Origin of the sequence: Actinosynnema sp. NPDC023794 (assembly GCF_040639675.1) — a bacterium.
Classification (GTDB): domain Bacteria; phylum Actinomycetota; class Actinomycetes; order Mycobacteriales; family Pseudonocardiaceae; genus Actinosynnema; species Actinosynnema luteola.
This window is the reverse complement of sequence record NZ_JBFAFR010000003.1, coordinates 336472-393673: the sequence shown is the minus strand read 5'-3', so window position 1 is coordinate 393673 and position 57202 is coordinate 336472. Positions and strand designations below refer to the sequence as shown.

53 protein-coding genes and 1 tRNA gene (2 of these 54 running past the window's edge) are annotated in these 57202 nt (G+C 71.1%); 15 read left to right on the top strand and 39 right to left on the bottom strand.

Features of this window, described 5'->3' with window-relative positions:
* Positions 1-31, bottom strand: partial view of a (2Fe-2S)-binding protein gene (locus AB0H12_RS10425; protein WP_499622339.1) — the start only. Its footprint begins 770 nt before the window's first position; only the first 31 of its 801 coding nucleotides appear in the window; its start codon is at positions 29-31; the stop codon falls past the left edge of the window.
* 351 nt (positions 32-382) lie between these two features.
* Here AB0H12_RS10425 and AB0H12_RS10420 point away from each other — a divergent pair, with 351 nt between their 5' ends.
* Positions 383-2941, top strand: coding sequence for an ATP-dependent Clp protease ATP-binding subunit (locus AB0H12_RS10420; RefSeq protein ID WP_499622338.1), 2559 nt, complete (start codon positions 383-385; stop codon positions 2939-2941).
* A 105-nt stretch (positions 2942-3046) separates the two neighbouring features.
* Here the strand turns inward: AB0H12_RS10420 and pcp are convergent, their stop codons facing one another.
* Positions 3047-3679 (bottom strand): pyroglutamyl-peptidase I, encoded by a 633-nt coding sequence (pcp, locus tag AB0H12_RS10415; protein WP_499622337.1) that lies wholly within the window; start codon positions 3677-3679, stop codon positions 3047-3049.
* A gap of 18 nt (positions 3680-3697) precedes the next feature.
* On the opposite strand from pcp, the gene AB0H12_RS10410 reads away from it, so the two are divergent.
* Positions 3698-4669 (top strand): endonuclease/exonuclease/phosphatase family protein, encoded by a 972-nt coding sequence (locus AB0H12_RS10410; protein WP_499622336.1) that lies wholly within the window; start codon positions 3698-3700, stop codon positions 4667-4669.
* Here AB0H12_RS10410 and AB0H12_RS10405 read toward each other — a convergent pair.
* Genes AB0H12_RS10405 through AB0H12_RS10390 form a run of 4 tightly spaced genes read right to left on the bottom strand, consistent with a single transcriptional unit; the run spans position 4641 to position 7890 of the window.
* Positions 4641-5438 carry an SIR2 family NAD-dependent protein deacylase gene (locus AB0H12_RS10405; protein WP_499622334.1) on the bottom strand — a complete coding sequence of 266 codons (798 nt, stop codon included), beginning with the start codon at positions 5436-5438 and terminating at the stop codon, positions 4641-4643. The genes AB0H12_RS10410 and AB0H12_RS10405 overlap by 29 nt on opposite strands.
* A gap of 10 nt (positions 5439-5448) precedes the next feature.
* Positions 5449-5757 (bottom strand): antibiotic biosynthesis monooxygenase family protein, encoded by a 309-nt coding sequence (locus AB0H12_RS10400; RefSeq protein ID WP_230569951.1) that lies wholly within the window; start codon positions 5755-5757, stop codon positions 5449-5451.
* A 9-nt stretch (positions 5758-5766) separates the two neighbouring features.
* Positions 5767-6378 carry a CGNR zinc finger domain-containing protein gene (locus AB0H12_RS10395; protein ID WP_499622332.1) on the bottom strand — a complete coding sequence of 204 codons (612 nt, stop codon included), beginning with the start codon at positions 6376-6378 and terminating at the stop codon, positions 5767-5769.
* A gap of 39 nt (positions 6379-6417) precedes the next feature.
* Positions 6418-7890 carry a M1 family metallopeptidase gene (locus tag AB0H12_RS10390; protein ID WP_499622331.1) on the bottom strand — a complete coding sequence of 491 codons (1473 nt, stop codon included), beginning with the start codon at positions 7888-7890 and terminating at the stop codon, positions 6418-6420.
* Positions 7891-7907: 17 nt separating this feature from the next.
* Here AB0H12_RS10390 and AB0H12_RS10385 point away from each other — a divergent pair, with 17 nt between their 5' ends.
* On the top strand, positions 7908-8654 hold the full coding sequence (locus tag AB0H12_RS10385) for an alpha/beta fold hydrolase (protein ID WP_499622329.1): 747 nt from the start codon (positions 7908-7910) through the stop codon (positions 8652-8654).
* Here AB0H12_RS10385 and AB0H12_RS10380 read toward each other — a convergent pair.
* From AB0H12_RS10380 to AB0H12_RS10370, 3 genes are read right to left on the bottom strand one after another with little or no spacing between them, the layout of a single operon-like run.
* Positions 8603-9100 (bottom strand): 2'-5' RNA ligase family protein, encoded by a 498-nt coding sequence (locus AB0H12_RS10380; protein WP_499622327.1) that lies wholly within the window; start codon positions 9098-9100, stop codon positions 8603-8605. The two genes, AB0H12_RS10385 and AB0H12_RS10380, sit on opposite strands and share 52 nt — an antisense overlap.
* Before the next feature lie 3 nt (positions 9101-9103).
* Complete coding sequence (locus tag AB0H12_RS10375; RefSeq protein WP_499622325.1) at positions 9104-9979, bottom strand: HhH-GPD family protein; 876 nt, start codon at positions 9977-9979, stop codon at positions 9104-9106.
* 38 nt (positions 9980-10017) lie between these two features.
* Positions 10018-10509 (bottom strand): beta-class carbonic anhydrase, encoded by a 492-nt coding sequence (locus AB0H12_RS10370; protein WP_499622324.1) that lies wholly within the window; start codon positions 10507-10509, stop codon positions 10018-10020.
* Positions 10510-10647: 138 nt separating this feature from the next.
* Between AB0H12_RS10370 and AB0H12_RS10365 the strand changes: the two genes are divergently transcribed.
* Positions 10648-11292 carry a hypothetical protein gene (locus AB0H12_RS10365; RefSeq protein WP_499622322.1) on the top strand — a complete coding sequence of 215 codons (645 nt, stop codon included), beginning with the start codon at positions 10648-10650 and terminating at the stop codon, positions 11290-11292.
* On the opposite strand, the gene AB0H12_RS10360 is transcribed toward AB0H12_RS10365, so the two are convergent.
* From AB0H12_RS10360 to AB0H12_RS10350, 3 genes are all read right to left on the bottom strand, one after another.
* Positions 11237-11557, bottom strand: a complete 321-nt coding sequence (locus tag AB0H12_RS10360) for a hypothetical protein (RefSeq protein WP_499622320.1) — start codon at positions 11555-11557, stop codon at positions 11237-11239. The two genes, AB0H12_RS10365 and AB0H12_RS10360, sit on opposite strands and share 56 nt — an antisense overlap.
* Before the next feature lie 89 nt (positions 11558-11646).
* Positions 11647-12750: a LacI family DNA-binding transcriptional regulator gene (locus tag AB0H12_RS10355; protein ID WP_499622319.1), complete on the bottom strand. Its 1104-nt coding sequence runs from the start codon at positions 12748-12750 to the stop codon at positions 11647-11649.
* Positions 12751-12857: 107 nt separating this feature from the next.
* Positions 12858-13907 (bottom strand): LacI family DNA-binding transcriptional regulator, encoded by a 1050-nt coding sequence (locus tag AB0H12_RS10350; protein WP_499622318.1) that lies wholly within the window; start codon positions 13905-13907, stop codon positions 12858-12860.
* A gap of 226 nt (positions 13908-14133) precedes the next feature.
* Here AB0H12_RS10350 and AB0H12_RS10345 point away from each other — a divergent pair, with 226 nt between their 5' ends.
* From AB0H12_RS10345 to AB0H12_RS10335, 3 genes are all read left to right on the top strand, one after another.
* Positions 14134-15390: an extracellular solute-binding protein gene (locus tag AB0H12_RS10345; protein ID WP_499622317.1), complete on the top strand. Its 1257-nt coding sequence runs from the start codon at positions 14134-14136 to the stop codon at positions 15388-15390.
* A gap of 65 nt (positions 15391-15455) precedes the next feature.
* The gene (locus AB0H12_RS10340) at positions 15456-16376 is read left to right on the top strand and encodes a carbohydrate ABC transporter permease (RefSeq protein ID WP_499622316.1); all 921 of its coding nucleotides are present in this window, start codon (positions 15456-15458) and stop codon (positions 16374-16376) included.
* Entirely contained in the window at positions 16376-17269 is an 894-nt protein-coding gene (locus tag AB0H12_RS10335; RefSeq protein ID WP_499622314.1) for a sugar ABC transporter permease, read from the top strand. The genes AB0H12_RS10340 and AB0H12_RS10335 overlap by 1 nt, the downstream gene beginning before the upstream one ends.
* A 40-nt stretch (positions 17270-17309) precedes the next feature.
* On the opposite strand, the gene AB0H12_RS10330 is transcribed toward AB0H12_RS10335, so the two are convergent.
* Genes AB0H12_RS10330 through AB0H12_RS10320 form a run of 3 tightly spaced genes read right to left on the bottom strand, consistent with a single transcriptional unit; the run spans position 17310 to position 18605 of the window.
* Positions 17310-17729, bottom strand: a complete 420-nt coding sequence (locus AB0H12_RS10330; protein ID WP_499622313.1) for a PIN domain-containing protein — start codon at positions 17727-17729, stop codon at positions 17310-17312.
* Entirely contained in the window at positions 17708-17986 is a 279-nt protein-coding gene (locus AB0H12_RS10325; RefSeq protein WP_230569936.1) for a type II toxin-antitoxin system Phd/YefM family antitoxin, read from the bottom strand. Before AB0H12_RS10325 ends, AB0H12_RS10330 begins: the two co-directional genes overlap by 22 nt.
* Positions 17987-18038: 52 nt before the next feature.
* Positions 18039-18605 carry a histidine phosphatase family protein gene (locus AB0H12_RS10320; RefSeq protein ID WP_230569935.1) on the bottom strand — a complete coding sequence of 189 codons (567 nt, stop codon included), beginning with the start codon at positions 18603-18605 and terminating at the stop codon, positions 18039-18041.
* A gap of 115 nt (positions 18606-18720) precedes the next feature.
* Here AB0H12_RS10320 and AB0H12_RS10315 point away from each other — a divergent pair, with 115 nt between their 5' ends.
* The 4 genes from AB0H12_RS10315 (at position 18721) to AB0H12_RS10300 (ending at position 22588) form a co-directional block, all read left to right on the top strand.
* A complete protein-coding gene (locus AB0H12_RS10315) occupies positions 18721-19821 on the top strand; it encodes an ABC transporter ATP-binding protein (RefSeq protein WP_230569934.1) in 1101 nt (366 codons plus the stop codon).
* 160 nt (positions 19822-19981) lie between these two features.
* On the top strand, positions 19982-20926 hold the full coding sequence (locus AB0H12_RS10310) for a metal ABC transporter solute-binding protein, Zn/Mn family (protein WP_499622311.1): 945 nt from the start codon (positions 19982-19984) through the stop codon (positions 20924-20926).
* On the top strand, positions 20923-21750 hold the full coding sequence (locus AB0H12_RS10305) for a metal ABC transporter ATP-binding protein (protein WP_499622310.1): 828 nt from the start codon (positions 20923-20925) through the stop codon (positions 21748-21750). The genes AB0H12_RS10310 and AB0H12_RS10305 overlap by 4 nt, the downstream gene beginning before the upstream one ends.
* 7 nt (positions 21751-21757) lie before the next feature.
* Positions 21758-22588: a metal ABC transporter permease gene (locus AB0H12_RS10300; protein ID WP_499622309.1), complete on the top strand. Its 831-nt coding sequence runs from the start codon at positions 21758-21760 to the stop codon at positions 22586-22588.
* 229 nt (positions 22589-22817) lie between these two features.
* Here AB0H12_RS10300 and AB0H12_RS10295 read toward each other — a convergent pair whose 3' ends face one another.
* The 10 genes from AB0H12_RS10295 to AB0H12_RS10250 form a co-directional block, all read right to left on the bottom strand.
* Positions 22818-24290 carry a GGDEF domain-containing protein gene (locus AB0H12_RS10295; RefSeq protein ID WP_499622308.1) on the bottom strand — a complete coding sequence of 491 codons (1473 nt, stop codon included), beginning with the start codon at positions 24288-24290 and terminating at the stop codon, positions 22818-22820.
* A gap of 236 nt (positions 24291-24526) precedes the next feature.
* Positions 24527-25756 carry an MFS transporter gene (locus AB0H12_RS10290; protein ID WP_499622307.1) on the bottom strand — a complete coding sequence of 410 codons (1230 nt, stop codon included), beginning with the start codon at positions 25754-25756 and terminating at the stop codon, positions 24527-24529.
* 383 nt (positions 25757-26139) lie between these two features.
* Entirely contained in the window at positions 26140-27561 is a 1422-nt protein-coding gene (locus AB0H12_RS10285; RefSeq protein ID WP_499622306.1) for an MBOAT family O-acyltransferase, read from the bottom strand.
* Between the two features lie 124 nt (positions 27562-27685).
* Positions 27686-28654 (bottom strand): 23S rRNA (guanosine(2251)-2'-O)-methyltransferase RlmB, encoded by a 969-nt coding sequence (gene rlmB, locus AB0H12_RS10280; RefSeq protein WP_499622305.1) that lies wholly within the window; start codon positions 28652-28654, stop codon positions 27686-27688.
* 4 nt (positions 28655-28658) lie between these two features.
* Entirely contained in the window at positions 28659-30050 is a 1392-nt protein-coding gene (gene cysS, locus AB0H12_RS10275) for a cysteine--tRNA ligase (protein ID WP_499622303.1), read from the bottom strand.
* A gap of 45 nt (positions 30051-30095) precedes the next feature.
* The gene (locus AB0H12_RS10270) at positions 30096-30707 is read right to left on the bottom strand and encodes an HAD family hydrolase (protein ID WP_499622302.1); all 612 of its coding nucleotides are present in this window, start codon (positions 30705-30707) and stop codon (positions 30096-30098) included.
* 120 nt (positions 30708-30827) lie between these two features.
* Entirely contained in the window at positions 30828-31223 is a 396-nt protein-coding gene (locus AB0H12_RS10265; RefSeq protein ID WP_499622300.1) for a PPOX class F420-dependent oxidoreductase, read from the bottom strand.
* Between the two features lie 5 nt (positions 31224-31228).
* The gene (gene ispF / locus AB0H12_RS10260) at positions 31229-31702 is read right to left on the bottom strand and encodes a 2-C-methyl-D-erythritol 2,4-cyclodiphosphate synthase (RefSeq protein WP_230573193.1); all 474 of its coding nucleotides are present in this window, start codon (positions 31700-31702) and stop codon (positions 31229-31231) included.
* On the bottom strand, positions 31699-32409 hold the full coding sequence (gene ispD / locus AB0H12_RS10255; RefSeq protein WP_499622299.1) for a 2-C-methyl-D-erythritol 4-phosphate cytidylyltransferase: 711 nt from the start codon (positions 32407-32409) through the stop codon (positions 31699-31701). Before ispD ends, ispF begins: the two co-directional genes overlap by 4 nt.
* Before the next feature lie 32 nt (positions 32410-32441).
* Positions 32442-32930: a CarD family transcriptional regulator gene (locus AB0H12_RS10250; protein ID WP_012782996.1), complete on the bottom strand. Its 489-nt coding sequence runs from the start codon at positions 32928-32930 to the stop codon at positions 32442-32444.
* A gap of 303 nt (positions 32931-33233) precedes the next feature.
* Here AB0H12_RS10250 and AB0H12_RS10245 point away from each other — a divergent pair, with 303 nt between their 5' ends.
* Both AB0H12_RS10245 and radA read left to right on the top strand, forming a co-directional pair.
* Complete coding sequence (locus tag AB0H12_RS10245) at positions 33234-34004, top strand: copper chaperone PCu(A)C domain-containing protein (protein WP_499622298.1); 771 nt, start codon at positions 33234-33236, stop codon at positions 34002-34004.
* A 302-nt stretch (positions 34005-34306) separates the two neighbouring features.
* Complete coding sequence (gene radA / locus AB0H12_RS10240; RefSeq protein WP_499622297.1) at positions 34307-35671, top strand: DNA repair protein RadA; 1365 nt, start codon at positions 34307-34309, stop codon at positions 35669-35671.
* A 49-nt stretch (positions 35672-35720) separates the two neighbouring features.
* On the opposite strand, the gene otsB is transcribed toward radA, so the two are convergent.
* The 3 genes from otsB to AB0H12_RS10225 form a co-directional block, all read right to left on the bottom strand.
* Entirely contained in the window at positions 35721-38255 is a 2535-nt protein-coding gene (gene otsB / locus AB0H12_RS10235) for a trehalose-phosphatase (protein WP_499622296.1), read from the bottom strand.
* Between the two features lie 61 nt (positions 38256-38316).
* Positions 38317-39753 (bottom strand): alpha,alpha-trehalose-phosphate synthase (UDP-forming), encoded by a 1437-nt coding sequence (locus AB0H12_RS10230; protein WP_230573188.1) that lies wholly within the window; start codon positions 39751-39753, stop codon positions 38317-38319.
* 155 nt (positions 39754-39908) lie between these two features.
* Complete coding sequence (locus AB0H12_RS10225) at positions 39909-41246, bottom strand: threonine/serine exporter family protein (RefSeq protein ID WP_499622294.1); 1338 nt, start codon at positions 41244-41246, stop codon at positions 39909-39911.
* A gap of 282 nt (positions 41247-41528) precedes the next feature.
* On the opposite strand from AB0H12_RS10225, the gene AB0H12_RS10220 reads away from it, so the two are divergent.
* A tRNA-Thr gene (locus tag AB0H12_RS10220) sits at positions 41529-41604 on the top strand.
* Between the two features lie 149 nt (positions 41605-41753).
* On the opposite strand, the gene AB0H12_RS10215 is transcribed toward AB0H12_RS10220, so the two are convergent.
* From AB0H12_RS10215 to AB0H12_RS10200, 4 genes are all read right to left on the bottom strand, one after another.
* On the bottom strand, positions 41754-43349 hold the full coding sequence (locus AB0H12_RS10215) for a vWA domain-containing protein (RefSeq protein ID WP_499622293.1): 1596 nt from the start codon (positions 43347-43349) through the stop codon (positions 41754-41756).
* A 284-nt stretch (positions 43350-43633) separates the two neighbouring features.
* Positions 43634-45031, bottom strand: coding sequence for a sensor histidine kinase (locus tag AB0H12_RS10210; RefSeq protein ID WP_499622291.1), 1398 nt, complete (start codon positions 45029-45031; stop codon positions 43634-43636).
* Positions 45028-45726 carry a response regulator transcription factor gene (locus AB0H12_RS10205; protein ID WP_230573183.1) on the bottom strand — a complete coding sequence of 233 codons (699 nt, stop codon included), beginning with the start codon at positions 45724-45726 and terminating at the stop codon, positions 45028-45030. The genes AB0H12_RS10210 and AB0H12_RS10205 overlap by 4 nt, the downstream gene beginning before the upstream one ends.
* Before the next feature lie 296 nt (positions 45727-46022).
* A complete protein-coding gene (locus AB0H12_RS10200; RefSeq protein ID WP_499622290.1) occupies positions 46023-47075 on the bottom strand; it encodes an ADP-ribosylglycohydrolase family protein in 1053 nt (350 codons plus the stop codon).
* A gap of 187 nt (positions 47076-47262) precedes the next feature.
* Between AB0H12_RS10200 and AB0H12_RS10195 the strand changes: the two genes are divergently transcribed.
* Positions 47263-50055, top strand: coding sequence for an AfsR/SARP family transcriptional regulator (locus tag AB0H12_RS10195; RefSeq protein WP_499622289.1), 2793 nt, complete (start codon positions 47263-47265; stop codon positions 50053-50055).
* Positions 50056-50565: 510 nt separating this feature from the next.
* Here the strand turns inward: AB0H12_RS10195 and AB0H12_RS10190 are convergent.
* The 7 genes from AB0H12_RS10190 to AB0H12_RS10160 all read right to left on the bottom strand — a co-directional run.
* Positions 50566-51330, bottom strand: a complete 765-nt coding sequence (locus AB0H12_RS10190) for an SGNH/GDSL hydrolase family protein (protein WP_499622288.1) — start codon at positions 51328-51330, stop codon at positions 50566-50568.
* Positions 51331-51585: 255 nt separating this feature from the next.
* Positions 51586-52593, bottom strand: a complete 1008-nt coding sequence (locus tag AB0H12_RS10185) for an N-acetylglucosamine kinase (protein WP_499622287.1) — start codon at positions 52591-52593, stop codon at positions 51586-51588.
* The gene (locus tag AB0H12_RS10180; RefSeq protein WP_499622285.1) at positions 52572-53840 is read right to left on the bottom strand and encodes a 6-phospho-beta-glucosidase; all 1269 of its coding nucleotides are present in this window, start codon (positions 53838-53840) and stop codon (positions 52572-52574) included. Before AB0H12_RS10180 ends, AB0H12_RS10185 begins: the two co-directional genes overlap by 22 nt.
* A complete protein-coding gene (locus tag AB0H12_RS10175) occupies positions 53837-54694 on the bottom strand; it encodes a carbohydrate ABC transporter permease (RefSeq protein ID WP_499622284.1) in 858 nt (285 codons plus the stop codon). Before AB0H12_RS10175 ends, AB0H12_RS10180 begins: the two co-directional genes overlap by 4 nt.
* A complete protein-coding gene (locus AB0H12_RS10170; RefSeq protein ID WP_499622283.1) occupies positions 54691-55671 on the bottom strand; it encodes a carbohydrate ABC transporter permease in 981 nt (326 codons plus the stop codon). Before AB0H12_RS10170 ends, AB0H12_RS10175 begins: the two co-directional genes overlap by 4 nt.
* Before the next feature lie 2 nt (positions 55672-55673).
* On the bottom strand, positions 55674-57002 hold the full coding sequence (locus tag AB0H12_RS10165; RefSeq protein ID WP_499622281.1) for an ABC transporter substrate-binding protein: 1329 nt from the start codon (positions 57000-57002) through the stop codon (positions 55674-55676).
* Between the two features lie 10 nt (positions 57003-57012).
* Positions 57013-57202, bottom strand: partial view of an ROK family transcriptional regulator gene (locus AB0H12_RS10160; protein WP_499622279.1) — the end only. Its footprint extends 1034 nt past the window's final position; the window shows 190 of its 1224 coding nt (coding positions 1035-1224); its start codon lies beyond the right edge, outside the window; the stop codon is at positions 57013-57015.

The following is a 57202-nucleotide window of genomic DNA, read 5'->3' as shown; positions in this document are numbered from 1 at the left end:
CGCACACCGTCGTCCGCGCCGGTACGGTCATGTCCAGAAGGTCCTCGTCGGTTCGAGATGTCGCGTGGGGTTGAGGCTTGCCTAACCTTACCGAGGTTCCCCTAACTTGCACCGCCTCGGTGACCCCGGTCACCCCCGGTGTCGCCGAACGGCTGAATGTTCGCGCTCAGCGGACAACGTCCGTTCCGTGGAATCCCGCTGGCAGATCACGCGTTGATACCGATGTCAGAGATCCCCGAAGACGGCTGCCTGCGATCGGGAACTGAGAGTGTCGGGGCTGACGACTACAGTGGTCCCACGGTGCCGCGCTCTCCAACGGTCAGCCAGACGGTCGGCCAGGGGTGAGCCCGAGGACCGCCGGCGCAGCAGTCAGGGAGTGCGAATGTTCGAAAGGTTCACCGACCGCGCGAGGCGGGTGGTTGTCCTGGCCCAAGAAGAGGCCCGGATGCTCAACCACAACTACATCGGCACCGAGCACATCCTCCTGGGGTTGATCCACGAGGGTGAAGGTGTCGCCGCCAAGGCGCTGGAGTCGTTGGGGATCGCGCTGGAGGGCGTCCGCCAGCAGGTCGAAGAGATCATCGGCCAGGGTCAGCAGGCCCCATCCGGCCACATCCCCTTCACCCCGCGCGCCAAGAAGGTGCTCGAGCTGTCACTGCGCGAAGCGCTGCAGCTCGGACACAACTACATCGGCACGGAGCACATCCTGCTCGGCCTGATCCGCGAGGGCGAGGGCGTCGCCGCGCAGGTGCTGGTCAAGCTCGGCGCGGACCTCAACCGGGTGCGCCAGCAGGTCCTCCAGCTCCTGTCCGGCTACTCCGGCGGCAAGGAGCCGGCCGAGTCCGGCGGCCGCGGTGAGGGCACCCCGTCCTCGTCCCTGGTCCTCGACCAGTTCGGGCGCAACCTGACCGCCAGCGCGCGGGAGGGCAAGCTCGACCCGGTGATCGGGCGCACCAAGGAGATCGAGCGGGTCATGCAGGTGCTGTCCCGCCGCACCAAGAACAACCCGGTCCTGATCGGCGAGCCCGGCGTGGGCAAGACCGCCGTCGTCGAGGGCTTGGCCCAGATGGTGGTCAAGGGCGAGGTGCCCGAGACGCTGAAGGACAAGCAGCTCTACACGCTGGACCTGGGTTCGCTGGTCGCGGGCTCGCGCTACCGCGGTGACTTCGAAGAGCGCCTGAAGAAGGTGCTCAAGGAGATCCGCACGCGCGGCGACATCATCCTGTTCATCGACGAGATCCACACCCTGGTGGGCGCCGGCGCCGCCGAGGGCGCGATCGACGCCGCGTCGATCCTCAAGCCCATGCTGGCCCGGGGCGAGCTCCAGACCATCGGCGCGACCACCCTCGACGAGTACCGCAAGTACGTCGAGAAGGACCCCGCCCTGGAGCGCCGGTTCCAGCCGATCCAGGTCGGCGAGCCGTCGCTGGAGCACACGATCGAGATCCTCAAGGGTCTGCGGGACCGGTACGAGGCGCACCACCGCGTCTCGATCACCGACTCCGCGCTGGTCGCGGCCGCCACGCTGGCCGACCGGTACATCAACGACCGGTTCCTGCCGGACAAGGCGATCGACCTCATCGACGAGGCGGGCGCGCGGATGCGCATCCGCCGGATGACCGCGCCGCCGGACCTGCGCGAGTTCGACGAGAAGATCGCCGACGTGCGCCGGGACAAGGAGTCCGCGATCGACGCGCAGGACTTCGAGCGCGCCGCGAAGCTCCGCGACCAGGAGAAGACGCTGCTGGGCCAGAAGGCCGAGCGGGAGAAGCAGTGGAAGGACGGCGACCTCGACGTCGTCGCCGAGGTGGACGACGAGCAGATCGCCGAGGTGCTGGCGAACTGGACCGGCATCCCCGTGTTCAAGCTCACCGAGGAGGAGACCACGCGTCTGCTCCGCATGGAGGACGAGCTGCACAAGCGGATCATCGGCCAGGTCGACGCCGTCAAGGCGGTCAGCCAGGCGATCCGCCGCACGCGGGCTGGTCTGAAGGACCCGAAGCGCCCGTCGGGCTCGTTCATCTTCGCCGGCCCGTCCGGCGTGGGTAAGACCGAGCTGTCGAAGGCGCTGGCGAACTTCCTGTTCGGCGAGGACGACGCCCTGATCCAGATCGACATGGGCGAGTTCCACGACCGCTACACGGCGTCGCGCCTGTTCGGTGCCCCTCCCGGGTACGTCGGCTACGAAGAGGGCGGCCAGCTCACCGAGAAGGTGCGCCGCAAGCCGTTCTCCGTGGTGCTGTTCGACGAGATCGAGAAGGCGCACCAGGAGGTCTACAACACGCTGCTCCAGGTGTTGGAGGACGGCCGCCTGACCGACGGTCAGGGCCGGACGGTGGACTTCAAGAACACCGTCATCATCTTCACGTCCAACCTGGGCACGTCGGACATCAGCAAGGCCGTGGGCTTGGGCTTCACCTCGGGTCAGGACACCGCGTCCAACTACGAGCGCATGAAGAACAAGGTCAACGACGAGCTGAAGAAGCACTTCCGGCCCGAGTTCCTCAACCGCATCGACGACATCATCGTCTTCCACCAGCTCACGCAGGACGAGATCATCAAGATGGTGGACCTGATGATCGCCCGCGTCGAGACGCAGTTGAAGAACAAGGACATGGCGATCGAGCTCACCGATCGCGCGAAGAAGCTGCTGGCCAAGCGCGGGTTCGACCCCGTGCTGGGCGCCCGGCCGCTGCGTCGCACGATCCAGCGCGAGATCGAGGACCAGCTGTCGGAGAAGATCCTGTTCGGGGAGATCCAGCCCGGCCAGATCATCATCACCGACGTCGAGGGCTGGGACGGCGAGTCCGAGGCCGACGACAAGGCGCACTTCACCTTCCGCGGCGAGACCAAGCCGCTGCAGGTGCCGGACGCCCCGCCGGTCGACCTGGCCGCCTCCGGTGGCGACTCGGGCGGCGACTCGGACTCCGAGTCCGCCTGATGTGACGATCGACCGACACGCCCCCCGGGTTCGCCCGGGGGGCGTGTCGCGTTCCGGGAGGTCGGTCAGCTGGGTCGGACCGGGTCAGCGGAGGTCGGCGCCGGGTCAGTGCAGGGTGCCGGCGGTGACGCGCAGGTCGGTGGACGTGGTCAGCGACGTGTGGACGATCAGCTCCAGCGCCCGCGCCGTGGTGGCGACGGGCAGGCTGGGGTGGCCGCCTGCCTCGGCCTGCTCCGGCGAGAACGGCACGTGCGCGAACCCGCCGCGCACGTCCGGGTGCCCGGTCGCGATCAGGTGCATGAGGCCGTAGAACACGTGGTTGCACACGAACGTGCCCGCCGAGTGCGACACCGACGCCGGGATGCCCTCGGCCTCCAACGCCGCCACGCACGCCTTCACCGGCAGCCCGGTGAAGTACGCCGCGGGCCCGCCGGGCACGACCGGCTCGTCGAGGGGCCGCGCGCCCGCGTTGTCCGGGATCCGGGCGTCGTCCAGGTTCACCGCCACGCGCTCCGGCGTGATCCCGACCCGTCCACCCGCCTGCCCGACGCACACGACGAGGTCGTAGCGGCGGGCGGCGAGGGCGTCGCGCAGCACGGCGATCGACTCGCCGAACACGCACGGCAGGCGCACCGTCGTCAGGCGGTAACCGTCCGGTCGCACCGCGTCGACCGCGTCCCACGACGGGTTGGTGCGCTCCCCGCCGAACGGCTCGAACCCCGTCAGCAAAACGTCCACTCGGGCAGACTAGATCGCGTGGTCGACATCGAGGAACGCCGCACCAGGCGCAAGGGGACGACGTTCCTGCTGGTGGTGGCGGCCATCGCGTTCCTGCTCGCGGCGCTCACCCGGCTGCTCGGCATCGACGGCACCCGGTACATGGTCGCCACGACCGCCCTCACGCCCTACTTCACGGCGGCGGGCGTGGCGCTGGGCGCGCTGGCGCTGCTGCTGCGGCGCTGGGCGGTCGGCACGGTGACGTTGCTGGTCGCGGTGGTGCTGGTGGCGGCGGTCGCGCCGCGGGCGTTCCCCGACTCACGGCCGGTCGGCGTCGGGCAGGAGGTCACCGTGATGGCGGCGAACCTGCTGGTCGGCAAGGCCGAGGCGGAGGCGGTCGTGGCGGCGGTGAGGGCGCACGACGTCGACGTGCTCACGGTGCAGGAGCTGACCCCGGAGATGGTGCGCGACTTCGAGCGCGCGGGCCTGCACGAGGTGCTGCCCTACCGGCACTTCCTGGACGAGCCGGGCGGCTCCGGGTCCGGCATCGCGTCCCGCCACCCGGTGTTCCCGCGCACGCTCACGCCGCCCAGCACGTTGCGCCAGGCGGGCGCGCTGGTCGACGTGCCCGGTGAGGACCTGGAGGTGCTGTCCGTGCACCCGCTGCCGCCGGTGGTCGACGCCGGGCCGGAGAGCTGGCAGCGCGACATGGCAGGGCTGCCGGAGAGGGAGCTGGACGGGCCCGTGCGCGTGCTCGCGGGCGACTTCAACGCCACCCTGGACCACGTGGGCCTGCGCCGGCTGCTCAACACCGGTTACGCGGACGCGGCCGACCAGGTGGGCGCGGGTCTGGACCCGACCTGGCCGGCCGGCGCGTTGTGGCCGCCGCCGGTGGCCATCGACCACGTCCTGGTCGACGAGCGGTGCCCGGTGGAGGAGTTCACCGTGGTCGACATCCCCGGCTCGGACCACCGGGCCGTGGTCACCCGATTCGTCGTGCCAGCTCGGTGATCGCCGCCAACGCGCCCATCGGCAACGACACACCGCGCCCGTGCCGGACCTCCGGCTCGCGCGGGTTGATCCTGATCAACGCGCCCGACGCGGCACTGGCCAGCTCCGCCTGACGCCGCACGGTCGGCACCGCGACACCCGCCCCGAGTTCCAGCACGGCGATGTTCCGGTGCCCGCGCCGCCACTGCGCCAGGGCGTCCAACGCCTTCTGCGACGGCCCGCCGAGCCAGGACCAGTCGCCGAACATGAGGATGTTCGGCCTCGCCAGCCCGCCGCAGTTGCGGCACGACGGCAGCGGCCCGGTCGCGCGCATCGACTCGGGGTCCACGTCCACCACGACGTCGTCGGCGGGCCACACGTCGTCCGTGCACGGCTCCACGCACTGCAGGTGGTGGATCGACCCGTGCACCTCGGCCACGTCGGCGAACCCGGCGCGCTGGAACTGGCCGTCCACGTTCGACGTGAACACCCGCGCGCCCCACTCCCGCAGCACGCGGAACCCGTCGTGCGGCACCGTGCGCCGGTACAGGTCGAGCCGGTGCCCGTAGAAGCCCCACGCGAGCGTCGGGTCCTCCGCGAAGTGCACCGGGTCGGCGAGTTCCTCGAACCGCAGCCCGAGCCGCTCGTAGGGCGGGTACGCCTGCCAGAAGCCGGTCGCGCCGCGGAAGTCGGGCAGGCCGGAGTCGACGCCCATCCCCGCGCCCGCGCACACCAGCACCGCGTCGGCGGAGGAGATCAGCTCCGCCGCGCGGTCGAGCGCCTCGTTCACCCTCCCGGGATCACTTCTTCGCTTCGGAGCTGAGCACGACCTCGAACTCCAGCAGGTCCGACCCGGTGCCGACCGGCTTGGCGCGCTCGCCCGAGTGCGCCTCCTTGGCCCGGCCGCCCATCCAGTTCTGGAAGTCCTCTTCGGTCTCCCACTGCGTGACCACGAAGTACCGGTCGTCGCCCTTGACCGGCCGCAGGAGCTGGAAGCCGAGGAAGCCGGGCTCGGAGTCCACCGCGCCCAGTCGCGCGGCGAACCGCTTCTCCAGCTCCGGGCCCGAGCCGTCGGGCACGTGGATCGCATTGATCTTCACAACCGCCATGCCCCGACGTTACTGCGCCGCGGCCGGTTCCGTCTCGTGGCGGGCCCGGTGCGCGCGGACCTTGTGCCTGTTGCCGCACCGCTCCATCGAGCACCAGCGGCGGTTGCCCGCGCGGGAGGCGTCCACGAAGAGCAGGCCGCAGTCGGCCGCCGAGCACGCCCGCACGCCGCCGTGCGCGACGAGCTCGACCGCGTCACGGGCCGCCGCGCCGAGCACCTGCGTGCCGGTGATCGGCCGGGCCCAGGTGAGCGTGCGCGTGCGCGGGTCGACGACCGGCCGCGGCGTCTCGGCGGTGGCCGCGTTCACGACCTCCAGGCCCTCCGCCGGCAGGTCGGCGCCCCGGACCATCGCCCGCGCGATCCCCCAGAACGCGTCGCGCAGCCGCTTCACCGCGACCAGCTCGGCTTCGGTGACGCGCACGTCGGCCGCGGTGAACGGCGCGGTCGCGGCGAGGCGCGAGTCGACCAGCCACGCGGCCAGGTCGTCCGGCCCGTGCAGCGCCTCGAACACCCGCAGCTCGTCCGGGCCACCGCTGACCAGCAGTTCCATCGCGAAGCTGCCGGGGTCGAAGCGGAAGCTCTGCCCGTCCGGGCGGGTCAGCGTCCTCGTCCACGTGGCCACGTAACCACTGTAGCCGGTTTCACCGGCAGGTCGGGGAAGTCACCGGCGCAGCGGACCCGGGTACAGGAACTCGTCGGCGGGCGCCTCGTCGCCGCGGAACCACGCGGTGAAGAACGCGTCCAGGTCCTGCCCCGACACCTGCTCCGCGTGCGCCTCGAACTCCGGCCACGACGCGTTGCCGTCCCGGTTCGCCGCCGTCCACTCCTTGACCACGCGGTCGAACGCCGGGTCGCCGATCTGGCGGCGCAACGCGTGAAGAGCCAGCTGCCCCTTGTCGTAGACGCCGCGGAACTCGTTGCCGCGGCCCATGTCGTAGAGCTTGCGGCCCCAGTACGTCTCGCGGTCGGCGACCCGCTCGACCTCGGCGAGGTAGCGGTCGTCCAGGTCGACGCCCTGCTTGGCCTCCGCCCACAGCCACTGGGCGTAGGAGGCGAAGCACTCGTTCAGGCAGATGTCGGCCCAGTTCTCCAGGCTCACCGAGTCGCCGAACCACTGGTGCGCCTGCTCGTGCACGACGGTGTCGAGGTCGGCCCAGCCCGCGTAGATGGGCCTGGTCTGGGTCTCGAGCGAGAAGCCGATGTCGTCGGCCAGGAAGATCCCGCCCGCCGAGGAGAACGGGTAGGGCCCGAACTTCTCCGACAGGAACGCGAGCACCTCGGGCAGCCGCTCCTGGTGCCGCCTGCCGTCCTCCGCTCCCGGCGCGTAGGCGTCCACCACGGGCGTGCCGTCGGGCAGCGTCGACCGCTCGACGGTCCACCGGTCGATCGCGATCGTGGTCAGGTAGGTGGCCATCGGCTGCTCGGCGACCCAGCGGAACGACGTCCAGCCGTCGGCGGTGGTGGAGCCGCCCTCGACGCCGTTGGAGATCACCGACCAGCCCTCCGGCACGCGTGCGGTCAGCGCGAACGACGCCTTGTCGCGCGGGGTGTCGTTGGCGGGGAACCAGGTGGTCGCCGAGTGCGGCTCGCCCGCCGCGAACGCGCCGCCGGACGAGGAGATCTGCCAGCCGCTGCGGCCCAGCGCGCGGTCCTCGAACAGGGTCGGCTCGCCGCCGTACCGGACGGTGGTGGTGAACTCCTCGGCGGCGGCCAGGGGCGCTCCGGGCGTGACGACCAGCTCGTGGTCGCCCTCCTGGCGGTAGTCGGCCGCCTGGTCGCGCACGTCGACGCCGGAGACCTTCAGCGCGTGCAGGTCGAGGTTGAACCGGGACAGGTCGGCGGTCGCCCTGGCGGTGATCTTCGCGACCCCGTCCAGCCGCTTCGTCGCCGGGTCGTAGGTGACCGACACGTCGTACGCGCTGACGTCGTAGCCGGTGTTGCCGTCCTGCGGGTAGTACGCGTCGCCCGCGCCGTCGCCGCCCTCGGCGTTCACCGCGGGAGGGGTGGTCGCGGGCGGCGTCGTCGGCGTCGCGGTCGGCTGGTCCCTCGGCAGCCTGGCCACCACGATCCCGGCCACCACCAGCACCACGATGACGACGATCAGGTACGGGCGCGCCTTGGGACTGATGGCCATGCCGACATGATGCACGCATGAGCGTTGCGGAGTTCGGGGGATCGGGGCAGGGCATCCTGCTGCTCCACGGCCTGATGAGCCGGGCGAGCACGTGGTGGACGGTCGCGCAGTGGCTCAAGCCGTACGGGCGCGTGGTGGCGCCGGACGCACGCGGGCACGGCCGCAACCCGGTGCGGGGGCCGTACCGGACGGAGGACTTCGTCGCCGACGCGGCCGAGGTGATCGAGCGGCACGACCTCGCGCCCGCCGTGGTGATCGGGCACTCGATGGGCGGGTTGCACGCGTGGGCGCTCGCCGCGACCCGGCCCGACCTGGTGCGCGCGGTCGTGGCCGAGGACGTCGTGCCGGACAACCGCGGTCGCACGGTGGAGGAGTGGAGGTGGTACTTCGACTCGTGGCCGCCTGCGTTCGAGTCCCTGGCGCACGTGCGGACGGTCGTGGACGTGCCGCGGGTGGAGGAGATGTTCGAGGAGCGCGAGGACGGTTGGCGCCTCATCGCGCACCTGCCCGACCTGTACGAGATCGCCTCCGAGTGGGGCGAGCGGGCGTACTGGGACCACGTGGACGCGATCCGGTGCCCGATGCTCGTGGTCGAGGCGGGTCGCGGCGGGCTGCGCGCCGGGCAGATGGCCGAGGTGGCGCGGCGGACCGGTGCGGCGCACCTGGTGGTGCCGGAGTCCGGGCACGTCGTGCACGACGAGGCGCCGGAGGTCTACCGGGGCGCGGTGGAGGCGTTCCTGAGCGGGTCGATCGACCCGGTCTGAGTGTCCACGATCGCCATCTCGCGGGTCTTGGCGCGGATCGGCGTGATCGGGTGCAGCTCGGCGAACGCGGCCTTCACGTCGGCGTCCTCGCCGTCGACCAGCGCGCAGTGCGGCACCCAGTTGCCCGGCAGGTGCCGGCTGTCGGGGTGCTTCACGCGGCTCGCGAGGACGTCGTGCACGGCCGAGTGCACGGCCAGCAGCTCGGCGTCGACGACCGCGCCGAGCTGGAGCCTGCCGTCCGCGGCGCTGAGGGTGTGCAGCCAGACGTCGGGCAGCCACAGCCGGGACAGGTCCTCGCGCAGCTCGGCGCGCACCTTCGGCCCGATCGCGCCCGCCGCCGCGTAGGTCAGGTGGGGCGGCAGCTCGAACCTCGCGCCGATCCGCCGCCACAGCGACCGCACGGCCTGGTCGGCCTCGGCGTCGAAGAACACCACGAGCGCGTGCACGGGTCAGTGCTCCCCGGGCAGCGCGAACAGACCCTCGGTCGTCTGCTCGACCAGGCCGTCGACGAGCAGCGAGTGCAGGCACCGGTCCCGCTGGCCCGCGTCCGACCAGACCACGTCGAGCCGGGTCTTCGCCACGGGTTCGCTGGTGCCGCGCAGCACGTCCAGCAGCAGGCCGCGCACCTGCCGGTCGGTGCCCGCGAACTTCTGCACGACCTTGGCCGGGCCGTCGTACGCGGGGCGGCCGTTGAGCTGCCACGCGCACGCGTCGAACACGGGGCAGTCGGCGCACTTGGGCGCGCGGGCCGTGCAGACGAGCGCGCCCAGCTCCATCAGGGCGGCGGAGTAGACCGCGGCCCGCGCCTCCTCTTCGGGGAGGAGGGCTTCGACGTCCTTCATGTCCTTGGTGGTGGACGGCGGACCGGCGTCGCCCGCGCCGTGCACGGCCCGTGCCACGACGCGGCGGACGTTCGTGTCGACCACCGGGCACCGCTGCCCGTAGGCGAACGCCGCGACCGCCCGCGCCGTGTACGCGCCGATGCCCGGCAGGGCGAGGAGGGTGTCCACGTCGCTCGGGACGACGTCGTCGTGCTGCTCGGCGATGGCCTGCGCGGCGGCGTGCAGCCGGAGGGCGCGGCGCGGGTAGCCCAGCTTGCCCCAGGCCCGCACCACCTCGCCCTGGCTCGCCCCGGCCATCGCCGACGGCGTCGGCCAGCGGGCCAGCCACTCGTGCCAGATGGGTTCGACCCGCGCGACGGGGGTCTGCTGCAGCATGATCTCGCTGACCAGCACGCCCCACGCCGTGCACTCCGGCCGTCGCCAGGGCAGGTCGCGGGCGGTGTCGGCGAACCAGTCGAGGAGGAGCTCGGCGTCCAGGCTCATAGCGCCGCACAGTCTTCCACGACCGGTTCGCCGCCCGGTCACACGACTTCGGTCAGCTCACCGGTGTGCACGTCGTAGACGAACCCGCGCACCTGGTCGCGGTGCGGGAGGAAGGCGCTGCGCCGGACCCGGTTCATCGAGCCGCGCACGCTGTCCTTCACCTCGCGGAACGCCTCGACCGACCACGTGGGGCGCAGGCCGGAGTCCTGTTCCAGCTCGTCCTTGAACTCGTCCTCGGTGACCAGCTGCAGGCCGCAGTTCGTGTGGTGCACCAGCAGCACCTCGCGGGTGCCGAGCTTGCGCTGGCTCAGCGCCAGCGAGCGGATCATGTCGTCGGTCACGACACCGCCCGCGTTGCGCAGCACGTGCGCCTCACCCTGCTTGAGGCCGAAGATCTCGAACACCCGGATGCGGGAGTCCATGCAGGTCAGGATGGCTACGTTCATCGAAGGTCGCGGCGAGGAACGGTCGCCGGGAACGATGTTGCCCAATTCGGCGTTGCGGTGGAGCAGCTCGTCGATCGCGGTCATCGCACACCTCCAGTGTTCCCTCGGATTGGAACCTGAGTCCCGCATGGCGGGCAAGCGAATCTGGCGAACCTCACGTTCACCTCATCGGGGGACCGATGCTTCCGGTGGAATTCCACGCGACCCGGCTACCTTCGCCCTGTGATCGAGCCCACAGGCCCGCACCCGCGGTCGGTGTACCGGCGGCGGCGCGCGCTCGCGGTCGCCGGGGCGGTGGTGGCGCTGGTGCTCGCGGTCTGGCTGGTCGGCGTCCTGATCGGGCATGGCGACCCGGCGCCGGTGGCCGCCCAGCCGTCGTCCCGCCCGCCGGAGCCGCCCGCGACGCCGGTGGCCGCCTCGTCGTCCTCGACGACGCCCCCACCGCCTCCCCCTCCCACGTTGCCGCCGGGGCCGCCACCGCCGTGCGACGACGCGCAGGTGGCCGTGGCGGCCGAGGTGGACAACCCCTCGGCTCCCGCCGGGCACCCCGTGGAGTTCACCATCGCCATCTCCAACACCGGCCCGCTGCCGTGCGCGAAGGAGATCGGGCGGCAGGTGCGGGAGCTGGTCGTGACCAGCGTGGACGGCGCGACGCGGCTGTGGTCGAGCAACGACTGCTTCGCCACCCAGGGGTCCGAGGTGCGCGTGATGCGGCCGGGCGAGCGGTTCGCCTACGGCCTGCGGTGGGCGGGCGCCACGTCGGAACCGGGCTGCCGCAGGCACTCCAGGCTGGGCGCCGGCGACTACCTGCTCACGGCGGTCGTGGCGGGCAAGGCGAGCAACCCGGTGATCTTCCGCCTGACGTGAGCCCCGGCGTCCAACCGAGCGCCTTGTCGGCCAGCGCGGGCACGTCGGGCGGAGCGGGCACGGCCGGCCGCCGCGCGCGCCGTCCCACCGGTTCCACCGCGTTGCAGGACAGCGGGAAGCCCAGCTTCGGCACCACCTCGGCGCCGTTCGCGCGCACGGCCGGGATGACCACGCCGACGAAGCCGTGCAGCCTGCCAAGGCCGGTGGCCACGTCGCGTTGCCGCAGTTCGTGGCCCATCTGGTGGTAGTGCCGGATGACCAACAAGACGCAGGGGTCCCCTTGGCGAGGACCCCTGCGAAGCGTTCAAGAGCGGTGGTGGTGGGTGGGCGGTCGTGGTCAGGCCGGAGGTCGGGTCACGGGCCGAACCAGCGTTCCTCCGCCGTCCCGCGCGGTGGGGCGGCGGTGGTGCCGTGGATCAGTTCGGTGGACAGGGTGACGGCTCGGGGGCGGGTGCGCTCGGCCGAGTCCAGGAGCAGCTTGCCCGCCGCGCGGCCCTTCTCCAGGACCGGCTGGCGCACCGTCGTCAGGCCGGCCTGCTCCGCCTCGCGGATGCCGTCGAAACCGGTGACGGTGATGTCGACCGGCACGCGCAGGCCGCGCCGCTGGAGCTCCGCCATCGCGCCCAGGGCCAGTATGTCCGACGTGCAGATCAGCGCGGTGATCTGCGGGTCGCGCTCCAGCACCTGCGCCGCCGCCGACGCGCCGGAGGCCATGGTGTGGTCGAACCGCTCCGCCACCGGCACGGTCGCCCAGTCCACGCCGACCGACGCGAACGCCTGCGCCAACCCGGCCAGCCGGGCCCGCTGCACGTGGAAGTGCGCCGCCTGCTGCCGCTCCGGCACGACGAAGTCGTCGTTGCGGTCACGGGCCAGCCGCATGCACACCACGCCGACCCGCCGGTGCCCCAACGAGATCAGGTGCTGCGCCAACGAGTGCATGGCCGCCTGGTCGTCGATGCCGACGCGGTCGACGTTGCCGAGGTCGGGCTGGTCGCACACGACCGTCGGCACGGGCCGCTCCAGCACCGCCGCCAGGTGCGGGTCGTCGTCGGGCACTGAGTACACCACGAAACCGTCCACCCCGGCCCGGTGCACGGCCGCCACGTCCTCGCGCTCGGGGTTCGCCGGCACGAGCAGGAGCCCGGTGCCGGCGTCCTCGCACGCGAGCGCCAATCCCTCCAGGAACCCGATCGCCGCCGGGTCGCGGAACGCGTAGGACAGGTTCTCGGTGAGCAGCAGGCCCACCGCACCGGCCTTCCTCGTCCGCAGTGAACGGGCCACGGGGTCGGGCCCCGGGTACCCGAGTCGTCTCGCTGTCTCCAACACCCGGCGTCGCAGCTCTGGCGAGAGCTGGTCGGGACGGTTGTACGCGTTGGACACCGTTGTCCGGGAAACACCCAGCTCCGCCGCCAGTGAGGCGAGCGTCGCGGGGCGTCGCACATGCATCGACCGCGCCATGAAGTGACCGTAACGGTTCAGAACCATTTGCAGAAGTGGGGGTGACCGGCGTCCCTCTAAATCGTCATCAGTGCAGATGAGGGTGGGTTACCTCGGGGTACAATGGTCTAAACCAATGGGGCCTCAGCGGACGACTCGCGCACGACCAACCTCGGCCGGAAAACACGCGTGTAATTCCCCGCCGGACGTCGTCGCCGATCCGGGTCGAGCCGGTGCACCAACTCGTCCACGGCCGCCGCCGCCATCTCCTCGATCGGCTGCGCCAGCGTGGTCAACGACGGCGAGCAGTACGACGCCAGCGGGATGTCGTCGAACCCCACCACGGACAGGTCCCGCGGCACGGTCAGCCCTCGCCGGTGCGCCTCCCGCAGCACGCCGATCGCCATGTGGTCGGACGAGCAGATCACCGCCGTCGGCCGCACGGTGTCCAGCAGCGTCGCCACCGCCTCCGCCCCGCCCTCCGGCCCGAACGGCGCGTGCGCCACGAAGTCGGACGTCGCGGGCAGCCCGTCCTCCTCCAACGCCGCCGCCCACCCGGCCCGCTTGAGCCGCGACGGCAGCGCCCGCGCCGGTCCCGACACGAACCCGATCCGCCGGTGGCCCAACTCGACCAGGTGCCGGGTCGCCGCGTACCCCGCGTGCTGCTCGTCCACGGTCACGTCCGGCACGTCCAGCGACGGCGTCGCCCCGTTGAGGAACACCATGTGCACGCCGTCGGCCAGCAGCTTCGCGTAGTACGACGGCCGCGGCGCCTGGCCGAGCGGCACCTCGACGTTGGTGATCTCCGGCGACACGAACACCATGCCCTCGACGCCGCGCGCGAGGAGCATCCGCACGTACTCCTCCTCGCCCATCGCGCCCGCGCCGGTGGCACGCGTGTTGCACAGCAGCGACGAGTACCCCAGCCGAGCGGCCCGCACCTCCAGCGCCTCGGCGAACGCCGGGAACACGGGGTTCGACAGCTCGGGCACGAGCAGGCCGATCACACCGGTGCGTTGCAGCGCCCCCAGCCCGCGCGGCGTGTAAGGCATTTCCGCAAGCACCGCGAGCACTCGCTGGCGCGTCTCGTCGTTCACGCCCGCCCGGCGGTTGAGCACCCGGCTGACCGTGGAGATGCTCACCCCGGCTGCCCTGGCGATCTCGGACAGACCGGACACCGTGCCTCCTCGCAGACTTGTGGGTGACGTGCAGCCTGCCGTCAGCGGCAAATTTTTGCAACGCCCACCTTGGTTTCCTCCGGCAGGCCTGGGCCGTTACGGCTTGGTTACGTCAAGACCCTTGACCCGGCCCTGGTCGGCGGGATGAAATCCGCGTCAACAATTTCGCAAGTTCTTGCAAGAGCCTTCATCACGGTGGAGGCCCGCAGGAGGGACGACAGCAACGATGCGACGTACCACCCTCGTGACCGCAGTGGCGGCCGTCTCCGCCCTCGTCCTCACCGCGTGCGGTGGTGGCGACGGCGGATCGGCGTCCGGCGACTCCGGTGAGATCACCTTCTGGGACACCAGCGGCCCGAACGAGGGCCCGGTGTTCGCCGCGATCGCGCAGGAGTGCGCGACCAAGGGCGGCTACAAGGTCAAGACCGAGACGGTGCCCTTCGACGCGGCCCTGAACAACTACAAGACCGCCGCGCAGGGCGGCCAGGGCCCGGACGTCTTCCGCGCCGAGGTCGCGTGGGTGTCGCAGCTGGCCAAGCTCGGCTACGTGGTCGACCTGGCCGGCACGGAGCTGGTGAGCGACACGTCCGACTTCCTGGACACGCCGCTCGGCTCCACCAAGTACGACGGCAAGACCTACGGCGTCCCCCAGGTCACCGACTCGCTGGCGCTGTTCTACAACAAGAAGCTGCTGGCCGACGCCGGTGTCGAGCCGCCGAAGACGTGGGACGAGGTCAAGGCCGCCGCGGCCAAGCTCGGCGGCGAGAAGACCATCTTCGTCAACAACGACGCCTACTACGCGCTGCCGTTCATCTACGGTGAGGGCGGCGACCTGGTCGACGCCGACGCGAAGAAGATCGTGGTCAACTCCGCGGACAACGTGAAGGCGCTGGAGACCGCCAAGGGCCTGCTGGACGCCAAGGCCGCGTCCACCGCGCTGGACCCAACGAACTCCTACAACAACATGCAGGCCGCGTTCACCTCGGGCGAGGTCGCCATGGTGGTCAACGGCCCGTGGTCGGTCGCCGACTACCTCAAGGGCGCCGCGTTCGCCGACCCCGCCAACCTGGGCATCGCGCCCGTCCCCGGCGCCACCGCCGGCAAGGGCTCCGCGCCGGTCGGCGGCCACGACTACGTGATCCGCCAGGGCACCAAGGCCAAGGACTCCTCGGTCAAGTTCATCGCCTGCATGAGCAGCACCGAGTCGCAGGTGCGCATCGCGAAGGAACTGGGCCTGCTGCCCACCCGCAAGTCGGCCTACGAGAACGCCGACGTGAAGGCCAACGCGGTCGTGTCCGCGTTCGAGCCGGTCGTCACCGCCGCCCACCCGCGCGCGTGGATCCCCGAGGGCGGCGAGCTGTTCGACCCGCTGAAGATCGCCTACGCCGACGTGCTGGCGGGCAAGAAGGACGCCAAGACGGCGCTGGACGAGGTGGCCAAGAAGTACCAGGACACCGTCGTCCCCGAGTACACCGTCGGCTGACCATCCCTCGCGGCGCCCGGCCCGGTCGTGGGCCGGGCGCCGCGAGGCGGCGAAGGGAGACTTCGGTGCGCAGGTTCCTGGACCGGCACTGGTACGCGTACGCGATGGTGCTGCCGGTCGTGGTGGTCATCGCGGTGTTGGTGCTGTTCCCGCTCGCCCAGGGCGTGTTCTTCACCTTCACCAACATCAACGAGGGCAACATCGCCAACCCGATCCTCGACCGGCCGGCGACCTACGTCTCCGTTGGCCTCGACAACTACCTGAACGTCCTGTCCGGCGACTCCAGCTACGGCGCGTTCTGGTCGACGCTGGTGCGCACGCTGATCTGGACGTTCGGCTGCGTGTTCTTCCACTACACGATCGGCCTCGGCCTCGCGCTGCTGCTCAACCGGGAGGTGCGCGGCCGGGCGGCGTACCGGGTGCTGCTGATCCTGCCGTGGGCCGTGCCCGCGTTCATCAGCGCGTTCGCGTGGAAGTACATGTTCAACGCGCAGTACGGGATCATCAACCAGTTCCTGCGCTTCCTCGGCCTGGACGACCCGCCGGTGTGGCTCGGCCAGTCGGACTGGGCGCTGGTCGCGGTGATCATCGTCAACGTGTGGCTCGGCGTGCCGTTCATGATGGTGGCGCTGCTCGGCGGGCTCCAGTCGATCCCCGGTGACCTCTACGAGGCCGCCGAGGTGGACGGCGCGACCCCGTGGCAGCGGTTCCGCAACGTGACGCTGCCCGGCCTGCGGTCGGTGTCCAGCACGGTGGTGCTGCTGGGCATCATCTGGACGTTCAACATGTTCGCGATCATCTACCTGATCAGCGGGCCGAACCCGAACACCCGGATCCTGGTGACCTACGCGTTCGAGCGGTTCTTCTCCGGCGCGTCCCGCGACTTCGCGGTGGCGTCGACCTACGGCGTGCTGATCCTGTCCGTGCTGCTCGTGTTCGCGGGTGTGTACCGGCGCGCGCTGCGCAAGCAAGGCGAGGTGTGGTGATGACGGTCGAAGCCGCTTCCTTGAAGGCCGTCCAGCCGGCCCGGGGGCTCAAGCGCTCGCAGCGGTCTCCGCTGGCCAGCGTCGGGCTGCACGGCGCGCTGGTCGTGGCGTCGCTGATCGCGGTGTTCCCGGTGTTCTGGGTGCTGGTGACGTCGTTCAAGCCGGACGCCAAGGCCGTGGAGACCACGCCGAAGCTGCTCAACGACTCCAGCCTGGACAACTACGGGCGGATCCTGGCGGGGGAGAAGGGCGACTTCCTCGCGTGGTTCGGCAACTCGGTGCTGATCGCGCTGATGACCACGGTGCTGGCGGTGTTCCTGTCCGCCACGACGGGGTACGCGGCGTCGCGGTTCCGGTTCCCGGGCAAGCGGTCGCTGATGCTGTCGTTCCTGGTCGTGCAGATGTTCCCGTTCGCGGTGCTGATCGTGCCGCTGTACAACATCCTGCTGGCGCTCGGGCTGCAAGGCACGTCGCTCGGCCTGGTGCTCGTCTACTGCACGACCGCCGTGCCGTTCTGCACGTACATGCTGAAGGGCTACTTCGACACCATCCCGACCGACATCGACGAGGCGGGGCGGGTGGACGGCCTGTCGCCGTTCGGCGTGTTCTGGCGGCTGGTGCTGCCCCTGGCCCGGCCGGGGCTGGCCGTGACGGCGTTCTACGCGTTCCTGACGGCGTGGGGCGAGGTGGCGTTCGCGTCGGCGTTCCTGTCGGCGGCGGACGAGTCGAAGACGCTGGCCGTGGGGCTGCAGGTGTTCGTCCAGCAGAACCGGACCGAGTGGGGCCACCTGGCGGCGGCCTCGATCCTGGTCGCGATCCCCGCGATCGTGGTGTTCTACCTGGTGCAGAAGTTCCTGGTGACGGGCCTGTCGTCGGGCGCGGTCAAGGGCTGAGGCGGACGGGGGCCTCCACCTCGTCGTGGAGGCCCTCCCATCACACCTCGACGACCTCGACCAACTCCTCCAGGCCGACGAAGTCCTTCGGGTTGCGGGTGTAGAGCGGCAGGTCGTTGGACGAGGCGATGGCGGCGATCATCAGGTCGAACTTGCGCGATCGGGGGTCGCGGCCGGCTGCGATCGTCAGGCCGACCAGGCTGCCGAACCGAGCGGACGCCCGTCGGTCGAAGGGCAGCGGGTAGTAACCCGCGATCGCGGCACGCAACCGCTTGCCGCGATCGTCGCGGGCTGTCGCCTCCTTCGCCAGCGCGACGCCCTGCTGCAGTTCCGCCAAGGTGATGGTGGTCAGTTCGAAGCGCTCCGGGAGTTCCATCCGGTCGACCTTCGCCAGGTCGATGTAAACGGTTGGTGTCGAGGACACCGGCCGGTCGACGTTCAGCCACGCCGACGCTCCCACGGGTCGTCGTCGCCGAGGCGGTCCTCGTTGCCCCAGAACTCGTCCGCCTCCGCGCGCATCTCCGCGTAGTCGACCGGCGGCAGGTCCTTGACCACGGCGATGACCTCGTCGGTGTTCAAGGGCTGCCGGTACGTCGGGGGGCGCAGTTCGGCGACCTCGGTGCCGTCGCGGGTGACGTGATAGGTCTCGCCCGCCTCGACTGCTTCCATGATTTGAGCGGGGTTCTGGTCGAACTCCCGTTGATCGATGACCTTCATGGCGGAGAGGTTAGGGAGCCGGCGTGCCGCGCGCCAGCGGCGATACCGCTGGTCAAAGGCCTGGTCCGGACGCCTCGATCGGGTGATCGCCGCCCCATCGGACCCGGTGGACAGCGGGCATCGGCATGTCCTTCAGGAACGTCCAACCGACCGGGTGGCCGGCCGCGAGGAGGGTGCGTGCGGCGAACGTGCCGTGGGTCCCGATGAGCACCACGCCACCGTCGTGCTCCTCGGCCACCGCCGTCAACGCCCGCCGCACCCGGTCGCTGAGCGCGGCCAGGCTCTCGCCGCCCGGCCGCGCGAAGTCCGGGTGGTCCCAGCTGTGCGCGTAGTGCCGCGCGTAGTCGGGCGTCGGTGGGATGCCCGAGTCCCACTCCCGCAGGTCCCACCTGGTCTCGACGGTCGCACCCAGGGCATCGGCGGTCGGCTGGACCGTCTGCACGGCACGCAGGTAAGGGCTCGACAGGACCGCCGTCGGACGCAGTGCACGCAGTTGTTCCACCAGGTCACGGGCCTGGACCAGACCCGAGTCCCGCAGCGGACGAGCCAGCTCGTCGGGGCCGCCCGGCGTGGGCGCGACGGAGGTCGCATGGCGGACGAGCACGAGTTCGGTGGCCATGTACCACCACTACCAGGGCCTGAACCGATCCGGAACTAGACCAATTCACCCGTTCCCGTAAGCGCTTGCAATCCCTAGCGTTGCGGCAAAGCTTGGGTAGTGAAAGGTGCGTGGCATGGCTGAGGTCGCCTACGTCAAGGCTTCGCGGATCTTCTCCGGCAACCCGCCGGTCCGCGCGGTCGACGAGCTGTCGTTGGACGTCACCGACGGCGAGTTCCTGGTTCTGGTCGGTCCGTCCGGCTCCGGCAAGTCCACCGCGCTGCGGATGCTCGCGGGTCTGGAGGACGTGGACGAGGGCGCCATCCACATCGGCGGCAAGGACGTCACCAACGTCCCGCCCAAGGGCCGCGACATCGCGATGGTGTTCCAGTCCTACGCGCTGTACCCGCACATGACGGTCGCGGAGAACATGGGCTTCGCGCTCAAGCTGCGCGGCGTCAACAAGACCGAGATCCGGGAGAAGGTCGCCGAGGCGGCCAAGATGCTGGACCTCGAGAAGTACCTGGACCGCAAGCCGAAGGCGCTGTCCGGCGGCCAGCGGCAGCGCGTCGCGATGGGCCGCGCGATCGTCCGCGAGCCCTCCGTGTTCCTCATGGACGAGCCGCTGTCCAACCTGGACGCGAAGCTCCGCGTGGAGACCCGCGCGAACATCGCCGCCCTCCAGGCCCGCCTGGACACCACCACGATCTACGTCACGCACGACCAGGTCGAGGCCATGACCATGGGCCACCGGGTCGCCGTGCTCAAGGACGGCCTGCTCCAGCAGTGCGACACCCCGCGCGCGCTGTACGACAAGCCGGCCAACGCGTTCGTCGCCGGCTTCATGGGTTCGCCCGCGATGAACCTCAAGACCGTGCCGCTGACGTCGGAGGGCGCGAAGCTCGACGGCATCGTGGTGCCGCTGGAGCGCCGCGCGCTGGACAAGGCGGCGGGCGAGGGCCTGTCCGAGGTCACGTTCGGCATCCGGCCCGAGTCGCTGGCCCTGGTCAGCTCCTCGGAGCAGGGCATGGACATGACCGTCGAGCTGGTCGAGGAGCTGGGCGCGGACGCGCTCATGCACGGCTCGGTCCGCATCGGCGACGTGCCCGAGCGGTTCGTGGTCCGCGTCGACGGCCGCACGCCGCCGACCCTGGGCCAGACCGTCAAGGTCGCCGTGCGTGACGCCGGCGAGGTCCACCTGTTCCACCCGGAGTCCGGCCACCGCCTGACCGACTGACGATCTTCGAGCCACAGGGGCCACCTCCCGCGCGACGGTGAGGTGGCCCCTGTGGCATGTAGAACACCCGGTCGGTGGGCGTGTCGGTAGCGGAGCGTTCTAAACTGAACTCGACAACGGTTTCCATTGCCTGTGCGTCCGCCTGTCGAGGAGTGCTCTGATGACTGTCCGCAACGTGTTGCTCGGCGCGGTGGCCGCCGCGACCGCCGTCGCCCTCACCGCTTGCGGTGCCCAGGACACCCCCGCCGCGAACGACGGCGCGATCAAGGTCGTCGCCTCCACCAACGTGTGGGGCAGCGTGGTCAAGGCCGTCGGCGGCGACGCCGTGCAGGTCAGCGCCATCATCGACGACCCGTCCGGCGACCCGCACTCCTACGAGAGCAAGCCGTCCGACCTGGCCGCGGTGCGCGACGCCAAGCTCGTCATCTTCAACGGCGGCGGCTACGACGACTTCTTCGCCACCCTGCTCGGCCCCGAGACCGAGGGCGCGAAGAAGATCGAGGCGTTCCCGGTGTCCGGCAAGGCCTCCGAGCACGAGGAGCCCGGGACGTCGGCCGAGCCGGAGGGCGAGGAGCACCACGACCACGCCGTCAACGAGCACGTCTGGTACGACTTCGAGACCGTCCGCAAGGTCGCCGACCAGGCCGCCGCCGACCTCGGCGCGATCGCGCCGGACAAGAAGTCGACCTTCGAGGCCAACGCCGAGGACTTCACGACCAAGCTGACCGAGCTGGAGCAGCGCGTCGAGGGCAAGGGCGCGGGCAAGAAGGTGGTCGCGACCGAGCCGGTGGCGCACTACCTGCTCGACACCGCGGGCGTCGAGGACGTCACGCCGGAGTCGTTCAGCGAGGCCGTGGAGAACGAGACCGACATCCCCGCCGCCGCGCTCGCCGACGTCACCCGGCTGATCGAGCAGAAGCAGGTCGCCGCGCTGGTGAACAACGCGCAGACCGAGAACGCGGGCACGCGGCAGGTGGTCGACCAGGCCAAGGCGGCGGGCGTGCCGATCGCCGAGGTGACCGAGACGCTGCCGGAAGGCGTCACGGGTTACCTTGATTGGATGACGAAGCAGGTCGACTCGCTGGTGGGAGCGCTCGGCGCATGACGTCGTCGGGCGGGACGGCTCAGGTGGCGGACAGGTCCACGCGCGCGGCGGTCGCGTTGCGCGGCGCGCGGCTGTCCTACGGCGACCGCGTGCTGTGGGACGGCCTGGACCTGGACGTCGCCCCCGGCGAGTTCGTGGCCGTGCTCGGGCCGAACGGCTCGGGCAAGACCAGCCTCATCCGGGTGCTGCTCGGCCTGCAACCGCTGTCCGCGGGCACGGTCCGGGTCGCGGGCGGCAACCGGCGCATCGGCTACATCCCGCAGCAGCGGGCGATCGACTCGAGCCTCGCGCTGCGCGGCCGTGACCTGGTCGGGTTCGGCCTGGACGGGCACGGCTGGGGCGTCGGCTGGCGCACCCGCCGCGAACGCCGGGCCCGGGTGGACGCGGCGCTGGAGTCCGTCGGCGCGACGAGGTACGCCGACGAGCCCGTCGGCCTGCTCTCCGGCGGCGAGCAGCAGCGGCTGCGGGTGGCGCAGGCCCTGGTCGGCGACCCCGAGGTGCTGCTGTGCGACGAGCCGCTGCTCTCGCTCGACCTCGCGCACCAGCGCGTGGTCAGCGACCTGATCGACGCCCGGCGCCGAGCCGAGGGCACGGCCGTGCTGTTCGTGACCCACGAGATCAACCCGATCCTGCCGCTGGTCGACCGGGTGCTGTACCTGGTCGAGGGCCGGTTCCGGATCGGCCCGCCCGCCGAGGTGATGACCTCGCGGACGTTGACCGAGCTGTACCGCACGAACGTCGAAGTGGTCCGCGTGCGCGACCAGATCCACGTGGTCGGCGCGCAGCACGTGTGCGAGGACGAGCCGCACCACGTGGCGGAGTGAAGGACTGATGGAGAACTTCTTCGACATCGGGCAGACGCTGGACCTGTTGCGCTACGTCCAGCCGATGCTCGTCGCGGGCGCCGTGCTCGGGCTGGTGGCGGGGCTGCTCGGCCCGCTCGTGGTGACGCGCAAGATGGCGTTCGCGGTGCACGGCACGAGCGAGCTGGCGTTCACCGGCGGCGCGGCGGCCCTGCTGCTCGGCGTCGGCGTCGGGTACGGCGCGCTGGCCGGTTCGGTCGTCGCCGCGCTGCTGCTCGGCCTGCTCAGCACGCGCGACTCGGACCGCGACTCGGTGATCGGCGCGATCCTGGCGTTCGGCCTCGGCCTCGGCGTGCTGTTCCTGGCCCTCTACAACGGGCGCGCGGCGAACAAGTTCGGCCTGCTGACCGGTCAGGTGGTCAGCGTCGGGTCGACCGACCTGTGGCTGCTCATCGGCGCGTCGGTCGCCGTGCTGGCGGTGCTGGCGGTCATCTACCGGCCGCTGCACTTCGCCAGCGTGGACGCCGCCGTGGCCGTGGCGCGCGGTGTGCCGGTGCGGGCCCTGTCGGTGGTGTTCGCGGTGCTGGTGGGCGTGGCGACGGCGTTGAGCGTGCAGCTGGTGGGCGCGCTGCTCGTGCTGTCGCTGATGATCACGCCCGCGGCGGCGGCGACCAGGGTCACCGCGAGCCCGCTGCGGGCCACCGCGCTGGCCGTGGTGTTCGCCGAGGTGTCCGTGCTGGGCGGGATGATCCTGTCGCTCGCGCCCGGCATGCCGGTGAGCGCGTTCGTCACGGCCGTCTCGTTCTTCATCTACCTGGTCTGCCGCCTGATGAGCCGCAAGCGGGAAAGAGTCCAGTAACACGTTTGGGATGTCCCGCGAGTGGGTACTCGCGGTCGTAGGGGGCACCGGAGGCCTGGACGCGGGCTGCGCGGAGACGACGGGTGCCATGCGAAGCACGACGACCACGTCGGCCGACCACCGCGGTCGCGGTGGCGGGCTCGGTCGTGCCGCCGGCCGTCGGGCCCTGTGTCGCCGCGCCCGCCGTGCCCGTGCGCCGAGCGCCGGTCGAGCCCGGCAGGTGGGGGACTTACGCGGTGCGGGTGACCTCGGCGGCTGCCGCCTGGTCCGCGGCGCCCTCGGCCACCGACTGGTCGCCCCGCGGCGCGGGCAGCAGCCGGATCTCGCCGCCGGCGACGCGCACCTGGTTGCGCCCGTTCTCCTTGGCCGCGTAGAGCGCCGCGTCGGCGCAGTGCTGCGCGTCCATCAGGCAGTCGCCGTTGTCCGGCAGCACGGCCACGCCGATGGACGCCGAGATGGCGCGCACGTCCGGCCCGTCCGCCGTCAACGGCAGGTTCCGGCCGCGCAGGGTGACGGTGTTGCGGTGCTTGTCGGTGGTCATCACGGACATCTCGCCGATCGCCTCGCGCACCCGTTCGGCGATGGCCGTGCCCTGGGCCAGGCCCGTGTCGGCGAGCACCACGACGAACTCCTCGCCGCCGTCGCGCCCGGCCACGTCGCCCGGCCGCAGCTTCTCCCGCAGGATCCGGCCCACCTCGGCCAGCACGGCGTTGCCCGCCGGGTGGCCCCAGGTGTCGTTGATCCGCTTGAAGTGGTCCAGGTCGATGGCCAGCACGGTCACCGGCTGGTTGTCGTGGCGGCACCGGTCGGTGAGCCTGCCCCCGTACTCGGCGAGGCCGTTGGTGTTGAGCAGTCCGGTCCGGTAGTCGGTGTGCGCGTCCTCGGCCAGCCGCGCCTGCAGCTGCTCCTGCTCGCGCAGCAGCCGTTCGAGGTGCGCCCGCCGTTGCGCGGCGTGGTAGAGCAGCGAGTTCACCAGGATCACCGGGAAGACCAGCAGCAGCGGACCCACCCAGTGGGTGGTCATCAGCATGCCGAGCATGGCGCCCGCGCCGAGCGTGCTCAGCTCCAGCATGTTGTCCGCGCGCGAGCCCAGGAACTCCTGGATGCGGGTGTGCGGGGTGACGATCTTCAACGCGACGGCGATGTTCATGCCCTGCGCGCCCCAGTTGACCACCCCGGCCACGATGAGCACGAGCACGAGGCCCAGGTCGGTCGGGATGCTGCCGGTGGCCAGCAGCGAGGTCCCGGACAGGTGCACCACGGCCCAGGCCAGCATGGTGCCGCCGAGGATGCTCGCGGAGCTGAACACGAACCGGTACGGCTGGCGTCGCGCGATCGGCTGGATCAGGATCCGCATCCAGATCGTGGCCAGCACGGCCAGCGCGCCGGGCAGCGCGATGGCGGCGGCGAACGTCCACACCGACGTCAGGTCGATGTGCGGACCGGCCGACTCGTTGCGGCGCGACTCCTCGGCCCGACGGACGATCATCAGGTGCACGGTGATGGCGAACATCACCGCGCCGAATCTGAGCCAGTCGGCGTTCGAGACCGTGCCGAGGCCGGTGAGCAGCCAAATGGCGGCAGCCGCCACCGCCGATTCGATGAAGAAGAAGTACGCCAGTGCGGCCGGGCGCAACGTCCACAGATCCCAGTTGCGAATCGAGGGCCGGCCGACTGCCCCAGAGGCCTTCTGGTCAGTCAAACTGTTCTTCACCACGACCCCCTACCCTCTGCCCGGCGCCGCGTGGCGAACGCCGTTCGCAGCGGCACGTCCGTGCCCGAGATGCGCACTGAGGAGGTGTTCGCCATGCGCAACCGCGACATGTGAGCCGCTCCCTCCATCCCGGACCGAATGTTCACCGTACGTGCCCGCGGGCTAGCGGGCCGCAGCCGAGGGGTCCTTCATGTTTGACAATCGCGATATGTGATGAGTCCGTTTCAGATCGCCACCGCTTTCGGATCGTTCCGGGTGCGGGCCCGTCGCCAGGCTACGGTCGCCTGCGTGGCGAGCAACAGCCCGATGCCGCCTGCACCCGCGATCGTCGCGGTCACCGAGCCGATCGAGTGCGCCACGACACCGGCCAACGCCATCCCGCCGCCCTGCGACGAGCGCAGAGCGGCACGGCCGATGCCGTACGCGCGACCGCGGTAGGCGTCGGGCAGGATGCGCATCCACGCCGAGCGAGCGGGCGTGTGGTACGCGCCGGCCATACCGGCGATCACCAGTAGTGCGATGGTCCAGGTCAGGTTCGGGTGCAACGCGAACATGACCAGTGGGGCCAAGGACAGTATGGCGAGCGGACCGATCAGCCGCTCGCGTTTCGCCGGATCGCGCACCAACCGGAACAGCACGGCCACGCCGAGGACGTTGGCGGCGGGCTCGATGGCCAGGATCAGGCCGACGGCCCACACCGCGTCCAGACTCGCCGCCAGGGGCACGGCGAGTCCCTCGGGGACCATCGCGAGGCCGGCGAGCAGGCGCATGCCCATCAGGCTGCGCAGCCGCGGTTCCGTGACCAGGAGCGTGAACGCTCCCTTGGGTGCTTCGGGATCGGGATCCCGCTTCGCGCCGCGCGGGTCGGCGGCCGGCCGGTGCTTGACCGACAGCTGCACCAGGACCGCCACCCACACGAACGAGGCCGCGTCGATCGCGAGCGCGACGTTGGCGCCGGCGTTCGTGACGAGGAAGCCCGCGGCGGCCAGGCCGACCATCTGGGCGACGTCCACCGACGTGCCGAACAACGCCACGCCGTCGTCGTAGCGCTTGTCCGGCAGCACGTGGGGCAGGCTCGCCTCCTGCGCCGCCAGGAACGGCGAAGAGATCATCAGCACGACGACCAGCAGCACGATCATCAGCCACAGCGGCGCGCCGGGAATGGCCATCAGGGCGACCAGGGCGGCTTGCAGCCACGCGCACCACACCATCACCGTGCGGCGGGGGAACCGGTCCGCGACCCAGCCGAGCAGCGGGCCGGAGACCAGCGGCGGGAACAGCGTCAACGACCACGTGAGGGCGGTCCACGCGGCGGATTGGGTGCGCTCAAACACCAACAGGGAGAGCGCGACCGCCGCGAGTTGATCGCCCGCGGTGGACACCGTCGAGCCGATCCACATGCCGCGGAACTCGCGGTTGCCCACGAGCGCGCGGATGGTCCCCCCGGAAGTCACAACTCCCCCAGGTTGGTCGGCCCCGATGAGTGAGTCACGTTACCCCCACCCGAAGTAACAATTCCCTCGGTTAGCACGGTAGAAGCTGCCGGATGTGCAATCTCTGTCCTACCACACTGTGTACCCGAACGGAGCAGGTCGGTTACATAAAGTAGTTACAACAGCGAAAAATCGCCCACTTATTCTTGACAGTTGACGGTAGGTGACTCGGCGTGAGCAATCCTCGCCTACCCTACGTCGACCGCTGCCACCATTGGGCTCGGAGGGTTGGTCCGACCGGGCCAGCGCGTTCCTGCGGTCGCCGACGGCGTCGGGCCGGTTGGTGAGTCAATTGTTGAACATCGCCCACTTGTCGATCTTCGCAACCCGTGGTGGGGCGATCTTCAGAACTGGTAGTAGAGGAACGGGCTGAACGTGCCGCTCGCGACCAGGATCGCCGCGTAGCCGACGCCGACCGTCATCAGCGAGACCCTGGCGGCGGTGGCGATCCGGTCCCGGGAAGACTCCAGGTAAGGCCCGCTCACCGGGTGATCGGGCATTGCGACAATCGCCAGCGCGAGCACCAGCAGCACAATGCGCTGATTGGTCGCCGCGGCCGTGACGGCGTCGGTCAACCCGCTGAAATCCGGCAACAACATGTGGCCGATGATTGTGAACGCCGTACCGAGATCGGCGGAGCGGAAGAACACCCAGCCGATTACCACCAGCAGCATGGTCAGGACCCGCCGGGCAATTCGGGTGCGGGTGGCGGCCGGCGCCGAATCCCAGCCGAATCGGCGCTCCAGCACGAGCAGCCCGCCGTGGAACAAACCCCACACCAGGAACGTCCAGTTGGCGCCGTGCCAGAAACCGGTGAGCACGAAAACGATCGACAGGTTCCGGTAGGTCTGCAGCACGCCGCCGCGGTTGCCGCCGAGCGGGATGTAGACGTAGTCGCGGAACCAGCGCGACAGCGACATGTGCCAGCGGCGCCAGAAGTCGGTGATCGTGACCGACGAGTACGGGCGGGCGAAGTTCTCCGGCAGCCGGAAGCCCAGCATCCGGCCCAGGCCGATGGCCATGTCGGAGTAGCCGGAGAAGTCGAAGTAGAGCTGCAGCGTGTAGCCGATCGCGCCGAGCCAGGCGATGGACGTGGTCATCTCGTCGGCCGGGGTGGCGAAGCAGGCGTCGACCATCGGCGCGAGCGAGTCGGCGATGATCACCTTCTTGCACAGGCCGAGGGCGAACCGGGGGAAGCCGGCCGCGACGTCGTCCCAACGATGCAGGCGGGGCTGCGGCAGCTGGTCGGCGATCTCGCGGAACCGCACGATCGGGCCGGCGACGAGTTGCGGGAACATCGCGATGTAGGTGACGAAGGCGACCGGCTCGCGCAGGGCGGGGCGTTCGCCGCGGTACACGTCGACCACGTACGAGATGTGGTGGAACGTGTAGAAGGAGATGCCGATCGGGAGCGCGAGCTCGACCACCGGCAGGTCGGCGCCGACGACGGCGGCGATGTCGTGCAGCTGCCCGGTGGCGAACCCGGCGTACTTCCAGATCAGCAGCACGCCGAGGTTGAGCGCGATCGAGCCGACCAGGACCAGCCTGCGGTCGCCCGGCGCGCCCGGCTCCAGCCGCCGCCCGGCCAGGTAGTTGACCACCATGCAGGCGAGCAGCAACAGCGTCGTGCCGCCCGCGCCGGAGACGTAGAACAGCAGGCTCGCCACGGCGACCACGCCGTTGCGCCAGTTCCTGGGCGTGACGAGGACGGCCGTGAGCACGACCGGGAGGAAGAACCACAGGAACAGCGGGCTGGCGAAGGACATCGCCGCAGACCTTATCCGCCGGTCACGCCCCTCCGGTCCAGATCACCCACAAACGGCCTCACCTCACACCGCCCGCGTGCCGAACGGTCAGGTTCCCCAAGGGACAACCGCACGTGTCGAGGGGTCAGGCGCGGGTTTCCTGGCGGCGGCGGCGGGCGACTTCGGCCAGGACGACGCCGGCGGCGACGGAGGCGTTCAGCGATTCGACGCCGGCGGCCATGGGGATGGACACCGTTTGGTCGCACGTCTCCTTGACCAGGCGGGAGAGGCCGCGGCCCTCGGAGCCGACGACGACCACCAGTGGGCCGGTGGCCAGGTCCAGGCCGTCCACGTCGACGTCGCCGTCCGCGTCCAGGCCCACGATCATCAGCCCGGCGTCGGCCCACTCCTTGAGCTGGCGGGTCAGGTTGGTCGCCACGGCGATCGGCATCCTGGCCGCGGTGCCCGCGCTGGTCCGCCACGCGACGGCGGTGATGCCCGCCGAACGGCGTTGCGGCAGGACGACGCCGTGGGCGCCGAACGCCGCTGCCGAGCGCACGACCGCGCCCAGGTTGCGAGGGTCGGTCACGCCGTCCAGCGCCACCAGCAGCGGGGGCCGGCCGGACTGGTTCGCGATCTTGAGCAGCTCGCGGGGCTCGGCGTACTCGTACGGCGGCACCTGGAGGCCGAGGCCCTGGTGCATCGCGCCGCCGGTGATCCGGTCCAGCTCACCGCGCTGCACCTCCAGCACGGAGATGCCGCGGGTGGCCGCCAGCTGCACGGCCTCCGCGACCCGGTCGTCCGCGTCGATGCCCAGCGCCACGTACAGCGCCGTCGCCGGGATGTCGGCGCGCAGGCACTCGACCACCGGGTTGCGCCCGGCCACGGTCTCGGGCCCGTTCTCGGCGGCCTTGCGCCGCTGCGAGCGCACCTGCTCGGCCTTCGCCGCCGCGGTCGCCCGCTTGTAGGCGGGGTGGTTCGGTCGTTCGGTCGCCTTCGGCGTGGGGCCCTTGCCCTGCAGGCCCTTCGACTTCTGCCCGCCGGAACCGACGACCGCGCCCTTCTTGGAGCCGGGGTTGCGCATGGCGCCCCGGCGCTTGGAGTTACCAGCCACGAGCTCAGTCGTCCTTCAACGTCCACAACGGACCGTCGGGGGTGTCCTCGACGGCGATACCGGCCAGCAGCAGGTGATCGCGCAGCGCGTCCGCGCGCGCGAAGTCCCTGTCCTTGCGGGCCTGCGACCGCTCTTCCAGCAGCCGTTCCACGAGCACGCCCAACGCGTGCCCACCCGCGCCGCCCGCCGCGGCGTCGTGCCACAGCGGCGACAACGGGTCCAACCCGAGCACGCCGGTCATCGCCCGCACCGACTCGGCGGCGGCACGCGCGCCCAGGTCGTCACCGGACTCCAGGGACGTGTTGCCCTCGCGCACCCGCTTGTGGATGGCGGCCAACGCGCCGGGCGTGCCCATGTCGTCGTCCATCGACGCCACGAACGCGGGCGACAGCTCGCCGTCCGCGCCGACGGCGCCCGTGCGCTCGACCACGCGCCGCAGGAACGACTCGACCCGGCGGTACGCCGACACCGACTCGTCCAACGCCTCGGGCGAGTACTCGATCGTCGACCGGTAGTGCGGGCCGACCAGGTAGTAGCGGAGTTCGGGGGCGCGGACCCGCTCCAGCATCGCCGGGATCGACACCGTGTTGCCCAGCGACTTCGACATCTTCTCGCCGCTGAGCGTCACCCAGGCGTTGTGCATCCAGTACCGGGAGAAGCCGTCGCCGGCCGCCCGTGACTGCGCCTGCTCGTTCTCGTGGTGCGGGAAGATCAGGTCGATGCCGCCGCCGTGGATGTCGAACGTCCCGCCGAGGTACGCGGTCGCCATCGCCGAGCACTCCAGGTGCCAGCCCGGCCTGCCCGGACCCCACGGCGTCGGCCACGACGGCTCGCCCGGCTTCGCCGCCTTCCACAGCGTGAAGTCGCGCGCGTCGCGCTTGCCCGTCGCGGCGGACTCGCCCTGGTGCACCTCATCGAGCTTCTGCCCCGACAGCGCCCCGTACTCGGGGAACGACGTCACCGAGAAGTACACGTCGCCGTCGGAGGCGTACGCGTGGCCCTTCTCGATCAGCCGCTCCATCAGCTCGACCATCTGCGTGACGTGGCCCGTCGCGCGCGGCGAGTAGGACGCGGGCAGGCAGCCCAGCGCGTCGTAGGCGTCGTCGAACGCCCGTTCGTGCTGGTAGGCCCACTCCCACCACTCGGCGCCGTGCTCGGCGGCCTTGGCGAGGATCTTGTCGTCGATGTCGGTGACGTTGCGCACCAGCCGCACGGTCGAGCCGTCACGGCCAAGCCAGCGCCGCAGCACGTCGAAGTTGAGACCGCTGCGCACGTGGCCGATGTGCGGAACGCCCTGCACGGTGGCCCCACACACGTAGATCGACGCCGTTCCGCTGACCTGCGGGACGAACTCCCGCATGGACCGGGTCGCGGTGTCGAAGAGGTGGAGGCTCACGTGAAGATGGTACGGGCGGTGACCAGCCGGGGTCGGATCGCCCGGTCAAATGTGCTTGCGGAGCACCTGCAGCAGGGCGTCCGGACGGCTGCCGGTCGGGAGCGGGTCGACGATCTCGACCTGGCACCCGACCGCCGCCGCGCCGCCGTCGGCCTCGGGGCTGTCGCCGATCATGAGCGCCTCGGTGGGGTGCACGCCCAAGCGGTCGCAGGCGATGCGGAACAGCTTCGGGTCCGGCTTGACGAAGCCCTCCTGGTAGGAGAGCACGAACTCGTCCACCCGGTTCTCGACGCCGTGACGGGCGAAGACGGCGGAGATGTCCCACGCGATGTTGCTGACGACCGCCGTCGGCAGCTCGGTGCCCAGCGCCTGCGCGGCGTCCGGGTACGGCTGCCAGAACGGCGGGCTGCACAGGTCGGCGTAGAACCGGTCCGGGTCCTTCGCGCCCGCCTTCGCCAGCACGGCGAGGTGCATCTCGCGGTGCGCGTCGGGGTCGAGGTCGCGGCGTTCCCACTGCGCCGGGTCGATGTCCAGCCCGTCCGCCAGGCCGACGGGCGCGGTGAGCGCGCGCAGCAGCTCGGCGTGGGCGGCCAGCGAGTCGTGCTCCAAGCGGAACAGGGTGCCGGAGAAGTCGAAGAGCACGGCGCGGATCGTCACATAACGCACGTTACGTGGTCCGGACATCGGAGGTCTCGGAGAGCGCGGAACCGAGACCAGCCTCACTCCGCGAGGGGCGCGTCGACCGAGCCGCCGGCCGAGGAGCAGCGGTGATCCGGCTCAGGCGGCGTTGCCGGTGACCTTCGTCGGGGTCAGGCGCAGCACCACGCGGACCTTGCCGGGCGCGTCGGCGGGGTAGTCCTGGCCCAGGTACTTGTGCGACAAGTCGTTCGCCAGGGCGCGGCCGGCGTCCTCGACGATCGTCACGGTGCCGCGCACCTCCGCGTACACCTCGGGGTCGACTTGGCTCCACACGCTCACGCTGGCCCGCGCGTCACGGCGGAGGTTGCGCTCCTTCACCCGGTCGCGCAGCGTCGAGAACAGCAGGTCGTCGCCATCCCGGGTGACCCACACCACCGATGTCTGCGGGCTGCCGTCCGGGTTGAGCGTGGCGAGGACGGAGTAGTTCCGCCCGTCGACCAGGGCACGCGTCGCCGCGCTGAGGGTGATCGGCATGCGGCTCAGGCTAGTGGGACGAGCAGCGCGGTGGCCACGGCGGCTATGCCCTCGCCGCGTCCGGTCAGGCCGAGGCCGTCGGTGGTCGTGCCGCTGACCGACACCGGGCCACCGACCGCTTCCGACAGGACCTCCTGCGCCTCGGCACGGCGCTTGCCGATCTTCGGCGCGTTGCCGATGACCTGCACGGCGGCGTTGCCGACCCGGTAGCCGGCCTCCTCCACCAGGCGCCGCGCCTCGGCCAGGAACTCCACGCCGTGCCGCCCGGACCAGCGCGGGTCGCTCGTGCCGAACACCGCGCCGAGGTCGCCGAGCCCGGCGGCGGACAGCAACGCGTCGCACAGCGCGTGCGCGGCCACGTCACCGTCCGAGTGGCCGGCGCAGCCGTCGGCGTCGTCCCAGCGCAGGCCGGCCAGCCAGCACTCACGGCCGCGTTCCACTTGGTGGACGTCCGTGCCGATGCCCACTCTGGGGATCACGGTGCTCCTCGGGTGCCGACCAGCAGCGCCTCGGCCACGGCCAGGTCGAACTTCGTGGTGATCTTCATGGCGTCGGGGTGCCCGGGCACGGTGACGACCGGCACGCCGAGTCGTTCGACCAGGCCCGCGTCGTCCGTGGCGCCCAGGCCGGCTTCGTGCGCGGCCTCGTGCGCGCGCAGCAGCACGGCCGCGTCGAAACCCTGCGGGGTCTGCACGACGCGCAGCGCCGCGCGATCCGGCGTGGCGACCACCACGCCGTCGGCGTCGACCTGCTTGACCGTGTCCGCGACCGGCAGCACGGGGATGACGGCCGGGTGGCCGGCGGCGACGGCGTCCACCACGGCCCCGACGACGGCGGGCGGCGTGAACGCGCGGGCCGCGTCGTGGACGAGCACGATTGAAGTGTCGGGGATCTCACGCAACGCGTAAGTTAGGGCCAGGCGCACCGAGTCCGACCTCTCGGCGCCACCGGCCACGACGTGCACCGCCCCGTCGGCTGGGGCCAACGGGGCGGTGACGGTACTCACAACGTCCACATCGGACGGCGGCGCGGCGATGACGACGTGCCGCACGCGACCGGAGTCGAACAAGCCGCGCACCGCACGCACGAGCAGCGGAACGCCGTCGACCGGCACGAGCGCCTTGGGCATGCCATAGCCCAACCGCTCACCCCGGCCCGCCGCGGGCACGAGCGCGACCACACTCATGTTCGCGGTTTCCGAGATGGTGGGTGGAACGGTCAGGACGCGGTAGCCAGGACCTCGTCGAGGAGGACCTCAGCCTTGTCCTCGTCGGTGCCCTCGGCCAGCGCCAGTTCGCTAACCAGTATCTGTCGAGCCTTCGCCAGCATCCGCTTCTCACCAGCGGACAATCCGCGATCCTTCTCGCGCCGCCAGAGGTCGCGCACCACTTCGGCCACCTTGTTCACGTCACCGGACGCGAGCTTCTCGAGGTTGGCCTTGTACCGCCGGGACCAGTTGGTCGGCTCCTCCGTGTGGGGAGCACGCAAGACCTCGAAGACCTTGTCAAGACCCTCCTGGCCGACGACGTCACGAACGCCCACGATCTCGGCGTTGTCGGCGGGGACGCGAACCGTGAGGTCGCCCTGGGCAACCTTGAGGACGAGGTACTTCTTCTCCTCGCCCTTGATCACACGGGTCTCGATTGCTTCGATGAGAGCGGCACCGTGGTGCGGGTAGACGACGGTCTCTCCGACCTTGAAAACCATGTGTCCTCTGCCCCTTTCGCTAACCCCATCCTAACACGCCGAGCAATCCCCTCATCGGCCTGTTGAGATCAGTTAGCGCTGGTCAGGGCCGCGTGGGGGGTTGACAAATCACCCGGTCGCATGCAACGCCCGTGGTCGATCTTGCTCCACTGTGGACGTGCGGGCGAGGGTCGCGGCCCGCTGTGGGGCACCACATGCCGCAGGTCCGGGGGCACCCGGTTAGGCTCCTGGACTGGTGGTCGTACCCGCTACTACCGGGTACGACCCGCCTCGTCAGCACACCGGGAAGGGATCCGAGCAGCCGTGGGTCGCGCACTCCAGAAGTCACCAGCGCCGCGCCGCCTGGCCGTCGTGGCCGCCCTGGCGACCGGCCTCGGCTTGGCCGCCGCAGGTTGCAGCGCAGGTCAGGTCACGCAGACGGACACCCAGGTGGCCGTCGTCAACGGGGCCAACGGGCAGGTAGGAGCCATCGCCGTCCGTGACGCGCAGTTCCTGTTCCCGGCCGCGCACGGGGCCTATGAGGAGGGCGACGACGCGCCGATCACGGTCGTGATCGTCAACAACGGCACCGGTGTGGACAAGCTGCTGGGCGTGACCAGCGAGTTCTCCGCGCCGGCCGAGATCGCCGGCGACACGCGGCTGGAGCCGGGGTCGGCCATCCTCGCCGAGGCCGACCAGGACGACGCGGGCAGCCACGCCACGACGACGACCAAGTCGGCGTCCTCGTCCGCGCCGTCGGACTCGCACGAGCCTTCCGACTCGCACGCGACGACCACCACGACCACGACCACGCCGTCCGGCACGGGCTCGGTGACGACCACGACGGGCACGCCGACGTCGGGCAGCGGCACCTCCGTGTCGAGCCCGCCGACGACGGGCACGAAGCTGCCGTCGTCCGCGGACCCGACGGAGCCGGGTGTGGTGAAGATCGTGCTGAAGGGCCTGGCGAAGCCGCTGCGGCCGGGCGAGACGATCCGGGTCACGTTCCTGTTCGAGCAGGCGGGCGAAGTGACCCTGGAGCTGCCGATCGGCGCCACCACCGAACCGCGCGTGGACGCTCCTTCGGAGCACTGAGCCGCACGACACGCAGCAAGCCGCAAGTCGTAAGTCGCGCAGGGTCCTGCCCAGGGTTGGGTGGGGCCCTGTGGTGTTTGTGGGGGTGTTCGGTTTGCGCGGTTCACCCGGTGGGGTGACACGGGCCCCGGACCCACGACGAGACCGGCGCATGGCCGCGAAACCCCGTCATCCTGCTGATCTGCCCGTCCGGCGAGGACGTGCTTTTGAGCTTTTGCTTCGACCCTCGCGGGTGTGAGGCGGACGTGGCCGGGTCGGACGTGGCCGGCGGTGCTGTCGGGGGTGGCGGATAGCCTCCGCGTGTGGCGAAGACAGCACGGGTGGCCAAGCCGACGTACCGGTGCGCCGAGTGCGGGCACGAGGTGGCCAAGTGGGTCGGGCGGTGTCCGGAGTGCCAGGCCTGGGGCACGGTGGAGGAGCGGGGAATTGCTGCGGCTCCCCGGTTCCTCGCGGGCGCGCCGAGCAGTGAGGCCCGGCCCATCGCGCAGGTCGACATCGAGTCCGCGCGGGCTGTCTCGACCGGCGTCCTGGAGCTGGACCGGGTCCTCGGCGGCGGCCTCGTGCCGGGGGCCGTGGTGCTGCTGGCGGGTGAGCCGGGTGTCGGCAAGTCGACGCTGCTGCTGGAGGTCGCGCACCAGTGGGCGCTGTCGGTCGGCCGCTGCCTCTACGTCACCGGCGAGGAGTCGGCGGGCCAGGTGCGGTTGCGGGCGGACCGGACCGGCAACCTGCACGACGAGATCTACCTGGCCGCCGAGAGCGACATCTCCGCCGTCCTCGGCCAGGTGGACGCCGTCAAGCCGAGCATGCTCATCGTGGACTCCGTCCAGACCATGTCCTCGCCCGCGGTGGACGGCGCGCCCGGTGGGGTCAGCCAGGTCCGCGCCGTCACGGGCGGCCTGATCGCGGTGGCCAAGGAGCGCGGGCTGCCCGTCGTGCTGGTCGGCCACGTGACCAAGGACGGCTCGGTCGCCGGGCCGCGCGTGCTGGAGCACCTGGTGGACGTGGTGCTGCAGTTCGAGGGCGACCGGCACTCGACGTTGCGGCTGCTCAGGGGCGTGAAGAACCGGTTCGGGCCGGCCGACGAGGTCGGCTGCTTCGAGCTGCGCGACGACGGCATCGCGGGTGTGCCCGACCCGTCCGGCCTGTTCCTGCACCGCCGCGACCAAGCCGTCTCCGGCACCGCCGTCACGGTCGTCGTGGAGGGCAAGCGGCCCATGCTGGGCGAGGTGCAGGCGCTGGTCACGCCGACCGCGCTGCCCGCGCCCCGGCGCGCGGTGAGCGGCCTCGACTCGGCCCGCCTCGCGATGGTCCTGGCGGTGCTGGAGAAGCGCGGCCGGGTGGGGCTGGGCAACAAGGACGTGTTCACCGCCACCGTCGGCGGCATGCGGCTCGTCGAGCCGGCGGTGGACCTCGCGGTGGCCCTGGCGGTCGCCTCGGCGGCCACCGACCTGCCCCTGCCGCACGACCTCGTCGTGGTCGGCGAGGTCGGCCTGTCGGGTGAGCTGCGCCGCGTCAACGGCGTCGGCCGCCGCCTCACCGAGGCCGCCCGGCTCGGCTTCACCAAGGCCCTCGTGCCACCGGACGCGGGCCCCCTGCCGCAGGGCACGCGCGCGCTCGTCGCCAACGACCTGCACGAAGCCCTGAACCTGCTCAACCTCCGGAAATAGCGGAACGGCGCCCCCTTCCGCGCGGGGGCGCCGTCCTCACCACGAGCACCTACTTCGTGGCCGCCAGCAGCTGGGCGCAGCGGATCAGGCCCAGGTGGCTGTACGCCTGCGGGTGGTTGCCCAGGGAACGCTCCGCGATCGGGTCGTACTCCTCGGGCAGCAGGCCGGTGGGTCCGGCCGCGTCGACCATCTGCGCGAACAGCTCCTCGGCCTCCGTGCGCCGCCCGGTGAGCAGGTAGGACTCGATCATCCACGCCGCGCACAGGTGGAAGCCGCCCTCGTCGCCGGGCAGGCCGTCGTCACGCCGGTACCGGTACACCGTGGAACCGGACCGGAGCTCGGCCTCGATCGCGGTCACGGTGGCCTGGAACCGGTCGTCGGTCGGGTCGATCAACCCCGACAGCCCGACGTGCAGCGACGCCGCGTCCAGGTCGTCGCCGTCGTAGGCGGTGGTGAACGACTGCGCTTCCTCGCTCCACCCGTGCTTGAGCACGTCGTTGGAGATGGTGTCGCGCAGCACCGGCCACGACGGGTCGACCTCGCGCCCGTACCGCTCGGCCAGCATCACCGCCCGGTCCAACGTCACCCAGCACATGACCTTGGAGTACACGTGGTGGCGCGGCGCGTGCCGCTCCTCCCAGATGCCGTGGTCGGGCTCGTGCCAGCGGCGGGCGACCGCCTCGGCCATCGCCTGCACCATCAGCCAGTCCTTGTCGGTCAACGAGCCGCGCGCGGCGGCCAGCTGCACGACCAGGTCCACCACGGGACCGAACACGTCCAGCTGCACCTGCTGGTTGGCGAGGTTGCCGACGCGCACCGGCCGCGACCCGGCGTACCCGGGCAGCGTGTCGATGACGGCCTCCGCGCCGAGCATGGTGCCCTGCAACGTGTACAGCGGGTGCAGCCGCTCCGGGCCGGGCAGGGTCGACAGCACCCCGTGCACCCACCCCAGGAACGCCTCCGCCTCGCCGAGCGACCCGACCGACACCAGGGCCTGCGCGGTCAGCGCCGCGTCACGCAGCCAGCAGTACCGGTAGTCCCAGTTGCGGATGCCGCCCAGCTCCTCGGGCAGCGAGGTGGTGGCGGCGGCCATGATCGCGCCGGTGTCGTGGTGCACCAGGCCCTTCAACGTCAACGCCGACCGCAGCACCAGGTCGGACTCGACCTGGGGCAGCTTGAGCGTCGCCGCCCAGTCCGACCAGAACGCACCCGCCCGCGCCCGCCGCTCCGGCTCGCCGAGCGTGGCCTCGGACAGGTCGTCCGTGCCGCAGCGCAGCTCCAGCAGGATCGGCGCGCCCTCGCGCGGACGCACGACGGCCGTCGCGGTCTCCTGGATGCCGTCGGAGCTGATCTGCCAGTCGACGCCGGGCGAGCGCAGCACCATCGGGTCCGAGGTGCCGACGACCCGCAGGCCGTCGCGCTCGCGCAGCAGCCGCACCGGCACCTGGCCGAACTCCGGCCGCGGCGCGAACGTGATCACCGCGTTGGTCGAGCCGGAGACGCGCCGCACCAGGTCGGTGCGGTGCGAGGCCAGGTCGTGGTCGAGGTAGTCGGTGACGAGCAGCCGCGACCAGCGGGTCTCCACGATCATCGTGCCCGGCACGTACCGCTGGCCCAGGGGCAGCGAGCCGTGCTCGGGCTTGATCGAGAAGTGGCCCGCGGCCGGCCCGCCGAGCAGGTCGGCGAACACCGCCGCCGAGTCCGGCTCCGGGTGGCACAGCCAGTTCAGCCGCGCGTCGGGGGTCAGCAGCGCGACGGACCGCTCGTTGGCGAGCATGGTCAGCCGCTCGATCGGCACGGCCTGGTCGCCGTGGAGCCACGCCCGCCGTTCCTCCAGCAGGAACGCCAGCACGGTGGCCACGTCGACGCTGTCGCCGACGTAGTACTCGGCCAGCGACTCGCCGTCGCCGACCTTGATGCCGACGTCGGGCCCGCTCAGCCGGGCAAACGCTTTCTCGTCGGTCACGTCGTCACCGACGAACACGGCCGCGGTCGCCGACGCGCGGTGCCGCAGGACGTCCAGGGCGTGGCCCTTGTCCGTCTGCACCACGGCCAGCTCGATCACGGCCTTGCCCTCGGTGACCTGCACACCGTCCCAGGTGGCCGGGCCGGTGCGCACGGCGTGGAGAACCCGCTCCCCCACGGCGGGGTCGGCACGGCGGACGTGCACCGCGATGCTCGCGGGCTTCACTTCCAGGCCGACGCCTTCGTGGCCGGCGACGACCCCTTCCAACTCGGATTCCAGGCGGCGGTGCAGTTGTTTCGCGTCAGCGTCCAGCGCGTGCACGAAACCGACGTCGAACTCGGAACCGTGCGAACCCACCAGGTGCACCTCGGACGGCAGGCGCGACAGCGTCGCCAGGTCGCGCAGGGCGCGCCCGGAGATCACCGCGGCCGTCGTCTCGTGCAGACCGGCCAGCGAGCGCAACGCGCCCACCGACTCGGGCAGCGGGCGGGCGTCCTCTGGGTTGGCCACGATCGGAGCCAATGTCCCGTCGTAGTCGCAGGCGACCAGCAGGCGCGGTGTGCGTGCCAACTGCACGATCGCACGACGAAGTTCGGCGGGGAGGGCCTCGGCGGTCAACGCCCCTCCTCAATGCTCGGTGGGACAAGGTCGGTAATAGTCGGTCTGAACTGATTCAGATTCAGATCGTGGACTGCGTGCCCAAGGCATCAAGGAACGATCGAGCCCAGCGGTCGACGTCATGCGTGAGGACTTGGCGGCGCAACGCGCGCATCCTACGGCGGCCTTCGGCCGGATCCAGCGTGAGGGCGGCTTCCAACGCGTTCTTCACGCCGTCCAGGTCGTGGGGGTTGACGAGGAAGGCGCTGGTGAGTTCGGCCGCCGCGCCGGCGAACTCGGAGAGCACCAGCGCGCCGCCGAGGTCGTAGCGCGTGGCGACGTACTCCTTGCAGACCAGGTTCATCCCGTCACGCACCGGAGTCACGACCATGACGTCGGCGGCGGTCATGAACGCGGTCAGCTCACGTCGGTTGACCGATTGGTGCAGGTAGTGGACGACGGGGTGGCCCACGGTCGAGAACTCGCCGTTGATCCGGCCGACGGCTTGCTCGATCTCGCCCCGCATCTGCTTGTAGTGCTCGACGCGCTCGCGGCTGGGCGTGGCGAGCTGCACCATGGTCACCTCGCCGGGGTCGACGCGGCCGTCGGCGAGGAGTTCGTGCAACGCGCGCAGCCGCACGTCGATGCCCTTGGTGTAGTCGAGGCGGTCCACACCGAGCAGGATCTTCTTCGGATTCCCGAGGTCCTCGCGAATTTGTTTCGCGTGTTTTTGGACTTCTTTGTCGCGGGCGAGCGCGTCGAGGCCCGCCGAGTCGATCGAGATCGGAAATGCCCCGACCCGCACGGTGCGGTCTCCGACCTGCACGACACCGGGCCTGGTGCGCACGCCGACCGCGCCGCGGCTCGGTTCCAGGCCGACCAGGCGGCGGGCCAGCCACAGGAAGTTCTGCGCGCCGCCGGGCCGGTGGAAGCCGACCAGGTCCGCGCCGAGCAGGCCGCGGATGATCTCGGTGCGCCACGGCAGCTGCATGAACAGCTCCACCGGCGGGAACGGGATGTGCAGGAAGAAGCCGATGCGCAGGTCCGGTCGCAGCTCGCGCAGCATCGCCGGCACCAGCTGCAGCTGGTAGTCCTGCACCCAGACCGTCGCGCCCTGGGCGGCGACCTTCGCGGTCACGTCGGCGAACCGCTGGTTGACCCGCACGTAGGCGTTCCACCAGCGCCGGTGGAAGGCGGGCGGCGCGACCACGTCGTGGTAGAGCGGCCACAGCGTGCCGTTGGAGAAGCCCTCGTAGTAGTCGGCGACCTCGGTGGCGCTCAGCGCCACGGGGTGCAGCTGGAGGCCGTCCTCCTCGAACGCGTCCACTTCGGCGTCCGCGATGCCGGGCCAGCCGACCCAGGCCCCGCTGTGCGTGCGCAGGAACGGCTCCAGGGCGGTGACCAGGCCGCCGGGGCTGTGCTTCCAGCGTTGCGTGCCGTCGGGCAGGCGCTCCAGGTCAACCGGTAGGCGGTTGGCCACGACCAGGAAATCCGCGCCGTTCTCGCCAATGCTGCTCACCGGGTAGCGCCTCCTAAGGGATTCGTCTCGCCCACCGTCGAGGTTAGTGGGAACGCGCAGGTTGGATGCCCTGTCGTCACCCCCGTCACACTGTGTTGACTTGACGAAAGTCCGTCAGGTGGGCGATCTCACGTGGAAAGGCTGTGTTCAGGCGCTCAACGACGGGAACGGGCGGCCAGCCGGCCGAGGCCCGTGCGCACGGGCCGACCCAGATGTTCACCCAGGACGACGCCGCTCGCGAGCGCGAGGGCCGTGCCGGCGGCCAGCACGAGCGTCGACAGGCCGGCCGCGTCACCCTCTGCGGTGAGCTGGTAGAGGCCGCGGTAGGTGGTCCAGCCGGGCAGCAGCGGCACCATGCCCGCCACCGCGACGAGCAGCGGTGGCGTCCCCAGGCGACGGGAGATGATCTTGCCGATGAAGCCGACCGCGGTGGCCGCGACGACAGCGGAGGTGATCGCGTTCGTGCCGGTGAGGACGAGCAGGCCGTAACCGGCCGTGCCCACCGCGCCCGCGACGGCGGCCATCGGCAGCGCCCGGATCGGCGCGTAGCTGGCCAGGGCGAAGAAGGCGGAGGTGGCCGCGCCCGCCGCGAACTGCGCCGGCACCTCGGAGATCAGCGGCGGCAGCGGGTCGGCGATGCTCGTCCGGACTCCGAACTGCACGCCGGCGCGCAGGGTCAGCGTGATGCCCGCGACGAGGCCCGCGGTGAGCAGCGTGATCTCGACCATGCGGCCGGCGGCGGTGACGTGGTAGCCGGTGATGGCGTCCTGCACGGTGCCGACCAGCGACAGCCCGGACAGCAGCACCACGATCCCGGTGGCGATCACCAACGACGGCCGCACGGTCGGCAGCAGGTCCGTCGCGTACATCGCCACCGCCACCGAGGTGGCCAGGGCGCCGCCGACCACCTGCTGGAAGAAGAACGGCAGCCCGCGCCGGTTGAGGATCCGGCCGACCCGGTCGATCAACGCCGTGACGACGGCCGCCGTCGCCGCCGGCACCGGCCCGCCGCCCACCAGGAACGCCACCGCGGCGGCCATGCCCGCCCACGCCACCGTGGCCACCCAACGGGGGTACGGGTGATCGGCCCGGCTGATCCGCTCGATCTCGGCGGACGCGTCCGGCGCCGTGATGCCGCTGGAGGTGATCCGCCGGATCAGGTCCTCGACGGCGGCGAGCCGGGTGTAGTCGACGCTGCGCCCGCGCACCACGCGCATGGTCGTCACGGGCGCGGCTTCCGTGCCCCGGTGGCACGAGACGGTGATCGAGGTGTAGATCACGTCGACCTCGGTGTTCGGCAGGCCGTACGCGGTGGTGACCGCGAGGATGGTGGCCGTCACGTCGGCCACGCCCGCCCCGCCGGCCATCTGCGCCTCGCCGACCCGCAGCGCCAGGTCGAGTACCAGGTGGACGGTCGAGTCGTCCGGAAGGGACGGACCTTCGACGGGTCGTGCCTGCTCCGCGTGCTGGAACCGCCGGCGCCACAGCCGCACCCGGCGTCACCTCCCTCACTCGCCCGACCGCCACGCCCGACCGTGTCACATTCGAGGCTGTGTCCTGCGCCACCCCTGGACGGGGTACCTGGACCAGGTGAGTCGATCACTGTGCGCTTATTGCTGTTGATACCGCTGGCCAGCGGTTTTGCGGGTCGCCAGGGCCACCCGGACGGTACCCGCGACCTCCGGTCGGACCAACGCGGGGCCACCGTGAGCAGACCGTTCGCCGCAGGTGGCACCCCCTGCGGGCGCTTACGATGTTCCAGGCCTCCGGGCCACGCCGGTGTAGCTCAACTGGCAGAGCACTCGCCTTGTAAGCGAAAGGTTGCGGGTTCAAGTCCCGCCACCGGCTCCACAGCGACTGCCCCCTGACCGGAAAGACCTGGTCAGGGGGCAGTTTCATGATCATAGCGGGTCCGGGTCGTGGTCCGGCCCGCGGCTGGACCGCACGGCTGGAGCACGGCCGCGGCCCGTGCCGGCACGGGCCGCGACCACGTGCGCGGGTTACCCGCGGTCGGTGATGACCTGGTAGGCCACGCCGCCGTGGTCCTCGCCCTCGACGAACTGGACGAGGTTCGTCAGGTACTCGCCCGGCGCCTCGGGGGTGAAGGTGAGCTCCGCGGTGAACCGCTCACCGGGCTGCAGCGGCACGCCGAACAGCGCCGCCTTCCTCGGGTCGAGCTGGAACGCGGTCTCGCCGACCTGCTTCACGCCCTCGGCCTGGCCGCCGCCGGCGCGCCAGCGCTCGAACAGGCGCGGGCCGAGGTCGATCACCACGGCGCCCGCCACCGGCTTCTCACCGGTCAGCACGAGGTCGGTCTTGACCTCCCGCTCGGTCGCGTTGCCCAGGGTGAACCAGGACTTCACCGGCTGGAGCACCTTGCCCCGCACGGTCTGGAAGTTCTTCCACGCGATGTTGTTGTTGTTCCTGGTGTTCTGCGCCGTGTTGGAACCCTCGGCGAACGTCATCGGGTCCGTCGCCGACACCCAGCGCGCGAGGATGCAGAAGTGCCCCGGTCCCGGGACGTTCGTCCACGGGATCTTCGCCACGGTCCCGCCCGCGGGCACGGACAGGGCCTGCTGGCCGATGGCGATCCAGTCGCCGTTGGTGACGTTGTTCCACGTCGTGCCGCCGCCGGCGGGCGTGCGGTAGACCTTGAGCGTGCCGGTGCTCGTGCCGAGGCCGGAGTTGTTGTTCAGCTTCACGTGGAGGTAGTTGGTCGCGCCGACGACCGGCTGGATGCCCGCGCAGTCCGCGGTGGTCGGGCAGACCTTGATGTCCGGGCTGTTCCACACCGTGCCGTTCGGGTTCGGCTCGGCGCCCGTGTCGGTCACCTGGTCGCGGATGACCACGTCGGTCTGCCGGCAGTCCGACAGGAGCTTGCGGATCGCGTCCGCCGTGCCCACGCCCGTGGCCGTCGTCTGCGTGAACACGCCACCGGTCGTGGAGGCGTAGTTCTGCATGATCGGCGTGATCACCGGGGTGTAGGCGGCCGACGTCGGCACGTACACCGGCGAGATCTTGATGCCCTTGCCGAGGGCGTCGTTCGCCCGCTGCGCGGCGTTGGCGACGTCCACGGCCGCGTGCACGTTGTCGAACCCGCCGGGGCGGGCGTCGGTCACCAGCACGACGAACTTCATCGCGTTCGACCGCCACGTGCCGCCGAAGTCGACGTTCTGCGGGCGGCCGGCCGCGGGCAGGTTGTTCACGACCGTGTTGAGCGCCTCGTCGGACGCCTCGGGCTCGCTGCCGCCCGCGCTCGCGGCGAGGGTGTTGGTGACGTAGTTGGTCACCGCCGCCGCGTTGCCGGGCGCGAGGGTGTTGTGGACGGTGATGTTGTCCTTGAACGTGACCAGGCCGAGCCGGTAGTCGCCGCCGGACGCCGTGACGACGTCGTTCACGATGGCGTTGATGCCGGTCTTCAGGTTGGCGATGGCCCCGCCCATGCTGCCGGTGTCGTCGAGGACGAACGCGACGTCGAGGGGGCCGCACGGCGCTGCCGCGGCGGGGGCGGCCACGGCCGGTGAGGTGAACTGGACTGCGGAGGCGATCAGGGCGGCGACGACTGGCAACGTGCCGCGTCTGAGTGAGCGACGCATGGGATCTCTTTCCGCTCGCGCGTCCGGACGCGGGGGTCCGGGAGCTCGGACACCGATGTCCGGGCACATGAGGCGGATGGTCGGGGGATCGGCGGAATACGGGCCGAGCAGAGCAACTTCGTCCGGTTCTCCGGCCGGCAAACGGAAGCCGCGCGTGCCACCGTGGGGAGGTGGTCCACCTTCCAGCCCTTCGCGGTACGACCGGATGACCTACCGGCGGTGCGGGCGCGCGTTGCCCGCCGTCGACTCGGGCACCGACGGTGGGCGGAGTCGTCGAACGCCGGTCAGCGGGGCAGGGTCACCGTGAAGACGGTGGCGCCCGGTCGGCTGGTCAGCTCCACCGTGCCGCCGTGCGCGGCGACCAGGGAGTGCACCACCGCCAGCCCCAGGCCGCTGCCGCCGCGATCACGCGTGCGCGAGTCGTCCACCCGGTAGAACCGGTCGAAGATGCGGGACTGGTCGGCCGGTGGGATGCCGGGGCCGGTGTCACCGACCCGGAGCACGGCCGATCCGCCCCGCACCTCGACGGAGACCGAGACGGTCGTGCCGGCGGGGGTGTGCACGGCGGCGTTGGTGAGCAGGTTGTCCACCACCTGCCGCAGCCGCAGCGGGTCGAACGCCGACCGCACCGGCTCGTCCGGCACGGTCAGCGTCAGCGGGTGGGTCGGCCGGGCCACGCGGAACGCGTCCGCCGCCTCCCTCGCCAACGCCGCCAGGTCGCCGTCGGCCACCCGCAACGGCGTCTCCACCTCCGCCGAGTCCAGCCGGGCGAGCAACAGCAGGTCGTCCAGCAGCACGCTCATCCGCGCCGCCTCCGACCGCAGCTTCTCCAGGTGCGCCTCGCGTTCCTCCGGCGCGTTCGCCGCCGCGTACCGGAACAGGTCGGCGTAACCCCGGATCGACGTCAACGGCGTGCGCAGCTCGTGCGACGCGTCCGCGATGAACCGCCGCAACCGCTGCTCGGCGGCGGTGCGCGCGGCCAGCGACGTGTCGATGTGCTCCAGCATCGTGTTGAACGCCGTGCGCAGCTCCTCGACCTCCGCGCCGCCGTCGCCGCCCTCCGCGCGCACCGGCAGCCGGGCCGAGTCGGTCAGGTCGTGCGACGTGATGTCGTGCGCGGTCCGCGCCATGTCGCTCAACGGCTGCAGCCCGCGCCGCAGCACCGCCCGCCCGATCACCACGAACGCGACCAGCGCGAGCAGGAACGTGGCCACCTCCACGATCACCAGCTGCCGCACGGTCGTGGTGATGTCGTTCATCGGCGCCGCGCTGACCAGCACCACGCCGTCGGACACCGCGCACCCGCGCAGCCGGTACGTGCCGTCGCCGTGCAGGTACTCCGTCCGGTACACGGGATCGCGCCCGTCGACCAGCAGCGCGACCTCGGTGAGCTCGGCGTTGTCGGCGGGCAGGTCGTCGCGGTTCTTCGGCGTGGCCGTGCCGTCGCGCACGTCGTAGACGACCGAGTACCAGCCGTAGGCCGCGCCCTTGAGCGTGCCGTTCTTGGCGAAGTCCTTCTTCAGCGAGACCTGGGTCGTCTCCATCTGCGCGTCGAGCCGGCGTTCCAGGTACTCCTGCATGCTCTGCGCCATCACCGTGCCGACGACGGCGAACACCGCCAGCGCGAGCGCGCCGAGGCCCAGCGCCAGGCGCGTGCCCAGGCGCAGGCGCCGACGCGTCACTCCGCGGCTCGCCGCAGCACGTAACCCACGCCGCGCACGGTGTGGATCAGCGGCTCGCCGCCGTCGTCCAGCTTGCGCCGCAGGTGCGAGACGACCAGCTCGACCACGTTGGACCGGCCGCCGAAGTCGTACTCCCACACGTGGTCGAGGATCTGCGCCTTGGTCAGCACGGCGGGGGAGCGGCGCATCAGGTAGCGCAGCAGCTCGTACTCGGTGGGCGTGAGCGTGATCAGCTTCCCGCCCCGGCGCACCTCTCGGGTGTCCTCGTCCATGGCCAGGTCGGACACCTTGAGCACGGACCGCTTCCAGGTCGGCCCGGTCGAGCGCCGCAGCACGGCACGCAGCCGTGCCATCAGCTCCTCCACGGAGAACGGCTTGACCAGGTAGTCGTCCCCGCCGCGGGTCAGGCCCGCGACCCGGTCGGCCGTGCCGTCGCGGGCGGTCAGGAACACGACCGGCACCATCGCGCCCGCCGAGCGGAGGCGGTCCAGCACGGTGAAGCCGTCGAGGTCGGGCAGCATCAGGTCGAGCACCACGATGTCGGGGTGGAAGTCGGCGGCGGTCCGCAACGCGGCCTCACCGCTGCCGGCGGTGACCGCCTGCCACCCCTCGTACCGCGCCACCGTCGCCACGAGGTCCGCGATGTGCGGCTCGTCGTCCACCACGAGCAGTCGAACCGAAGCGCCCTTGTCCACGTGCTCATGGTGCGGCACCGGTCCCGCGGCGGCCCGGGCGTGGTCGCATCGACAGCGACTCGACAGGTTCGCGACAGGTCGGCGGTCGTCCACAGGGCTGGTGGGGTGGTTCACAAGGTTAAGGAGGTGGGCCGGCTGTGATGACTCACACGCTCTCTGCTACGGTTCCGCCACGGGTTTTCCCGCTCCACGGCCAGGTCAGCCGGGTTCCGCGCTCGGGGCGTGTCCCTGCGCAGACCGCGTGGAGAGCCGGCCTCGGTCGCACGCTTTCGGGAACGTGCGTGCCGAGGCCGGCTTCACCCGTCTTCGGGGCCGTACCGGGCGAAGTCGAAGTCCTGGCCGGTGACCGAGCGACCCAGGTCGGAGCCCAGTCGGGTCAGCAGGTCCACCAGTTCCAGGCCCGCGAGCCAGTCGCGCGGCAACGCCGACGTGCCGTGCAGGGCGCCGAGGATGTTGCCCGTGAGCGCCGCCGTGGCGTCGCTGCCGCCCGAGTGGTTGGCCGCCGCGCGCAGGGCGTCCACGAACTGCGACCGCTTCGGGTACACCAGGACCGTGTGCACGGCGATCGCCAGCGCCTCCGGGCCCGTCCAGCCGCTGCCCAGGCGGTCGACCCGGACCGACTCGAAGCCCTGCGCCCTGTGCTCGTCGGCGAAGACGACGGCCCGGTTGAGGGTGTTCGCCGTGTACGGGTCGTCCCGCAGCACCCGGCCGATGACCTGGTCCACGGCCTCCCGCATCGGCCGCCCGCGCACCGCCAGCAGGTGGATGAGCAGCGAGAACGCCCCACCGGACACCCAGCCGCCGGTGCCGCCGTGCGTCAGCGCGGCGAACCGGCAGCCCAGGTCGTAGGCGATCTCGGCGCTGGGGGCGAACCCCGCCGGCGCGGTGCGGGTGACGCCGTTGCAGCCGGACGACTCGTTGTGCGGTTCCTCGGGCGTCGGCGGCGTGTCGGCGGCCAGGGCGCGCAGGCACGTCAAGCCCGGCGAACGGCTCGAGTACAGCCGCTCGTCGCCGACGAGGCCGACGGCGCCGGGCTCGGGAGCGGCCACCTGCTGGGTGATCAACCAGCGGCGGTAGCTCTGCCAGACGACCTCGATCGGGTCCCACTCGCCCGTGGTCCGGCCGCGCACCCACGCGCGCAGGTAGCCGTCGGCGGTGAACAGGGTGAGCTGGGTGTCGTCGGTGACCAACGCGGGGCGCGGCGGCGCCAGCACACCTTCCGGGCCGTGGTCCCGTTGGATGTCCGCCCACCCGAGGTACTGGATGGGTGCGCCGAGGGCATCGCCCAGCGCGCCGCCCACCAGGCACGCCGCGCCACGGTCGACCACGTCCAACGGCTCGCGCGGCACTTGCCCTCCTGCACTCGCCCAGAACTCGGCCGGGACGTCCGGGGCCAAAACCCTAGCCGTCGTCCGCCCGTCCGGTCATGGGAGCACGACTAGTTGAGCAAGCAACATCTACCCACAGGTATCCAACGGCACCTCCGACGCACCTGATCCAGTGACCGAGCCGTAGCGCACGAGGCGGGGGAGGGGCATGGCTGACCGGAGCAAGAGCGGGCTGGAGTTCGGCGTCCTCGGACCGTTGCAGGTGCTCGCGGACGGCCGGCAGCTCGTCATCGGCCGCAAGGGGATGCGCGGCCTGCTCGCGATGCTGGTGCTCGACGCCAACCGGGTCGTCCCGATCGACGAGATCGTGGACAGCCTCTGGGCCGACGAGCCGCCCGCGACGGCCAGGACGATCGTGCACGGCTACGTGTCGCGGCTGCGCAGGATGCTGGAGCAGGCCGACCCGGCGGGCTCGGCGCGGATCCTCACCACCCCGCCCGGCTACCAGCTCTCGGTCGACCCGTGGCGCCTGGACTTCCACCGGGCCCGGCAGCTCGTGTCGAGCGCACGCGGCAAGCCCGCGCCGATCCGGGCGCAACTCCTGCGCGAGTCGCTCGGCCTGTGGCGCGGCCAGGTGCTGGCGGACGTGCCGGGCGACCCGGTCACCTCCGACCTGGAGGAGCTTCGGCTTGCCGCAGTGGAAGAGCGCATCGAGGCCGAGCTGGAACTGGGCCGCCACCTCGAACTCGTCGGCGAGCTGCGGCAGCTGGTGAACGAGTACCCGTTCCGGGAACGGCTGGTCGGCCACATGATGCGCGCCCTGTACCGGTCGGGTCAGCGCGCCGACGCGTTGGAGGCCTACCAGCGCTTCCACCGGCGCGTCGTGGACGAGCTCGGCATCGACCCCGGCCCCGGCCTGCGCGTGCTGCACGAGCAGGTGCTCCGCGACGACCCGGCGCTCAGCTCGCCCGGCCTGGCGGAGCCCGCCCTCGTGCCACCGCGTCCCGGCGTCGTCGTGCCGGCCCAGTTGCCCGCCGCGGCCAGCGGCTTCATCGGTCGTGACGAGGAACTGGCCTGGTTGGACCGCCTGTGCGACTCGCGCGACCTGGCCGCCACGACCATCGCCGTGGTCAACGGGGCGGCCGGCATCGGCAAGAGCGAGCTCGCCGTCACCTGGGGCCACCGCCGGGCCGAGCAGTTCCCCGACGGCCTCCTCTTCGCCTCCCTGAACGGCTTCGCCCCCGGCCGAGACCCGGTCGAACCGGCCGAGGTCCTGGCCCGCTTCCTGCTCGCCCTGGGCGTGCCCGCCGACGGCGTCCCCCGGGACCTGGACGACCGCGTGGGCCTGTACCGCTCGGTGCTGGCCAAGCGGCGCGTGCTGGTCGTCCTGGACGACGCCTGGGACCCCGAGCACGTCCGCCTGCTCCTGCCTCCCGGCGCCGGGTCGGTCGTCCTCGTGACCAGTCGCAGGCGCCTGGAGTCCCTGGTCGTCAGCAACGGCGCCCGGATGCTCACGCTGGACACGTTGTCCGACGAGGAGTCCATCCGCCTGGTCGACGAGGTCGTCGGCAAGCCGCTGTCCGACCAGGAACCGGCGGCCACCCGCATGCTGGTCGAGCTCTGCGGCAACCTGCCCCTCGCCCTCCGGATCGCCGCCGCCAAGCTCGTCTTCAGTCCGGAGTGGACGGTCGAAGACCTGGTCGCGCAGCTCTCCGACGACGAGGCACGGCTCCGCACCCTGGACCTGGCCGACACCGGCGTCGGCGTGGAACGGGCCCTGGCGGTGTCGTACCGCAACCTCCCGCCGGAACTGGCGGAGACCTTCCGCGCCGCCGGCCTCGTGCCCGGCCGCTGGGTGAGCCCGCACGCCATCTCCGCCGTCTGCGACATCGACCTGGGCACCGCCGCCGCCCGCTTGGCGGACCTCGCCGACGCGCACCTCCTCGTGGAGCAGTGGCGCGGCGGCTTCGTCCTGCACGACCTGGTCCGCCTCTACGCCCGGGGCGTCGTCGAACACCGGGAACGCGGCCTGCGTCGCCTGATGGACCACTACCTGTGCGCCAGCGACCACGCCCGACGCCTGATCAGACCGGCGTCGGACGGCCTCGACTTCACCGGCGACTCCGCCGCGCCGAGACCCGCGACCCCGTCACAGGCCCTGTCGTGGTTCGACAAGGAGTGGTCCAACCTCATCGCCCTCGTGCACGCGGGCTCGGAGGCCGGCCTGCACGTGGAGGTCTGGCAGCTCGTCCGCCTCGTCCACACCTACTGCGTGACCAGGCTCGTCAGCCGCGAGTGGCAGGGCATCGCCGAGTTCGGCCTCGCCTCGGCCAGGGTGATCGGCGACCGCCGCGGCGAGATGCTCGTGCTGAACGCCATGCACGACGTCAACAACCGCGCCGGAACCCTGCGCGGCACCCTGGAACAAGCCCGACTGGCCCACCGGATAGCCGCGGACCTGGCCGAGCCCCGCTACCTGGTCATGACCCTCGACCAGCTGGCACTGGCCCTGGTCGCCGAGGACCGGGTGGAAGAAGCCCTGGGGCACTACCGCGAAGCCGTCGACCTGGCCCGCCGGGACGGCGACGCGCTCGGCGAAGCCACCGTGCTGAACAACCTGGCCCAAGTGGAGCAACGGCTCGGTCAACGTGAAACGGCGGCCCAACACCAATTCCTGGCAATGGAGATCTACCACCGCAACGGAGACGAGCGGGCGTACGCGGTCGCGATGAACAACCTGGCCGAGCTCTACGCCGAACTGGGCCTGTTACCGGAGGCCGAGGAACACGCGCGGCAAGGGGTGGAACTGACGCGTGGGGGCTCGATGCAGTTCGAGGAGGCGTTCGGCCGGCAAGTGCTCGGATCGGTGCTCGCGAGACGGGGAGAACGCGTTGCGGCACAAGCGGAGCTCGCGGAATCGCTTCGGTTGTTCGTACGCCTGGGCTCCCCGCGCGCGATGTTGGTCCGAACGGCTCTTGAAGCCTTGACCTCCGAGGTTTAGCCGCTGTTTAGCTCGACCTGGCGAAGTCGTGGGAACTTGTAGGCGCGCTGATCAACGAGTCGCGGTCAGCGCCGGGTGGTTCTTGGTAGGGGGAACCAGGGGGGAAGCCACCCAACCCCGACTGGCCGGCGTTCGGGGGAGAGCGCCGGCCAGTCGGCTCTGTTCAATTGCCGCTGCTCCGCAGACGGCGGCGAAGTCGCCCGACTGGGTCTGATGTGCCGCTCCGCGGCGGGCAGACCGTTCGCGGCTCATTTCCGACGATCGAAAAAGCGTGATCGCCGGAAATGAGCCGCGAACGATCGACGCGACCTCGCGGCCACAGCGCAGCCGCACCACGACGGATCCGAAACCGTCCCGCAGAGGCCCGATTCGACATGGGTTCGGCCTGCCTGGAGTGCCCGTGAGGGCCCATGTCACAACGAGCCGGACGTGACCAGCCCCGGCCGCACCAGATCATCACCACCACACCACCGAGCCGCAAACCAGCCCGCAACCGAGCGACGCCGGGCGTCAGTCGCAAACCGGCAGCAACTCCGGCCGCTTCGGCGCCAACCCGTCACCCATCGACTCACCCCGCAGCTGCCGCCCGATCCACGGCACCACGTGCTCCCGCGCCCACTTCAGGTCGTGCCGCCGCTGCGTCATCCAGTCCTCGTCGACCAACGGCGGCCAGGGCGTGTTCCACGCCTCGTCCGTCTCGAACCCGAGCACCTCGGCCACCCGCAAGGCCACCCGCCGGTGCCCCTCGGGCGACAGGTGCAGCCGGTCGTTGCTCCACGCGCGCCGGTCGTGCAGCACGGTCATCGACCACAGGTCGACCACCTTGCAGTGGTAGCGCTCGGCCACCGACCACAGGTGGCTGTTGTAGATCGCGATCTTCCCGCGCAACGACCGCAGGAACGGCGTGTGCTTCGGGTCGAACCCGGTGAAGATGACCACCTCCGCGCCGGCCGCCCGCAGGTCGGCCACCGCGATCTCGTACACCTCGGCCAACGCGTCCGCGTCGCTCCCGGGCACCAGGATGTCGTTGCCGCCACCGCACAGCGTCACCAGCTTCGGCTTCAACGCCGCCGCCAGCGGGATCTGCTCGTCCACGATCTCCTGGAGCATCTTGCCCCGGATCGCGAGGTTGGCGTACCGGAAACCCACCTGCCTGGCCGAGATCATCGCGGCCAGCCGGTCGGCCCACCCCACGTACGTCCCGTTCGGCGCCGGGTCGTCCATCCCCTCGGTGAAGCTGTCCCCCACCGCGACGAAACTGTCGAGTCCCTCCATGCGTCCCTCCACTCCGCGCGGCACCCCCAATGACCGCGCAGAACAGCATGCAACGCCAAGTCGGCCCCACGCCAGCACCGGTTGGCAACGCCGTTACCAAGGTGTCACTCGCTGGTGTGAACCAGTGTCGGCAATGGGTGATTCCGACCGGAATGCGACCGGAGTGCGGCGCAAATCACTGGCCCCAACCCCGCCGCCTACCGACCCCGTCCACCCACCCCGTCGCCCACCCGACCCCGCCTACCCACCCGGCACCTACCCGACCGGCACCTCCGACCGGTACGCCGCGCGCAACCGCGCCTCCGCCCCCGGCGACGCGCCCACCGCGTACAACCCCAGCAACGCCGCCCCCACCACCGGCGGCACGTCCACCACCCGCACCCGGGCCGCCGGCGCGACCGCGCCCAACCGCGCCGCCACCGCGTCGACCACCACACCACCCGTCCCGGTCAGCACCCCGCCGCCGAGCACCACGTCCACCGGCTCCGCCAGCAGCTCCAGCCGCGACAACGACACCCGCGCCAGCACCACGACCTCCTCCACCAGCCGGTCGACCACCGACCGGGCCACCGCGTCACCACCCGCCGCCACCTCGAACAACACCGGGCACAAGGCGTGCGGGTCGAATGCCACCTCCTCGAAGTGCAGCCGCTGCACCGCCTCGGCCACCGTCGCCGTCCCGTAGTGCGCGATCACCGCGTCCAGCAACGCCGTGGGCTCACCCCGCCCGTCCTCCGCCCGCACCGCCAGCCACAACGCCTCCGACCCGAGGTGACCGCCGCCGCCCCAGTCGCCCGAGATCCGCCCCAACGCGGGGAACCGGTGCGTCCGCCCGTCCGGCGCGACCGCCACGCAGTTGATGCCCGCCCCGCACACCACGGCCACGCCGATCCCGTCGGCCGTACCGGCCCTGAGCAGCGCGAACGTGTCGTTGCCGACCACCGACGTCGCGGACCACCCCTGCGCTTCGACCGCCGCGCGCAGGTCGTCCTCCTCCTTGGGCAGGTCCGCGCCGGCCAGATAGGCAGCCGTGTGGGTGGCGACCGGCCCACCGCCCGCCAACCCCGCCCGCCGCGCCGCCTCGCGCACCAGCCCGTCGAACACCTCCAGGCTCCGCGCCAACCCCACGTTCTGCGGCGACGCGCCGGGTCCGCGCACGTCGGCGAGCACCCGCCCGTCGACGTCGACCAGCGCCACGGCCGTCTTGCTGTTCCCGCCGTCGATGGCGAGCACCCGGTCGGTCACGCCGATCCCTTCGCCCACGGCAGGAAGTCCGCGTTGCGCGCCACGAGCTCGTCGGCCAACCGCTCCGCCAACGCGTGCTGCCCGACCAGCGGGTGCGCGAGCAGCGCGTCCGCCACCCGGTCACGCCCACCGCGCACCGCCGCGTCCAACGCCAGGTGCTCGTAGCTCGTCACGTGCGCGATCAACCCGGCCACCGACGGCGGCACGGGCGGCACGGGCAGCGGCGTCGCACCGCTGCCGTCGACCACCGCGGGCACCTCGACCACCGCGTCCTCCGGCAGGAACGGCAGCGTGCCGCCGTTGCGGACGTTCACCACGTGCTGCTCCGCGCCCGTGCCGCCGGTCAACGCGTGCACCAGCTGAACGGCCGCCTCCGAGTAGTACGCGCCCCCGCGCTGCGAGAGCTGCGCCGGCTTCGCCACCACCGCCACGTCCCCGTACAAGTCCAGCAACTCCTTCTCCACCCGCGCCACCACCTCGGCGCGCGGCGGCTCGGTCTGCTGCTTCCGCACCACCTCGTCGTGGTCGTAGAAGTACTTCAGGTAGTACGACGGCACCATCCCCAACCGCCGCATGAGCGTCCCGGGCAGCCCGATGTGCTCGCCCAACGCGTCGGCGTGCCGCGCCAGCAGCTCCGGCAGCCGGTCGACGCCGTCGACGAACACCCCCGTCTCCCAGCTCAGGTGGTTGAGCCCGACGTGCTCCAGTCGCACCGACTCCGGCTCGACCCCCAGCAACGCCGCCGTCCACCGCTGGAACGTGATCGCGACGTTGCACAGCCCGACCGCCCGGTGCCCTTCGGCCAGCAACGCCCGCGTCACGATCCCCACCGGGTTGGTGAAGTTCACGATCCACGCGTCCCCCGCCACCTCCCGCACCCGCCGCGCGATGTCCAGCACCACCGGCACGGTCCGCAGCGCCTTGGCCAACCCGCCGGCCCCGGTCGTCTCCTGCCCGACGCGGTCGCACACCAGCGGGAACGTCTCGTCCGACGCCCGTGCCGCCTGCCCGCCCACCCTGAGCTGCAACAACACCGCCGACGCCCCGTCAACGCCCCGCTCCAGGTCGCCGGTCGTCGTCACCCGCGCCGGGTGGCCCGCGTGCTCCAGCAACCGCCGCGAGAACGCACCGACCACCTCCAGCCGCGCCAGGTCCGGGTCCACGAGCACGATCTCGTCCACTTCGAGGCTGGTCCGCCTCCCCGCGATCCCGTCGACCAGTTCCGGCGTGTAGGTCGACCCGCCACCGACAACGGTGAGCTTCACCCCTTGACCCCCGTGAATGTGATGCCCTTGACGAACGAGCGCTGCGCGAACGCGAACAGCACCACCGCCGGGGCCATGATCAGCAACGTGACGGCCATCGCCAGGTTCCACTGCACGTGGTGCATGCCCTTGAACGTCGACAGCGCCAGCGACAGCGTCCACCGGTCCGGCTTCTCGCTCGTGTAGAGCAGCGGTCCGAAGTAGTCGTTCCAGGTGTAGAGGAAGCAGAACAACGCGGTCGCCGCGATGCCCGGCCGCGCCATCGGCACGACGATCCGCGCCAACGCCTGGAACTCCGTGCACCCGTCCACCCGTGCGGCGTCCACATAGGACTGCGGGATCGTCAGGATGAACTGGCGCAGCAGGAAGATGCTGAAGGCGTCGAACAGGAAGTAGGGCGCGATCAGCGGCCAGAGCGTGCCCGTCAACCCGAGGCTGGACCACGTGTCGTACAGCGGCACCGCCACGACCTGCGGTGGCAGCATCATCGCGCCCACCACCAGCAGGAACACCACGTTCCGCCCACGCCACCGCAACTTCGCCAACGCGTAAGCGGCCGGGATGGAGGAGACCAGCATCCCGACCGTGGCCAGGGTCGAGTACAGCATGCTGTTGCCCAGGTACTTCAGCAACGGCGCCTGCTCGAACACCTCCAGGAAGTTGCCCCAGTGCCACTCGCGGGGCCACAAGTCCTTGGTGAACGCCTGGCCGTCCGACATGACCGCCGTCAGGAAGACGAAGACGATGGGCAACGTGAACATCAACCCCAGGGCGAGCCCCAGGCTGTGCACCGCCACCCAGTCCAACGCCTTCCGCCACGCGACCGGCCTCCGGACGTCGACGGCCGCCGTCATGACTCCTCCTGGTACGACGCCTTGCGCATCCGCTGCACCAACAACGCCGTCGCCGCGAACGAGATCACGAACAACACCGTCGCCATCGCCGCCGCGTAGCCCATGTCGAAGTACCTGAACCCCTGCGTGTACAGCCACACCGGGAACGTCAACGTCGAGTTCTCCGGGAACCCGAGCACCTTCGTCGACCCCGTCACGTCCGCCGACCCGCTCGCCGCCGAGCCCGCCACCACCGCCTGCGTGAACAGCTGCAACGCCAGGATGATCGAGTTCACCACCCCGAACAGCAGCACCGGCGAGATCGTCGGCAGCGTGATGTGCCACCACCGCCGCACCGGCCCCGCGCCGTCCAGCTCGGCGGCCTCGTACTGCTCCCGCGGCACGTCGAGGATCGCCGCCAGGATGATGATCATCAGGTCCCCGGACACCCACAGCACGACCGCCGCGATCCCGGGCTTGGCCCACACCGGATCGGCGAACCACAGCGGTCCCTCGATCCCGAACCACCCCAGGAACGAATCCAGGGGCCCTTCATTGGGCCGCATGACCAGGAAGAAGACCAACGTCGCCGCGACCGGCGGCGCCAACGAGGGCAGGTAGCACAGGGTGCGCACCAGCCCCACGCCGGACTTCAGCCGTGCGATCACCGACGCCACGCCCAGCGCGAACACCACGCGTGCGACGGTCAGCACCACCACGAACCACACCGTGTTGTGCACGGCGGTGCGGAACAGCTTGTCGGAGAACATGTAGGCGTAGTTCTCCCAGCCGATCCACTCCGGCGGGTTGATCAGGTCGTACCTGGTGAACGAGAACCCGATCGTGGCGATCAGGGGGTAGCCGAAGAACAGGGCGAACCCGAGGATCGCGGGCGCCATGAACGCCAGCACGGTCAAGCGGTGACGGGCGCGGGCCCGGGACCGCCCCTTCGCCGGGGCGGTCCGCGCCACGTCCACGCGCTCCAGCGTGGCCGTCATCCCTACTTGCCGCTCTTCGCGATCCGGTCGTCGATCTGCTGGTCGACTTCCCTCAGCCCGGCCATCAGGTCGGGCACCGCGCCCGCCTGCCACGACGTGGCGAAGTCGCCGATCGCCTTGATGTGCGCGTCACCGATGGGCGTCACCGGGTTGCCCTGGAGCTTGCCCGAGGTCGCCAGGTCGATGAACGTCTTGAAGTTCTCGTCCACTTCCAGCCGCGGGTCGGCCAGCGCGGCCTTCGTGCTCGGGATGTTCTTGATCCCGTTGGCGAGGTCGACGATCGTGTCGGTGTCGAACGACAGGTGCTTGATCAGCTCCCACGCCGCGCCGGGGTTCTTCGAGCCCTTCGGGATGCCCATGATGGTGCCCGCGGTGAAGCCGGTGCCGTACAACCCGGGATCGCTCGTGGGGAACGGCGCGGTGCCGAACCGCACGTCCGGGGCCTGGTCCTGGAGGAACGCCGTGCGGTACTCGCCGTCGACCATCATGGCGATCTTGCGCTGGTGGAACGCGTGGTCGGTCGAGTACTGCTGGCCGAGCCCGGCGCGGAACCGCTCCAGGGCGTCGTAGCCGTAGAAGTCCACCAGCTCCTTCTGGAACTGGAGCATCCGCGCCCACTCCGGCGACGCCAGGCCCGACGTGCCGTCCGCCTTCTCCCACTTCGCGCCGAAGTGCGGCGCCCAGATCTGCGGGTTGTTGGCGTAGTACGGCATGCTCGGCAGGAAGCCCGCGACCTCGATCGAGCCGTCCGCCGCCCTCTTCGTCGTCCGCTTGGCGAAGTCCAGCAGCTCCGCGGTCGTCTTCGGCGGCCCGGTGATGCCCGCCTCGGCGAGCATGTCCTTGTTGTAGTACAGCCCGTACACGTCGCTGAGCATCGGCATCGCGCAGCGGCTGCCCTTGTACTCGGTGTACGAGCGCACGGCGTCCGTGATCTGGCCGAGGTCGACGCCGTCGCGCGCGATGTAGGGCTTGAGGTCGGCGAACGAGCCGCTGGAGCAGAACTGGCCGATGTTGTCGGTGGTGAACGACAGGGCCACGTCCGGCGGGTTGCCGCCGCGGATGCCCGCGGTGATCTTGTCGTCGTCCTGGCTGCCCTCGTGCTTGATCTCGGCGTTCGGGAACTTCTCCTTGAAGCTCTCCAGGGCCTTGGTGACCTCGGCCTGCTCGCGGCCGGAGTAGTTGCTCCAGACGGTCAGGGAGAACTTGTCGTCCTTGCCGGGCGCCGCCGCCGGTCCCGACTGGTCGGCCTGCTCGCCGGAGCCCGCCGCACAAGCGGTCAGGGACACCGCCGCGGCCACGCACAGCAACGTCGCGCGGTGGAGCTTGCGCATGTGCTCTCCTTCATGTCGACGTGCTCGGTGCGGTCGCGTCCTGCTGGTTCGGACCGCGGAAGGGTTCGGTCGTGGCGGCGGGCAGACCGAACACCTGTTCCCTGACGACCGACAGCGCGGAGTGCAGTGCGCCGGAACGCACCGGTTTCCCGGTCACCAGGGCGAGTTCGACGGGGGTGCGGGGCACCACCAGGCGGCGC

Coding starts and splice junctions, on each gene's coding strand:
- AB0H12_RS10400 (WP_230569951.1), bottom strand. CDS start 5,757: ATGGCGGTTGTGAAGATCAATGCGATCCACGTGCCCGACGGCTCGGGC.
- AB0H12_RS10385 (WP_499622329.1), top strand. CDS start 7,908: ATGAGCGTTGCGGAGTTCGGGGGATCGGGGCAGGGCATCCTGCTGCTC.
- AB0H12_RS10315 (WP_230569934.1), top strand. CDS start 18,721: ATGGCTGAGGTCGCCTACGTCAAGGCTTCGCGGATCTTCTCCGGCAAC.
- ispD (WP_499622299.1), bottom strand. CDS start 32,409: ATGAGTGTGGTCGCGCTCGTGCCCGCGGCGGGCCGGGGTGAGCGGTTG.
- AB0H12_RS10300 (WP_499622309.1), top strand. CDS start 21,758: ATGGAGAACTTCTTCGACATCGGGCAGACGCTGGACCTGTTGCGCTAC.
- AB0H12_RS10355 (WP_499622319.1), bottom strand. CDS start 12,750: ATGGCGCGGTCGATGCATGTGCGACGCCCCGCGACGCTCGCCTCACTG.
- AB0H12_RS10265 (WP_499622300.1), bottom strand. CDS start 31,223: ATGCCGATCACCCTCAGCGCGGCGACGCGTGCCCTGGTCGACGGGCGG.
- AB0H12_RS10305 (WP_499622310.1), top strand. CDS start 20,923: ATGACGTCGTCGGGCGGGACGGCTCAGGTGGCGGACAGGTCCACGCGC.
- AB0H12_RS10345 (WP_499622317.1), top strand. CDS start 14,134: ATGCGACGTACCACCCTCGTGACCGCAGTGGCGGCCGTCTCCGCCCTC.
- AB0H12_RS10285 (WP_499622306.1), bottom strand. CDS start 27,561: ATGTCCTTCGCCAGCCCGCTGTTCCTGTGGTTCTTCCTCCCGGTCGTG.
- AB0H12_RS10310 (WP_499622311.1), top strand. CDS start 19,982: ATGACTGTCCGCAACGTGTTGCTCGGCGCGGTGGCCGCCGCGACCGCC.
- AB0H12_RS10215 (WP_499622293.1), bottom strand. CDS start 43,349: ATGCGTCGCTCACTCAGACGCGGCACGTTGCCAGTCGTCGCCGCCCTG.
- AB0H12_RS10320 (WP_230569935.1), bottom strand. CDS start 18,605: ATGGCCACCGAACTCGTGCTCGTCCGCCATGCGACCTCCGTCGCGCCC.
- AB0H12_RS10420 (WP_499622338.1), top strand. CDS start 383: ATGTTCGAAAGGTTCACCGACCGCGCGAGGCGGGTGGTTGTCCTGGCC.
- AB0H12_RS10170 (WP_499622283.1), bottom strand. CDS start 55,671: ATGACGGCCACGCTGGAGCGCGTGGACGTGGCGCGGACCGCCCCGGCG.
- AB0H12_RS10165 (WP_499622281.1), bottom strand. CDS start 57,002: ATGCGCAAGCTCCACCGCGCGACGTTGCTGTGCGTGGCCGCGGCGGTG.
- AB0H12_RS10195 (WP_499622289.1), top strand. CDS start 47,263: ATGGCTGACCGGAGCAAGAGCGGGCTGGAGTTCGGCGTCCTCGGACCG.
- AB0H12_RS10250 (WP_012782996.1), bottom strand. CDS start 32,930: ATGGTTTTCAAGGTCGGAGAGACCGTCGTCTACCCGCACCACGGTGCC.
- AB0H12_RS10370 (WP_499622324.1), bottom strand. CDS start 10,509: ATGACCGCGATCGACGAGCTGCTCCACCGCAACGCCGAATTGGGCAAC.
- AB0H12_RS10375 (WP_499622325.1), bottom strand. CDS start 9,979: ATGAGCCTGGACGCCGAGCTCCTCCTCGACTGGTTCGCCGACACCGCC.
- AB0H12_RS10390 (WP_499622331.1), bottom strand. CDS start 7,890: ATGGCCATCAGTCCCAAGGCGCGCCCGTACCTGATCGTCGTCATCGTG.
- AB0H12_RS10175 (WP_499622284.1), bottom strand. CDS start 54,694: ATGACGGCGGCCGTCGACGTCCGGAGGCCGGTCGCGTGGCGGAAGGCG.
- AB0H12_RS10335 (WP_499622314.1), top strand. CDS start 16,376: ATGACGGTCGAAGCCGCTTCCTTGAAGGCCGTCCAGCCGGCCCGGGGG.
- AB0H12_RS10325 (WP_230569936.1), bottom strand. CDS start 17,986: ATGAAGGTCATCGATCAACGGGAGTTCGACCAGAACCCCGCTCAAATC.
- AB0H12_RS10190 (WP_499622288.1), bottom strand. CDS start 51,330: ATGGAGGGACTCGACAGTTTCGTCGCGGTGGGGGACAGCTTCACCGAG.